The 55,897-nt window shown below is 47.2% G+C and carries 67 protein-coding genes and 2 pseudogenes (2 of these 69 only partly in view); 15 read left to right on the forward strand and 54 right to left on the reverse strand.

Translation table 11 applies throughout. From position 1 onward, the window contains the following. A protein-coding gene (locus EJF25_RS10110; RefSeq protein WP_005816315.1) for a hypothetical protein crosses the window boundary here: on the forward strand, positions 1–344 show its 3' portion. Its footprint begins 223 nt before the window's first position; the window shows 344 of its 567 coding nt (coding positions 224–567); its start codon lies beyond the left edge, outside the window; it ends in the stop codon at positions 342–344. 3 nt (positions 345–347) lie between these two features. Continuing rightward, entirely contained in the window at positions 348–839 is a 492-nt protein-coding gene (locus tag EJF25_RS10115; protein ID WP_005816313.1) for an SLOG family protein, read from the forward strand. A 300-nt stretch (positions 840–1,139) separates the two neighbouring features. Here the strand turns inward: EJF25_RS10115 and EJF25_RS10120 are convergent, their stop codons facing one another. From EJF25_RS10120 to EJF25_RS10170, 10 genes are all read right to left on the reverse strand, one after another. Beyond that, positions 1,140–1,319, reverse strand: a complete 180-nt coding sequence (locus EJF25_RS10120) for a transcriptional regulator (protein ID WP_005816310.1) — start codon at positions 1,317–1,319, stop codon at positions 1,140–1,142. Between the two features lie 24 nt (positions 1,320–1,343). After that, the gene (locus EJF25_RS10125; RefSeq protein ID WP_005816304.1) at positions 1,344–1,580 is read right to left on the reverse strand and encodes a hypothetical protein; all 237 of its coding nucleotides are present in this window, start codon (positions 1,578–1,580) and stop codon (positions 1,344–1,346) included. A 9-nt stretch (positions 1,581–1,589) separates the two neighbouring features. After that, complete coding sequence (locus EJF25_RS10130) at positions 1,590–1,796, reverse strand: hypothetical protein (protein ID WP_005816302.1); 207 nt, start codon at positions 1,794–1,796, stop codon at positions 1,590–1,592. Next, complete coding sequence (locus tag EJF25_RS10135) at positions 1,793–2,230, reverse strand: DUF4186 domain-containing protein (protein WP_005816300.1); 438 nt, start codon at positions 2,228–2,230, stop codon at positions 1,793–1,795. The genes EJF25_RS10130 and EJF25_RS10135 overlap by 4 nt, the downstream gene beginning before the upstream one ends. A 183-nt stretch (positions 2,231–2,413) precedes the next feature. Then, positions 2,414–2,659 (reverse strand): hypothetical protein, encoded by a 246-nt coding sequence (locus EJF25_RS10145; protein WP_005816298.1) that lies wholly within the window; start codon positions 2,657–2,659, stop codon positions 2,414–2,416. Positions 2,660–2,673: 14 nt separating this feature from the next. Further along, positions 2,674–3,249 carry a DUF6155 family protein gene (locus EJF25_RS10150; RefSeq protein ID WP_007837469.1) on the reverse strand — a complete coding sequence of 192 codons (576 nt, stop codon included), beginning with the start codon at positions 3,247–3,249 and terminating at the stop codon, positions 2,674–2,676. Positions 3,250–3,259: 10 nt separating this feature from the next. After that, complete coding sequence (trxA, locus tag EJF25_RS10155; RefSeq protein WP_005816294.1) at positions 3,260–3,559, reverse strand: thioredoxin; 300 nt, start codon at positions 3,557–3,559, stop codon at positions 3,260–3,262. Positions 3,560–3,753: 194 nt separating this feature from the next. Further along, on the reverse strand, positions 3,754–4,290 hold the full coding sequence (locus EJF25_RS10160; protein WP_005816292.1) for a hypothetical protein: 537 nt from the start codon (positions 4,288–4,290) through the stop codon (positions 3,754–3,756). Positions 4,291–4,293: 3 nt separating this feature from the next. Further along, the gene (locus EJF25_RS10165; RefSeq protein ID WP_005816290.1) at positions 4,294–4,977 is read right to left on the reverse strand and encodes a DUF3800 domain-containing protein; all 684 of its coding nucleotides are present in this window, start codon (positions 4,975–4,977) and stop codon (positions 4,294–4,296) included. A gap of 16 nt (positions 4,978–4,993) precedes the next feature. Further along, a complete protein-coding gene (locus tag EJF25_RS10170) occupies positions 4,994–5,617 on the reverse strand; it encodes a recombinase family protein (RefSeq protein WP_005816288.1) in 624 nt (207 codons plus the stop codon). Positions 5,618–5,871: 254 nt separating this feature from the next. Here EJF25_RS10170 and EJF25_RS10175 point away from each other — a divergent pair, with 254 nt between their 5' ends. The 4 genes from EJF25_RS10175 (at position 5,872) to EJF25_RS10190 (ending at position 8,431) form a co-directional block, all read left to right on the forward strand. Beyond that, on the forward strand, positions 5,872–6,984 hold the full coding sequence (locus tag EJF25_RS10175; RefSeq protein WP_005816286.1) for a hypothetical protein: 1,113 nt from the start codon (positions 5,872–5,874) through the stop codon (positions 6,982–6,984). Positions 6,985–7,008: 24 nt separating this feature from the next. Further along, positions 7,009–7,455 (forward strand): hypothetical protein, encoded by a 447-nt coding sequence (locus tag EJF25_RS10180; RefSeq protein WP_004319947.1) that lies wholly within the window; start codon positions 7,009–7,011, stop codon positions 7,453–7,455. Positions 7,456–7,743: 288 nt separating this feature from the next. Next, positions 7,744–7,947, forward strand: coding sequence for a hypothetical protein (locus EJF25_RS25610; protein WP_235016776.1), 204 nt, complete (start codon positions 7,744–7,746; stop codon positions 7,945–7,947). Continuing rightward, a complete protein-coding gene (locus EJF25_RS10190; RefSeq protein ID WP_005816282.1) occupies positions 7,937–8,431 on the forward strand; it encodes a hypothetical protein in 495 nt (164 codons plus the stop codon). Before EJF25_RS25610 ends, EJF25_RS10190 begins: the two co-directional genes overlap by 11 nt. Here EJF25_RS10190 and EJF25_RS25615 read toward each other — a convergent pair. Continuing rightward, positions 8,415–8,825 (reverse strand): hypothetical protein, encoded by a 411-nt coding sequence (locus EJF25_RS25615; RefSeq protein ID WP_229127720.1) that lies wholly within the window; start codon positions 8,823–8,825, stop codon positions 8,415–8,417. The two genes, EJF25_RS10190 and EJF25_RS25615, sit on opposite strands and share 17 nt — an antisense overlap. A gap of 15 nt (positions 8,826–8,840) precedes the next feature. On the opposite strand from EJF25_RS25615, the gene EJF25_RS25620 reads away from it, so the two are divergent. The 3 genes from EJF25_RS25620 to EJF25_RS10205 all read left to right on the forward strand — a co-directional run bounded on the left by EJF25_RS25620 (position 8,841) and on the right by EJF25_RS10205 (position 12,516). Beyond that, positions 8,841–9,395, forward strand: a complete 555-nt coding sequence (locus EJF25_RS25620) for a hypothetical protein (protein WP_229102525.1) — start codon at positions 8,841–8,843, stop codon at positions 9,393–9,395. 208 nt (positions 9,396–9,603) lie between these two features. Beyond that, complete coding sequence (gene mobV, locus EJF25_RS10200; protein WP_005816278.1) at positions 9,604–11,055, forward strand: MobV family relaxase; 1,452 nt, start codon at positions 9,604–9,606, stop codon at positions 11,053–11,055. 54 nt (positions 11,056–11,109) lie between these two features. After that, on the forward strand, positions 11,110–12,516 hold the full coding sequence (locus EJF25_RS10205; protein ID WP_005816276.1) for an OmpA family protein: 1,407 nt from the start codon (positions 11,110–11,112) through the stop codon (positions 12,514–12,516). Positions 12,517–12,656: 140 nt separating this feature from the next. On the opposite strand, the gene EJF25_RS10210 is transcribed toward EJF25_RS10205, so the two are convergent. Then, entirely contained in the window at positions 12,657–13,919 is a 1,263-nt protein-coding gene (locus EJF25_RS10210; protein WP_005816273.1) for an ATP-binding protein, read from the reverse strand. A 394-nt stretch (positions 13,920–14,313) separates the two neighbouring features. Between EJF25_RS10210 and EJF25_RS10215 the strand changes: the two genes are divergently transcribed. After that, positions 14,314–14,607, forward strand: a complete 294-nt coding sequence (locus EJF25_RS10215; protein ID WP_005816271.1) for a hypothetical protein — start codon at positions 14,314–14,316, stop codon at positions 14,605–14,607. Between the two features lie 2 nt (positions 14,608–14,609). Then, entirely contained in the window at positions 14,610–14,975 is a 366-nt protein-coding gene (locus EJF25_RS10220; protein WP_005816269.1) for a DUF2958 domain-containing protein, read from the forward strand. A gap of 106 nt (positions 14,976–15,081) precedes the next feature. Here the strand turns inward: EJF25_RS10220 and EJF25_RS10225 are convergent, their stop codons facing one another. From EJF25_RS10225 to EJF25_RS10300, 16 genes are all read right to left on the reverse strand, one after another. Next, complete coding sequence (locus EJF25_RS10225) at positions 15,082–17,004, reverse strand: zincin-like metallopeptidase domain-containing protein (RefSeq protein ID WP_005816267.1); 1,923 nt, start codon at positions 17,002–17,004, stop codon at positions 15,082–15,084. A 6-nt stretch (positions 17,005–17,010) separates the two neighbouring features. Further along, positions 17,011–17,616, reverse strand: a complete 606-nt coding sequence (locus tag EJF25_RS10230) for a hypothetical protein (RefSeq protein ID WP_005816265.1) — start codon at positions 17,614–17,616, stop codon at positions 17,011–17,013. Positions 17,617–17,688: 72 nt separating this feature from the next. Beyond that, positions 17,689–17,871 carry a hypothetical protein gene (locus EJF25_RS10235; RefSeq protein WP_005816263.1) on the reverse strand — a complete coding sequence of 61 codons (183 nt, stop codon included), beginning with the start codon at positions 17,869–17,871 and terminating at the stop codon, positions 17,689–17,691. Beyond that, positions 17,868–19,424, reverse strand: a complete 1,557-nt coding sequence (locus EJF25_RS10240) for a glucosaminidase domain-containing protein (RefSeq protein ID WP_005816260.1) — start codon at positions 19,422–19,424, stop codon at positions 17,868–17,870. Before EJF25_RS10240 ends, EJF25_RS10235 begins: the two co-directional genes overlap by 4 nt. 4 nt (positions 19,425–19,428) lie before the next feature. After that, positions 19,429–21,885, reverse strand: coding sequence for a MutS N-terminal domain-containing protein (locus tag EJF25_RS10245; RefSeq protein WP_005816257.1), 2,457 nt, complete (start codon positions 21,883–21,885; stop codon positions 19,429–19,431). A gap of 82 nt (positions 21,886–21,967) precedes the next feature. Further along, entirely contained in the window at positions 21,968–23,767 is a 1,800-nt protein-coding gene (locus EJF25_RS10250; protein WP_005816255.1) for a hypothetical protein, read from the reverse strand. A 9-nt stretch (positions 23,768–23,776) separates the two neighbouring features. Then, positions 23,777–24,049 (reverse strand): hypothetical protein, encoded by a 273-nt coding sequence (locus tag EJF25_RS10255; protein WP_007897422.1) that lies wholly within the window; start codon positions 24,047–24,049, stop codon positions 23,777–23,779. Between the two features lie 32 nt (positions 24,050–24,081). Next, complete coding sequence (locus tag EJF25_RS10260; protein WP_005816253.1) at positions 24,082–24,903, reverse strand: M23 family metallopeptidase; 822 nt, start codon at positions 24,901–24,903, stop codon at positions 24,082–24,084. Positions 24,904–24,918: 15 nt separating this feature from the next. After that, the gene (locus EJF25_RS10265; protein WP_005816251.1) at positions 24,919–25,581 is read right to left on the reverse strand and encodes a hypothetical protein; all 663 of its coding nucleotides are present in this window, start codon (positions 25,579–25,581) and stop codon (positions 24,919–24,921) included. Between the two features lie 93 nt (positions 25,582–25,674). Further along, on the reverse strand, positions 25,675–26,358 hold the full coding sequence (locus EJF25_RS10270; protein ID WP_005816248.1) for a hypothetical protein: 684 nt from the start codon (positions 26,356–26,358) through the stop codon (positions 25,675–25,677). Positions 26,359–26,375: 17 nt separating this feature from the next. Continuing rightward, positions 26,376–27,077 carry a hypothetical protein gene (locus EJF25_RS10275; RefSeq protein ID WP_005816246.1) on the reverse strand — a complete coding sequence of 234 codons (702 nt, stop codon included), beginning with the start codon at positions 27,075–27,077 and terminating at the stop codon, positions 26,376–26,378. After that, positions 27,058–27,543 (reverse strand): PH domain-containing protein, encoded by a 486-nt coding sequence (locus EJF25_RS10280; protein WP_005816244.1) that lies wholly within the window; start codon positions 27,541–27,543, stop codon positions 27,058–27,060. Before EJF25_RS10280 ends, EJF25_RS10275 begins: the two co-directional genes overlap by 20 nt. Then, entirely contained in the window at positions 27,540–28,682 is a 1,143-nt protein-coding gene (locus tag EJF25_RS10285) for a toprim domain-containing protein (RefSeq protein ID WP_005816242.1), read from the reverse strand. Before EJF25_RS10285 ends, EJF25_RS10280 begins: the two co-directional genes overlap by 4 nt. A gap of 30 nt (positions 28,683–28,712) precedes the next feature. After that, the gene (locus tag EJF25_RS10290; RefSeq protein WP_005816239.1) at positions 28,713–30,308 is read right to left on the reverse strand and encodes a hypothetical protein; all 1,596 of its coding nucleotides are present in this window, start codon (positions 30,306–30,308) and stop codon (positions 28,713–28,715) included. Between the two features lie 37 nt (positions 30,309–30,345). Further along, complete coding sequence (locus EJF25_RS10295) at positions 30,346–30,570, reverse strand: hypothetical protein (protein WP_005816237.1); 225 nt, start codon at positions 30,568–30,570, stop codon at positions 30,346–30,348. A gap of 23 nt (positions 30,571–30,593) precedes the next feature. After that, positions 30,594–31,355: a DUF4099 domain-containing protein gene (locus EJF25_RS10300; protein ID WP_005816235.1), complete on the reverse strand. Its 762-nt coding sequence runs from the start codon at positions 31,353–31,355 to the stop codon at positions 30,594–30,596. A 220-nt stretch (positions 31,356–31,575) separates the two neighbouring features. Here EJF25_RS10300 and EJF25_RS10310 point away from each other — a divergent pair, with 220 nt between their 5' ends. Further along, positions 31,576–32,205 (forward strand): M23 family metallopeptidase, encoded by a 630-nt coding sequence (locus EJF25_RS10310; protein ID WP_007837448.1) that lies wholly within the window; start codon positions 31,576–31,578, stop codon positions 32,203–32,205. A 162-nt stretch (positions 32,206–32,367) separates the two neighbouring features. Here the strand turns inward: EJF25_RS10310 and EJF25_RS10315 are convergent, their stop codons facing one another. The 4 genes and pseudogenes from EJF25_RS10315 to EJF25_RS10330 form a co-directional block, all read right to left on the reverse strand. Further along, a complete protein-coding gene (locus EJF25_RS10315; RefSeq protein ID WP_005816230.1) occupies positions 32,368–32,925 on the reverse strand; it encodes a DUF4411 family protein in 558 nt (185 codons plus the stop codon). Continuing rightward, the gene (locus tag EJF25_RS10320; RefSeq protein ID WP_007897423.1) at positions 32,916–34,058 is read right to left on the reverse strand and encodes an ImmA/IrrE family metallo-endopeptidase; all 1,143 of its coding nucleotides are present in this window, start codon (positions 34,056–34,058) and stop codon (positions 32,916–32,918) included. Before EJF25_RS10320 ends, EJF25_RS10315 begins: the two co-directional genes overlap by 10 nt. 234 nt (positions 34,059–34,292) lie before the next feature. Further along, the gene (locus EJF25_RS10325) at positions 34,293–34,481 is read right to left on the reverse strand and encodes a hypothetical protein (RefSeq protein WP_005816226.1); all 189 of its coding nucleotides are present in this window, start codon (positions 34,479–34,481) and stop codon (positions 34,293–34,295) included. After that, positions 34,478–34,975 (reverse strand): annotated as a pseudogene (locus tag EJF25_RS10330) (SIS domain-containing protein); the annotation flags it as partial. The pseudogene EJF25_RS10330 and the gene EJF25_RS10325, both read right to left, overlap by 4 nt. Before the next feature lie 139 nt (positions 34,976–35,114). Here EJF25_RS10330 and EJF25_RS10335 point away from each other — a divergent pair. After that, positions 35,115–36,401: an IS1380-like element ISBaov1 family transposase gene (locus tag EJF25_RS10335; RefSeq protein ID WP_007664617.1), complete on the forward strand. Its 1,287-nt coding sequence runs from the start codon at positions 35,115–35,117 to the stop codon at positions 36,399–36,401. A 153-nt stretch (positions 36,402–36,554) separates the two neighbouring features. Here the strand turns inward: EJF25_RS10335 and EJF25_RS10340 are convergent, their stop codons facing one another. Continuing rightward, positions 36,555–36,755 carry a hypothetical protein gene (locus tag EJF25_RS10340; RefSeq protein WP_007837439.1) on the reverse strand — a complete coding sequence of 67 codons (201 nt, stop codon included), beginning with the start codon at positions 36,753–36,755 and terminating at the stop codon, positions 36,555–36,557. A gap of 665 nt (positions 36,756–37,420) precedes the next feature. Here EJF25_RS10340 and EJF25_RS10350 point away from each other — a divergent pair. Further along, complete coding sequence (locus tag EJF25_RS10350; RefSeq protein ID WP_007664625.1) at positions 37,421–37,723, forward strand: hypothetical protein; 303 nt, start codon at positions 37,421–37,423, stop codon at positions 37,721–37,723. 40 nt (positions 37,724–37,763) lie between these two features. Continuing rightward, positions 37,764–38,216, forward strand: coding sequence for a hypothetical protein (locus EJF25_RS25080; protein ID WP_007664626.1), 453 nt, complete (start codon positions 37,764–37,766; stop codon positions 38,214–38,216). 159 nt (positions 38,217–38,375) lie between these two features. Here EJF25_RS25080 and EJF25_RS10365 read toward each other — a convergent pair whose 3' ends face one another. The 21 genes and pseudogenes from EJF25_RS10365 to EJF25_RS10465 all read right to left on the reverse strand — a co-directional run. Beyond that, entirely contained in the window at positions 38,376–38,870 is a 495-nt protein-coding gene (locus EJF25_RS10365) for an HD domain-containing protein (RefSeq protein ID WP_125041101.1), read from the reverse strand. A gap of 37 nt (positions 38,871–38,907) precedes the next feature. After that, on the reverse strand, positions 38,908–39,648 hold the full coding sequence (locus EJF25_RS10370; RefSeq protein ID WP_007897427.1) for a class I SAM-dependent methyltransferase: 741 nt from the start codon (positions 39,646–39,648) through the stop codon (positions 38,908–38,910). Next, a complete protein-coding gene (locus EJF25_RS10375) occupies positions 39,629–40,384 on the reverse strand; it encodes a nucleotidyltransferase domain-containing protein (protein ID WP_441381807.1) in 756 nt (251 codons plus the stop codon). Before EJF25_RS10375 ends, EJF25_RS10370 begins: the two co-directional genes overlap by 20 nt. 67 nt (positions 40,385–40,451) lie before the next feature. Then, positions 40,452–41,620 (reverse strand): annotated as a pseudogene (locus tag EJF25_RS10380) (IS3 family transposase). 184 nt (positions 41,621–41,804) lie between these two features. Further along, a complete protein-coding gene (locus EJF25_RS10385; RefSeq protein ID WP_125041102.1) occupies positions 41,805–42,125 on the reverse strand; it encodes a hypothetical protein in 321 nt (106 codons plus the stop codon). A 524-nt stretch (positions 42,126–42,649) separates the two neighbouring features. After that, a complete protein-coding gene (gene erm(G) / locus EJF25_RS10390) occupies positions 42,650–43,384 on the reverse strand; it encodes a 23S rRNA (adenine(2058)-N(6))-methyltransferase Erm(G) (protein WP_118067009.1) in 735 nt (244 codons plus the stop codon). 12 nt (positions 43,385–43,396) lie between these two features. Beyond that, positions 43,397–43,540 (reverse strand): hypothetical protein, encoded by a 144-nt coding sequence (locus EJF25_RS10395; protein WP_235016777.1) that lies wholly within the window; start codon positions 43,538–43,540, stop codon positions 43,397–43,399. A 505-nt stretch (positions 43,541–44,045) separates the two neighbouring features. Beyond that, complete coding sequence (locus tag EJF25_RS10400; protein WP_005816149.1) at positions 44,046–45,254, reverse strand: putative resistance-associated DNA invertase; 1,209 nt, start codon at positions 45,252–45,254, stop codon at positions 44,046–44,048. Positions 45,255–45,342: 88 nt separating this feature from the next. Continuing rightward, entirely contained in the window at positions 45,343–45,840 is a 498-nt protein-coding gene (locus EJF25_RS10405) for a lysozyme family protein (RefSeq protein WP_005816141.1), read from the reverse strand. 53 nt (positions 45,841–45,893) lie between these two features. After that, a complete protein-coding gene (locus tag EJF25_RS10410) occupies positions 45,894–48,083 on the reverse strand; it encodes a type IV secretory system conjugative DNA transfer family protein (protein WP_005816140.1) in 2,190 nt (729 codons plus the stop codon). Positions 48,084–48,163: 80 nt separating this feature from the next. Beyond that, complete coding sequence (locus tag EJF25_RS10415) at positions 48,164–49,072, reverse strand: fimbrillin family protein (RefSeq protein ID WP_005816138.1); 909 nt, start codon at positions 49,070–49,072, stop codon at positions 48,164–48,166. Positions 49,073–49,138: 66 nt separating this feature from the next. Continuing rightward, positions 49,139–49,792: an Lcl C-terminal domain-containing protein gene (locus EJF25_RS10420; protein WP_005816136.1), complete on the reverse strand. Its 654-nt coding sequence runs from the start codon at positions 49,790–49,792 to the stop codon at positions 49,139–49,141. 8 nt (positions 49,793–49,800) lie between these two features. Beyond that, positions 49,801–50,274, reverse strand: a complete 474-nt coding sequence (locus EJF25_RS10425; protein ID WP_425285375.1) for a hypothetical protein — start codon at positions 50,272–50,274, stop codon at positions 49,801–49,803. A gap of 71 nt (positions 50,275–50,345) precedes the next feature. Then, positions 50,346–51,191: a conjugative transposon protein TraN gene (traN, locus tag EJF25_RS10430; protein WP_005816133.1), complete on the reverse strand. Its 846-nt coding sequence runs from the start codon at positions 51,189–51,191 to the stop codon at positions 50,346–50,348. Positions 51,192–51,260: 69 nt separating this feature from the next. Continuing rightward, positions 51,261–52,403: a conjugative transposon protein TraM gene (gene traM / locus EJF25_RS10435; protein ID WP_005816128.1), complete on the reverse strand. Its 1,143-nt coding sequence runs from the start codon at positions 52,401–52,403 to the stop codon at positions 51,261–51,263. Next, complete coding sequence (locus tag EJF25_RS10440; RefSeq protein ID WP_005816127.1) at positions 52,387–52,806, reverse strand: hypothetical protein; 420 nt, start codon at positions 52,804–52,806, stop codon at positions 52,387–52,389. The genes traM and EJF25_RS10440 overlap by 17 nt, the downstream gene beginning before the upstream one ends. A gap of 12 nt (positions 52,807–52,818) precedes the next feature. Beyond that, entirely contained in the window at positions 52,819–53,433 is a 615-nt protein-coding gene (gene traK / locus EJF25_RS10445) for a conjugative transposon protein TraK (protein ID WP_005816126.1), read from the reverse strand. A 3-nt stretch (positions 53,434–53,436) separates the two neighbouring features. Then, positions 53,437–53,838, reverse strand: coding sequence for a hypothetical protein (locus EJF25_RS10450; RefSeq protein ID WP_005816123.1), 402 nt, complete (start codon positions 53,836–53,838; stop codon positions 53,437–53,439). Between the two features lie 65 nt (positions 53,839–53,903). Beyond that, positions 53,904–55,034 carry a hypothetical protein gene (locus EJF25_RS10455; protein ID WP_005816122.1) on the reverse strand — a complete coding sequence of 377 codons (1,131 nt, stop codon included), beginning with the start codon at positions 55,032–55,034 and terminating at the stop codon, positions 53,904–53,906. After that, entirely contained in the window at positions 55,034–55,435 is a 402-nt protein-coding gene (locus tag EJF25_RS10460; RefSeq protein ID WP_005816121.1) for a hypothetical protein, read from the reverse strand. Before EJF25_RS10460 ends, EJF25_RS10455 begins: the two co-directional genes overlap by 1 nt. Positions 55,436–55,450: 15 nt before the next feature. Continuing rightward, positions 55,451–55,897 carry the 3' portion of a phage antirepressor gene (locus tag EJF25_RS10465; protein ID WP_005816120.1) on the reverse strand. It continues 384 nt past the right edge of the window, so only the last 447 of its 831 coding nucleotides appear in the window; its start codon lies off the right edge, out of view — the gene reads right to left on this strand; the stop codon is at positions 55,451–55,453.

A 55,897-nucleotide genomic window follows, 5' to 3' on the forward strand; every position in this document is an offset into this window, starting at 1 on the left:
TCGCCCCCGTTCCAGCATCCACAAGCGAGAGCAACGAACTCCGCTACAAGGCTTTCTGCCACAGGGTGTGTGAATTGACAGGAGCGGAAAACGGCTACGAGCACGTGAGGGTATGCGGAGAGCGTAAGACCATCCACGATAACCGCAAGAACGAGGATGAAGTCCGCAAGGCGAATGTCGTTGAGTTTGATGAGCCGTTCTTCGACAACAAAATGGTGTTGGTCTTTGACGATGTGATAACCAAGGGTCTCAGCTATGCCAAGTATGCCAACCAACTCGAAAGGCTCGGGGCATGTGTTATTGGCGGTATGTTCCTCGCACGCACACATTATAAAGTAAGGTAAAGTATGACAAAGTACGACAAGGCAGTGTCCGTATGCTTCAGCGGACACCGCAGCGTACCTTTCGCCAAGCGGAGGGAGTTGAAGCAATGTCTCAAATCGGAGATAGCCAAGGCGTATGCCGACGGCTACCGGTATTTCTATTGTGGCATGGCAATGGGATTTGACCTGCTGGCGGCAGAAGCCGCCCTTTCGTTGCAATGCGAGTTGAAGGACTTGCAGGTGATAGCCGTTGTGCCGTTCCGTGGTCAGTCTGACCGGTGGAGCAAGGAAGAGCAAGCCAAGTATGATGCCATCCTGCGCATCGTGGATGACGTGGTCGTATTGAGCGAGCAATACTACAATGGCTGCCTTCTGAGGCGCAACGACTATATGGTCAACCGCAGTTCACGTCTCATAGCCTACTTCGATGGCAATCCCAAGGGCGGCACGTTCTACACCGTCAGAGAAGCCAAGAGGCAGGGATTGGACATAGTGAATCTTCATAATAGTGTATAACCCATAAAACAGAAAATGCTTATGGACGATATTGTTGCAATCATCGTTTGCTACTTCGTGTTCGGAGCTTTGGGCAATGTGCTCAGAGCTTTGTTCGGCGGAGAGAGACGAAACGACTTCCGCCGTGACCGCTAAGCGTCTTTAAACCAAGATACGCTGACAGCCATACGTCTGCACCTTACCCCAAAAAGATGCAGCGGATAATTGTGTCCGTAGGCAAGGATATTCAGATTCCTCACCTTAACATTTTGATAAAAATAAAGATACTGCTGCCTATATTTCAAGACAGCAGTATAAACCTTACTCTGCAGGTGCCCATTTGCAACGCACAGGAGAGACGATTGCACCCTCTGCTTTCAGCTGCTTCATGGCTGCATCTACCTCTTTGCGGTCGAGACCGCTGAGTTCTGCGATTTTACCTGCGTTGAGAGGCTGACCAGCCTCTTTCATTGTTGCCAATACTTTTTCTTTTGCGTCCATTGTTTTGATGATTTGATGTTTTGTTTATAATCTTGTTATTAACTCTTGTATTTTGTCTTCCCTTATAATCTTCGGTTGTGCCTTACCTGCCAGAACGAGAATTTTCTTCCCGTTTCTGTAGATGTGCAGCTGTCTGCTTCGTACCACTGCTGTCAAGGTCTCATCATCCTGCATGGCTTGCCATATAGGATAATACACACCTTCTGGTTCAAACAACTTCTTCTGAAGGTGTGAGCACATGTTGGTTGTATCTATTGTCATATCGTTACGTCATATCATTAACATGATTCTGCCAGCTTCTTTTGTGAACATTTCAGGGAAACGGCAGATTGTTGCATACACCTGCTTGCTTGTCACAGGCTGACCGTCCTTTCTCAGGTGCAGCCTATGACGATTGATGGCATCGGCAATCTGGTCGGTTGTCATGCCGCCATTTCGCTTTACCATCACATATACTATGGCTTCTTCTATCTTCATCCTTTATTCATCTGTTTTTCAATCCATGCCATCAATACGGCAACAGCATATTCCTGTTCTTCCTTGGTCAGTGCCCTGCCTGCTGAGATGTGATGCCACTTGAAGAAGCATCCCCGGCAACAACAGCCAGTGGCATGTTGAGCCAGGAAAACAGGATGCCCACGCATGGGAGTCTGCTTGCCGTCGTTCGGTATGACAGCCGGAGCAAGTCTTTTTGCCACAAAGTCCTCTGCGTGTTTTCGTATCGTCGGCAATCCCTTTTCCATTACATACTCCCTGTCTTGCTTGGACAGATGGAACCGGCTGCGAAAATCAGACTTTGCCAATCTCTCAAAGAGATTCGTCAGGTCATACTCTTTCTTATCACCAGGAACGCTTTCTTGCGGCTCTTCCTCTTGGAACAACGATGGATATATGTATTTCTGTGACATCATTATCTGTTGCTTCTGATTTCTAATGTTATATCCATATATGACCGCTTGCCGTCTATATAGTCTGCATAGAGTATTTCTTCGCTTCTGCCTTTCAGAATATGGCACTTACCGCACAGCTCACAGTTGTGCAGACATCTCCATTCATTCAGAACGTAATCCAAACGTTCCTCTCGTGTAGATGATTCAATAGAGGGTGTGCTCATAATCAGTGTCTCCCACAGCGTGGTCAATCAGTGCCTGAAACTCTTCTTCCGTATAGTCTTCTTCCCAACCATACGTTACGTCCTTTATGCCCAAAGTAAACCCTAATGCCTCAGAATAGGATATGCCAATTTCAGCTGCAAGGTCTCTTGCCGCTTGAAAAATCTGCTCTTCTTTGCTTAAGGGCAGTTGTTTCGCTTTCTTATGTTTTTTCTTTGGTTTCCCCATTTGAGTATATTCGTTTAATAATCAGCGTTGATGGGCATCTTGAAATTCCTGTATTTCTTTCGGAGTTCCTCATTTTGCGCCTTCATTTCCTCATACATATCATTCAGTGCGTCAGGAAATCCCCATCCACAAGGGCTTGCCCAACGAAGGCATTGCTTGATTCGGGAATCATACTTGTCCCAAAGGTCATAAAGCACGATGTGGCGCAATGTCTTGTCGAAATTACTCTCAACAGAATCATAGAATTGCTCCCACATGTCTCCATAGTCATAAGTGAACTGACAGGCATTCTCCATATAGAACACCATCAATTCTGCGACTGAATCTTCCGAAGGCTTCAGTTTCTTGAAGTCGGACAATGCCTTGCGGCACACTGAGAAGCGTGTCTTTGGCTCTCTGTTTCTGCTCGGATAGAACTCTTCCCGTATGATGTGCTTATACTCTTCCAGCTTCTGGCCCTCATTCGGCTCTGCATAGAAGTCAAGATATTCCTTTGCCTCTTTCCGTGCAGAATAAAGTTCCAATACCATTTTTATTATTTCACTCTTGTCCATGGACATGAGGACAGACTTTAATTTAGATTTTGACATTTCTGCTCTTTTATCTTAAAAACGGGTCAATCGTTGCCAGCAACTCTGATTTCTGCATCACACCGCTCGTCCTCCACAACACTTCGCCGCGTCTGAACAGCATCAATGTGGGCACAGACTGTATGCCATACTGACTTGCAGTCACCCCATACTTGTCCACATCTACCTTGATGATGCGGATTCTGTCACCCAACACTTCCTTCACCTGCTCAAGGATGGGGTGCATCATCTTGCATGGCTGGCACCAGGTGGCGAAGAAATCGACCAAGACAAGTTGGTCACTTGATATAACGTCTTTGAATGTTTCCATTACGATTTTCTGTAAAATTATGCTATTTTCTTTCCTGTTATCTTACAATACTGCCCTGCAAATGTTAAAATCGAGAAGAATTCAATGAAAAACCTTCGTTATTTCAAAGAATATTCGTACCTTTGCAGCGCTCATCTATAGATAGAAGGAGTTTCGAGACCCGGTTGCCTTTGATGCAATTCGGGTCTTGCGTTTTATAGTGGTGTCTGCAATCTCTTTTTCATCTTCTTTTCCAAAGCCTTTAGTCCATACTCTTTGTTAAGATGGTATGCTGTCAACAGATAGAATCCGTTGCTACGTTGTTGTTCCAAGACAATAACATACTTTTCCACTTTATCATAGATGTATGTTTTCTTGACCTTACGCTTTTTGCCGTCCCTCTCTTCTATGGTAAATACATCCAGATTGTCTGGTGTCAATTCTCTCACATGGTGATTTATCCAATGAAGCCTTTGTGAACGAGCCATCTCGAATACTCGCTTTGGATAAGTCGTACCGTCTTCGTTCTCAACCATGATTTCTTCACAGGTAAGATGCTTGAACAATCTTGCCATGTCAATCTCGCCATCTGTCTTTATAGGATAGATGCGCCACCCTCTGAATGAGAATTGACAGTTATCTTCTATATCACGCTTGAATATTGCATGAAGATCATGCTCTCTTTCTCGTTCACTGAGATATGCCAGTTCCAGCAGCTCAGGGTATTTCTTGATAATATTCAAACTGCTCATTGGCTATTTCAGTGCGATAAAAAACAAATTAAACTTCTTTCTAAATTTGGGAGTTGTGGTGTTGAGACTGATATTACTGTGTTTTTTTATCTTTTCAATCAGCTTCATTTTGGCTCTCACCCTTCCTTCAACTTCTCCCTTTTCATATCTAAGGTTGTAGTTGATGGCTCCCATTAGAACATCTGCCAATTGGATGAAGACACTTTCGTGTGAACGTATAAACTGAAACCTGCCAATGGAAGAGTTGTATTCCATTATTTTTCTGAGCCTCTCCAGCTTATCGCTACTGCATGTGTCCTTGATATCCATATATATGTTATATGTATAATCCATGTCCATCTTGTGATGCAGCAATTGGTAGTACATGCGAAAGTAGAAATCATTAAACGTATAGTCTTCTCGTTTCTCGTCAATCTGACTCTTGTCAACAACCACAGCCCTAAATTCCATGTCATTCATAAAGAACCAGTCTATAAGCTCTGCATAGACTTTATACGTGGCCTCGTGGACATTTGTCCATTTCAGCTCATCACTATAGCCGTGCTTCTTCTTAATATCTTTTATGGCATCTTTTGCCATGCGGATTTGTGTGTATGCTATACTTGTACATCCCAAAAGCATGTAGGGATGACCGTCATGCACCATGTGGGTGCTTTCATCACAGTAGATGTTGAATGTCTTATTCATTGTATCTGTTTTTTGTTTATTCTTTATTCCTTTTCTTCAGCGGTCCACTATGAGGTCCACGGTTCAGCGTCACACCATGCTTGTTGAGTATGCGGAACACGGAACTTCGGCTTGTGAAGCCGCTGATAGCAAAGATGTCATCTATGCTGTGCCCCTCGTTGTACATGTTCACGATATTCTTCTCACGCTCCAGTTTCGACAGTGCCCTTTCCGACTTCTTGGGCGGCCGGATATTCTGTTGCAGATGGATGATGTGTGCCGATGCCTTGCGCAGCACGGCACACTCCTCAGAGAGTGACCCGAACATACGGATGACCTGTGAGGGCTTGGTGTCGGGGAAAAGTTCGTCAAACGTATCGATGCGGTCTTGGATGGAGATGATGCGAACCACCTTCACACGGCAGTATTCTATGAATGTAGCCAGTTCACGGGTGCCACGCAGTGCGTTACTGAACCTCGACACCACCAGCTCGTCGCCGCGCTCCAGACTCGATATGAGCTGCTTCCACATCGGGCGCAGCCTCTCGTGTTCGGACAGTTCCTCTATCACCTGAACACAGCCGTATTGCTGCATCCAAGCCTTGTCTTCTGCATACTCTTCGCCATTGGTGGCGATAAAGATGTAACCTACTTTTGCCATACTGTTGTACGCTATTAAATGAAATCAAGTGCAAAGGTACACTATTTTTCCGAGAAACAATCATACTTGAACGAAAAATCATACTTAAACACGATAATTTGCCATTTTCTTTTCACTTGATTTCATTGAAAATCATACTCGCAAGTATGATACACAAATAAGATTAAACTTACTGTCATTCTTGCAAATATATCGCTGAAACGCATTAACTTTGCACCGTCAATTTCAAAATCAGACTCAAAATAATGACAACAATGAAATATGAAACCCAACTTTTCGGAGGACAAACCAACCTCCATTGCATGAAGCAAATATTGCATAATGCAAAATCAAACTCGCATGGCTGTATCAGACTTGCCATTTGTATTGCCACTGCGTTTGCCGTAGTCATGCTGACAGCATGTTCAGACGGAAACGGCACGAAGTCGTTCCATTCGAGCGATGAAGCCATCAGAGAGTATCATGGCTTTCTGACCACTCTTCGACAGAACGGCAAGGTCTCAATTCAGACATTAGTTAAGATTGTCAACGAATGGCGCGTGTTGGACGATTCCGTGACATCGTGCATCTCACGTGACACTGTCAGGAAAGCCCACTCATACCCGTTCACGGTATATCATGAGTTGAACGACTCCATCCACATCGAGCTGTGCCGTATGGCGATGTCTAAGCAACGCACCTTTCACGACCTGCTCTATCTCAGAGAACAGACCTCTTCCCATGTTGGTGATGAGGAACTACAGCAAGCCGTGAAGGAAGCACAGCCATTCTTCGCTTCCTTGGATAGCCTGCCTATATATAATAAAGGTGGTAAACAGGCGGTACTGAAGCGTTACCTGCTGTTCCTGCAAAAATCCGCCAAGCAAGGCATTCACGGCAAGGAAGACCTGCTCGCTTTCATCAAGGAAGAGCATTTGTATTTCAAATCCTTCCTGCAATACCTGCCGGATTTTGCTGACGATGACATCGGTGACATCAGACGAAACACCGAACACTGCTGTCGGGAGATACTCCGTGCCGCCGACCGCAAGGATTTGTCCCACAAGGATGCAATGATATACCTCTCCATGCGCACCAACCACCGTCTGCTGCGCAACGCACAAGCGGCTATCGAGGATCTGAATAGTGGCAGGGTAAAGGACGAGCACACCATGCACGCCTACCTCCTGATGATGATGCAGCCGTTCATGACGATGGATGACCTTTCCGTGAGCGTGCTCTCCGACAAGGACAAGGCAGACCTCTACAAAATAGCCGATGCGCTCCCCAAGGAGATGGACGGTCTGGCCAAGAAACTGCACCTCGACAAGCAACGCCTGTCGGATATGCCCATGCTCATGATGAAGATTTATGTCACAAGATTATAAACACCCCAAACAGAGAATACGATTATGTTAGAACAGTTTTGCGATGATTTCCTTGCCGTCGTGCCTTTGCAGTTGCCAGAACTGCTGGACAAGCGCAAGATGGAGAAGCCTGTCAAGTATGACGATTACGTGCTTCTTACTTTCCAGTTGAACACCCCTTTCACGATAGAGGAGGTGATGGATATGCTCGAAGACGAGATGGAAATGATAATCCTCTATCACCACATTCCAAGCCGTCATACGGAGTTCGGACACAGCTGCTGTGCCTATTCCAACCCTTCTTTCGGACGGATGTTCAAGGTCAACGGCTCCACAGATGAGCGTGGCATGGTCAGCCAGATAAAAGTGACCATCTATGACTCGCTGGAGCACATGTCGGCAGATGTATGCCTCGACCTCAGTCTGCATTGCAAGAACGGGTTCTTCAAATACATGAAGCCCAAGGAGGAAGTCCTGCTCGACTTCATTTGAAAGTTACATTTGCCAGATGACAGTCCTGTTCTACCGCAACAACGCTCCATTCTGTTGTCCACAACAAAGGCCAAAGTCATGCCACAAGCTCCCGACCATCTGATGAAGGAAACGCTTTACATGAAGATTATCCATCTTCTCGACCGTCACCGCACATGGCTGGAGATTGAGAGCATCGCCACTGTCCGCAACCACACGATAGTCAGGAACGGCAGAATGACCGACATCCTCAGCCGTGTGCTTGTGGTCAAGGCCATCCACCATCATTTCCCCTACACGAGAGGGCAAGTGTGGCAGATAGCCGAGTACGACTTGGAACAGGCTATCAAGAGCCTTCGGACAACCGACGGAGCTTTCCGTCAGAGAATAATCAAGGGAGAACTGACACTGGAGGATGTGGAGCGTATCATATCCACTGCCACACACGGTGTCGTCCAGCCCGACCTGAGTCCACTTCCATTATTCACATGCTATACATATTATGACAAGTAAGATACTGTTTCTCATCCTGATGTCAGCGTTCTTCTTTGTGACGATGATTCTGCACAGAAGCCGCAGACAGTTTATGACACGGTTCTATCTGCGCATGACCGCGCTTGTGACAGCAAGGAAGCTCTACCGGTTGATGCTGCTCATCCTGCTGTACGTGTTCCACTTCCTCTACCTCTGTGTACACTATAACGACATAGGCGTAGTGGCTTCCACCATAGCGTTTGCCATATTCTTTGTCTTTATGGATGTGGAGAGGTGGCTACAGCGTCTGCACGAGGAGCGGACACCCTTCTGCATCGCCGCGTTGGCGGCAGTGGTGTTTGTCTTCACTCCTCATCTGTTCACGCTTGCTGTCACCATCTCCTTTGTCCTTCTGGCATCACTGTTCTATCCCTCGCGCATAGTCATATCGCTGTGGAAGAACAAGGCTGACCGCAAGATGCTCCTCGAAGACACAGAAATGCTCATCATATACTACTATTAAGTATCACCTGTATCATGCCGTTCCTTTTGTATAATGGAGCTGGCGACAAACAACAGTATTCACCAAACAGATTATTGAAATGAAGAAACAGAAACATAGAACGAGTTCCGGCAAGATGTCTGAACGGATGTCCCTGTTGGAGTTCTTGAAAGAGAGGTCCGGGATAAGGCTGTCGAAGCTCGAAGCCTACCTTGACCTTGTAGACAAGGCTTCTGTACAGTACATCCCCAAGGATCTGTGCAAGCAGGAGTTCAGCCTGTCCAACGGGCAGTTTGTAATCACCATTACCGAACTGGCAGGATGCTGGCATTGGCACCGCGCCACTGTCCGCACCTTCATCGAGCAGTTGGAGAAGATGAACCAGATTTCCGTCACCCGTCTCACGAAGAGCCAAATCATCACCATCCCGATGTTGGCTGAGACACCTGCCGTTTCTCCGATTGACGCAGCCTTGGATGTGTTCCGCCAGAAGATGTGTACCGCATTGGACGAATGGCGAAGCGGCAAGATGTCCGCATCGGCTTGCGCCTCGGAATGTGAACAACTCTACGAAGATGCAACAGAGGAAGTAGCCATTATCTTGCAGAAAGCCGACAATGGCAATTCAATTGGCAAGGTGCCATGCGGAAGAAACATTCCCGAATCTGTAGGACACGCCTTTTGTATGACTGCACTCACAGCTGTCTGCGAAGCCACCTTCCATCAGGTGCTTTCGCAGGAAACAGATAACGCCCTCGTTACCTCCCTTCTTCCCTTCTTTTACAAAGACCTGGGAGGAGACTGGCTCTCATTCATCGAGGCGGCAAAGGCAATATCAGAATTGGCATTGGATGGCAGCTCACCAGCCTTGCATCAGGAAAGCGCAGCCATCAAGTCACAGTTTCAGTCACTCTGCCGACCGTTCCTTGCCATTGTAGCCAACCAAGAGGGCTCCTGTCCATCAAAAGGCTGTATTAACCTCTAATAATCACCGTACAACGCTTCTTCTTTTCTACTGGCACAGTGTTTACACGTCTGCCATTGCTGTAAAATAATCGGGCTTGCCCGTTGGTCGGAAATGAGGGAATTTGGGTAGCCTAATACCCCTCTTGGTCTCCGACCATCGGGAGGCTGTCCTTACAAGCAGCAAGCTGGAGACAGGAGAGTTGTACACACATAAAAGGAAATAGGTTATGGCAACACCAAAACAGGTTATGGATTTCCGACCATCTAAGGGAATCACCACAGCACAGAGCAACGAGCACCAACGCCGTTGGACGGAAAAGGGTTGGGGATCCGCTGAATCAACAGGCAACTACGACCGCAGCCGTGAGCGGCTCAACTTCGAGGTTCGGGGCGGCAAGGTTTGTCCTATAGACAAGAGCCGAAGCATCCCGGAGCGCATGGCAGACATCCTGCGGAGCCGTGGAATCAAAGACCCCAACGAGGGACTGGCAGAGCCACGCTTCCGCACAGTGGTCAATTTCATCTTCGGAGGCTCACGAGAACGTATGACAGAATTGGCATTCGGTGACCAGAAGGTGAATCTCACTCACGGAGCGGACAATTCGCATCTAACCCGATGCAAGGACATTGAGGAATGGGCAAAGGATGTTTACCGCTTTGTTGCGGACAAATACGGTGAGGAGAACATCGTCGCTTTCATCTTACACTTGGACGAAACCAATCCGCACGTTCACTGCACCCTCTTGCCAATCAAGGACGGCAAGTTTGCATACAAACAGATATTCGCCGGAAAGGACAAGTACGAGTTTTCTGCCAGGATGAAAGCCCTGCACAGCGAATTTGCCGATGTCAACAAGCGTTGGGGCATGGAGCGCGGAACTTCCGTCTCAGAGACGGGAGCACGCCACCGCACCACCGAAGAATACCGCCGCCAGCTGTCAGAACAGTGCACCACCATTGAGCAGTCCGTCGCCACCCATCAGCGGACACTCGCCTCGCTCCAATCGGACATCCGTCTGGCAGAGCGGAGAGTAAAAGGACTCACCTCAATGGTCAACAACCTCTTGCAGGAGAAGGCTGAGAAGGAGGCGGCACTTGCTGAATTGCATCGGCAGATTCTTGCAGGTCACGACAATCCTGATGCTCTCCGTCAGCAAGTCCAAGAGCTGGAGCAGGAACTGTCCGCTATCCAGTCGAAACTGGACGACAAGCAGGAGAAGCTCTCAGAGGCTGACCGCAAGCTCGATGCCCTGCGTGAGGAGATGACCGCCATGAAGGAGCGCACGGAGGAGTTGCGGCAGGAGGCACACAGATATTCCGATACTATCCGACAAGGTGCGGACACCGTTCTCAGAAATGCCCTTCTCGAAAACATGGTCAGCGAGTTCTCCGAACGTGTGGCACGGCTTTCCAATGAGGGCAAGGACGTGTTTGACGGTTCCCTGCTTCAGGCCTTTGCGGAGAATGGAACGGAGGTGATGTACTGTGCCACGCTTCTATTCCTCGGCTACGTCGATGATGCCACCACCTTTGCCGAAGGTCATGGCGGTGGCGGCAGTTCGTCCGACCTCAAATGGGGACGTGACGATGACGAGGATGAACGCGCTTGGGCACGCCGTTGCATGATGAAAGCTGCACGCATGATGCGCCCCTCTTCCGGCAAAAGGAAGAAACGATAAGCGGCACTGTCACGTATCACCTGTTATAGTATTCACCAGATTAAATTGAACAACATGAGAAAAATACTTATTCTATCCCTTGGCTTCGCCCTTTCATTGGGTGCGCAAGCCAAAGACTATCACCGCACGGCGGACACCACCACCGTTGTATGCAGACTTTCGGCAGACGGTATGCTTCGTCCGCTTAAACCTTCCTACATGAAAGGGGCATTGGTAGCTTCGCCATGGACGGACAACTGGTTTGTCCAAGCGGCAGGAGGAACTACGGTCTTCCTCGGCAAACCGCTCGGATGCAACGACCTATTCGGTCGCATGAAACCGGCATTCTCCGTGTCGATCGGCAAATGGTTCACACCTTCCGTCGGCGGTCGTCTGAACTATGGCGGTATGCAGTTCAACGACTGCAACAACTCCTCGCAGGACTACCAGTACCTGCGTGCTGATTTCATGTGGAATGTCCTCGGCAACCTCTACAAGGACGATGTACACACTCTTGCCAGATGGAGTGTCATTCCATACGTGGGCGTGGGTATGCTGCACAACAAGGTGAATGCCCACAAGCCCTTTGCCATTTCCTACGGCATACAGGGGCAGTATCATCTCTCCCCACGCATTGCTGTTACGGCAGAGATAGGCAACATGACCACCATGCAGGATTTTGACGGCTATGGCAAGGCACACCGCCTTGGCGACCATCTGCTGTCCGCATCCCTCGGCCTCTCTGTCCGCATCGGCAAGACTGGCTGGAAGCGAGTGATAGACGCTCGCCCGTACATCGCACAGAACGAATGGCTTTCGGCATACGCCTCATCCCTTTCTGACAGCAACAGCCGCTATCACGCCCAGCACGATCGAGATTGTCAGACTCTGGAGCAGCTGCGCAAGATTCTTGCCATCGAGGGACTTCTGGACAAGTACGGCCACCTCTTTTCTGACGATGCCGCTTCTTCCGTCACAAATGGCTATCCTCGAAACGACTACAGCGGTCTCAACTCGCTGCGTGCAAGAATGAGAGACAAGTATGGTAATGGTCAAAAGACAAAGGTCATGGAGTCCGCCTCTTGTACAGAAGAATATGGCAATGCTGAAGGTGAGCCGGAAGACGATTACCTATCGCTCATCCACTCAGGAAAGGCTTGCATAGGTGCGCCCATCTATTTCTTCTTTGAACTTGGCACTGACAGGTTGCTCAACAGGTCACAGCTCGTCAATCTCGACGAAGTAGCACGCATCGCCAAGAAATATGGCTTGAAAGTTAAGGTCATCGGCGCTGCCGACAGTGCCACAGGCAGTGAAGCCATCAATGATAACCTCAGCCGTTCCCGTGCCAGATTCATTGCAGAGGAACTGATGAAACGTGGTATGGAAAATGGCACCATCTCTCAGATTTTCGATGGCGGCATTGACGATTACTCGCCCAATGAGGCGAACCGCCATACCAGAATCCTGCTGTATCTATAGCCAGACATACAGCTCCGAACAAGAGCACTAAAACTTTTTTTTCATTGATAAATTTTAGAAAGGGAGGGCTTGTCCGTGATGGATAGGCCCTCCCTTAATCATATATGTATTAACGCATATTCTATGCGCATATCTTTTTTTTATCCGTGTTTCTCAGTACTTGACCAGTCAAGCAGGAAGTCATATATACTCATTATCTGTATGCCGTTTTCGTCGCTCCACTGCTTGGTATGTTCTCCCACGATCAGCAGTTTGCGGAAAGAGTCATCTACAAGACGCAACGACCGTTTCTCCTGTTCCATCTTTTCTGCATCGGGCATACGCCACGCCGACTGGATGTAGATCCGCTCGCTCCCTTTGTTGCAGACAAAATCCACTTCCAATGTCACCCTCTGCTGCTTTCCTTCCGTATTCCTCACTCGATGATAGACGTTACCCACATCCACGAGCCATCCTCGCATACGCATCTCATTGTAGATGACGTTCTCCATGATATGTGTCGGCTCGCTCTGACGGAACGACAGAATAGCATTCCTCAGACCTACGTCCTGGTAATAATACTTGGACAACGAACCTATGTATTTCCGTCCTTTGATGTCGAACCTTTCGGATTTTTCGATAAGGAAAGCATCCTGCATATATTCCAGATAAGCCGACACTGTCTTGTCGGTTATGCTCTGCACATTGCTTACGGACTTGAACGTATTGGCTATATTCAGTGCATTGACAGGTGCTCCTATACTGGATGCTACGGTCTTCGACAATTCTTCAAATTCAGGTCTCAGTTCTATGTTGTTCCGCTCGTAGATGTCACGTAGATATACCGTGCGATAAAGGCGACGCAGGAAATCAGCCTTCTTCTCATCCCCAACCTGTGTAAGTAGTTGCGGCAAACCTCCGTACAGTCTGTATTCAGCCCAACCGTCTTCTTTCGAACCATCATACACCGTCATGAACTCCTTGAAGGATAGTGGCCACACATGTATCTCGTCACCTCTGCCTCGGAATTCCGTCACCAGGTCAGAGGACAGGAAACGCGAGTTGGAGCCTGTGACATACACATCCGCCCCTTCGGTAACTGACAAGGAAGAGAGCACCTCTACAAAGTCTTCCACCTCCTGCACCTCGTCGATGATGATATAATAAGTCTCATAGTCAATCATCATCTTTTCCACCCAGTCCAACAGGTAGTCCGGGTTCTTGAACTCTCTGTTCTTCCTACTCTCCATGTCGATGACGAGAATATGGTCTTCTCTCACGCCCTCATCCAATAGATGCTGATGAAAGAGTTTCTTCAGAAGGAACGACTTGCCTGAACGTCGCAATCCTGTGATTATCTTTATGAGCCCGTTGTTCTTTGAACGGCTCAACTGTTCTATGTATCTATATCTGTTTACTATCATATTTTACGAAAAACTGTCACTTGTGACACTTTTTCGGAGGCAAAGTTATATATTTTATCCTAAATCAAAGAAAGAAATAAAGAAAAATGCACTAAAAATCAATGATTTTCCTGTTTTGTAGTGTCTATTCCACTTGCCGATGCCCATTTTTCTTTGCAAAGTTACTGCCCGGGCGAATGGTCAAGTACCGCCATGCTAACAGGCAGAGGACTGAACGACAGCTTTCCGCAAATCAAAGATTTGGGTATTTCATTAACTCCTCCGTCTGTTTTCTTGCCTTATCGCCCTCATTCCGCAGTCTTTTGATGCACGAAAAATCAGTTCCCGACAAGAGGAGCCGAAAGGCTTCAAAAGGAGGGAAGAAAAACAAGTTGAACAAATAATTTCTTTGCGTATGGAATTACACAGATTATCAGAAAACGAGCAGGCATTTGTCGAGTGCTTCTCACGGTTCGTAAACGGTCAGATGGGGTCAGCCGCCAAGGTAGGCAATGCCCTTGCAGATGACCATCGCTATCTTATCAACGAAAAGGGCAAGGTGGTGTTTGCCTTCTTGGAACGCCTTGCCAACGACTATCAAAAAGGTCGTTATGACCAGCGTGACGAGTGGGTGTGCCGATTGGCAGCAGAGGCCATCGAACACCTTGTAGAGAACAGAATGTATTACAGAACACTTAACAACGATTGACTATGGCAAGCAGATTGATTACACCCGTATTGGAGGAGATACTGAAATCCTATCCTCTGTATTCACAGGACGGCAAAGGCAAGGATGCCGTTTGTGTGGCAATATTCTTCATCGGACACGTCCGTTGGTTCGTACTTGAAGGACAGCCGGAAGGTAACGACACCACGTTGTTCACCATCGTATGCGGTCTGCATGAAACGGAGTATGGCTATACCTCCGTCAATGAAATGGAGAGCGTAAAGGTGGATGGCTCCAAATATGGAGTGGACGAGATATTTCAAGTGGAGCAGTTGGACGGCTTCAAGCCGGTGAAACTGAAGAGCATTCCAGACGAGGATTTACAAGCATTCCTTCATAATATGGAATGACCCCAAATTAAATCAGCCGCAGGGACATTACTCCTTGCGGCTGACTATTGTTAGTACCTACTATGAGTAGTAAAGCCTACGATTAGTATATACTACGATACTACTCTCATCTTCGGAAAGCGGACTTGGCAACGTGCTCCTCTTGTACCTCTTCCTTCTGGTACTCCTCCATGTCAAGCAGTTGCTCATACGCAGAGCTGATGTTTGCGTCCATAGAATGGTTGTGGCTGAAAGGGAAGGTATGCTTCACAGAGAGTCCTGCATTGGTCACAGTCCCCACATCCAGGCTATCCTTATCCTTGTTATATTGCAGGTTCAGCAAACCACCATTCGGCATTTGGAATATCGGCATTTTTCGCTGCGCCAATTCCGAAAACTCTTCGGCGGTCATCTCCCTCGCCACAGCCTTCACGTCCTCACTGGCACGTCCTATGCCATAGCGAGTGATATGGTCACGCACTTCTTGCTCCGTATGCTTCAGGAACACCTCATACGTACCGCCGACACTCCCGTTATAGACCACTGCAAAGTCCTTGTCCTCTATTAGCAGGTCATCGCCTCTGTTCTGGCACGGCTTCCTGTAGGTCTGCTCCTCGTCCATGCCGTTCCCGTCATAGTATTCCTTGGCAAGCGTCAGCAGTCCTTGATAGTCACCTTTCTCCTTTAGCTTATCCAGTTCCGATGTGTCATCCGTTGATTGGAGATAGGCGATGGAGGCATAATAGACGTTTTCTTTCGATTGTGAAGGCTCTGTCAGGCTTTTGTACTGGGCAAAAGCCTCCTGATAATTGGTGTCAAGGTCTTTGCCGTGGTCGTAAGGAACAGAGAGTTTCACTTCCAGACCGTTACTCGTCGGCACAGCAATCTTTACAGAGTCCTCCTTCTCATGATGCTGGATATATACAGCAGAACCATTATATGCCAAGACTGCATGGTCGCCGTCATCTATGGATAGATAACTTTTCCCTTGCCCGTTTTCCTGCTCAGCCTTTTTCTCCTGGTCTATCTCCATAGCAATCTTGTCGATATGCTGCGTGAGCATTGAGGTAGCTTTTTTCACATCGAGTAGCGTGGTCTTGATGAACTGCGGCGACTCCTTCAGCGAATCCAGCCAAGACTTCAAATAGGCAGCCGAATCTCCTTTCAGATGCTTTGTCATGCCATACCGCTGAGCGGTCAGCGCAGCCGTCAGTTCTGCCACCAGTTCCTCGCGTGCATACTCTGCCGAGCCGAAGGTAGCGGGCTTGATGCGGTCTAACTGTCCCTCCGCACCCGTGGAGTGTCCCATCTCGTGGAAAAGGTTCGAGTAGAAAGACTCCCCATCCTTGAACTGCCTTTTCTCAGGCATCACAATCTCATTCTTGCTGATGGAGAAATAGGCGGAATCACCGAACATCGGTTTGATGGGACATATCCAACGGTTGTCCGCTATCATCCTATCCACGGGTTCAAAGGCAAACTGCTCGTCCTTCTCTACCTTGGGCATCGAGTATTCCTGTTCCAGTTTCTCCCAAAACTCTGGTCTGACCTCCTTCAGGTTGGTCTGCGCCACATTGAAGACATGGTAAGTCTGAAGCTTTGGATATACATTGTACTTTTCGCGCTCTTCCTGAGAGAGCAGTTTGTAGTCCTCCCACTTGATGTGTTCCTTTGTTTCCTTATTGACCACCGTAAACGTGGTGAGCATCACGGGGAAAGAATGCTCACCTTTCAGTACTGACACACGGGGCTTCTGTTCCTCGTCTTTCTTGCCAGTTTTGTTAAACTGCTGTATGCGGTCGAAGGTACAGAAGCGAGGAATCTTGTAACCCTCCTTCTCGCAATGCAGGAGCAACATCATAGCGTTCATGCCATTATATTCTCGTCCGTTCAGGTTTTTCGGCCATTGCAACGCACCTTCAGTAAACCAGGGCTTTTTCCATCCGTCTTTGCCCGACAGCGACTGAATACGCTCAATCATCATATCGGCAAACAGGTCGAGTGCCTTGTCTTCGGCACTCGGACCTTCCTTAGCATAAGGCTTTCCCATAGTCAATTAACCATTATAGGGCTGCGGAACATATTCGCTCATTTCAGACACTCGGCAGGAGAAGTCCAGTTTGTCATTGAAGACACTGACAGACAATGCCCCTTTGATGTTCGCTTTCACGCCTGGTTGCAGCCATGCCTCGCATTTGCCATCGAATAGGAAGAAACTTACCCAGATGTATTCAAATCCGTCCTGTACTTTCTCTGCGCTGAAAGCGGAGAACTGGCAGTACGGCACACCATTCTTGTCCGTCTTGTCCTCAATGCTCTTGCCCACCTTGCCGCGGAACTCCATCACGCCCTTGATGCAGTCCTCTGCCTCGTCAGGCTGGTGGCTGATGCTGCTTGCCGACAGGTTGAAATAAAGGACATCGCCCCATTTTCTTGGTACCAATACACCGGCTACCTCAATGCGTTCGCCGATGTTGCAGCTGCCCACCTCCGTCAGTGTCCCATCTTTGATGACCGACACCTCGATGGTCTTGTTAATCCCGCTCTTCGCTGGAATGACTACGTTCATGGCAAAGCTCACGAATGCCTTGCCCTCCTTGTTCGTGCGGCAGGTCGCAGCCTTGCTGACCGTTCCGCACACTGTTACATTACATTTGATCATTGCTCGATACTATTTGAATTATACATATCCATCGTCCAAGTGAAATGTCTTAGCAATGACAATAATCTCTTTTCAATCATCATATACTAGCGCACGTATCAGTTCATAGACTATCCACGCTGCTATGATAAGTTGGAAGCCGAGATAGATGATGGCCACGGTCTGACCGAAAAGCCATTGGGTAAGCATGAAGTGTCCTGCCACAGCTACCATACCCACCAGCAATGTACACAGATGACTTGCTATCCTTTTCATTTCCTTTGCAGATTTTGTTGTTGACTCTCAGCCTCCATCCCTTGCTCGAAGTTCTGCGAAGCCTGCTGTGTCGCCACGATGCCTGTCACCATTCCCGCAATCTTCGTCCGTTTGCTTTCTTCCGACAGATTGGCATTGCCCAAAATGAGCGACAGGCGGTTCATCTCCGAGGAGGTCAGTTCACGGTCAATCTTCACCGTACCGCTCTCTGCATGAAGCACAGTCTTGCCGTTCTCACCCACAGTAATGGTGCATTGCCTCATGCCTGGAACAAGCGAGGTCAAATCTACGAGCCGGTTGGCTGCCATGGCAGAGATAAGTCCTTTTTGTCGTTCCTCATCATTGCTGTCAATCTGCGCTGCCAACATCATCAGCGACATGAAGGTGGTCATCGCCATGTCGAGTATAGGGTCATTCGTTCCCGAAATGCCCACGCCGCTGTCCTCCGAGGAAAGGATTTTCTTCATCCAGTCCTCCGACGAAACCTTCTGCTCCTGTGGCGCATTGCTCTTGTATTTTGCCAACAGGTCATTGCCGTTATGCAGGGCCTGTAGCTTGATGTTGCCTTTCTGTCCGATTTCTGCCAGATAAGCGGCTGGATCCATATCCCTTTTTGAGCCGTCAGCCGATACACTCTTCACTCCGAAATGCAGATGCTCGCCAGTGGTTCTGGTGCCGGTATTTCCCGACACCCCCAACTTCTGACTGGCATTAACCACGTCACCTACCTTTACTGCTATGTCAGACAGATGCAGGTAGGAGCATTGCACCTTGCTGCCATCCTCACGGCTGTATTCCACGGTGACGGATTTCCCTCCTGCCGTGTTCGCATTATGGTTCACCGCCACCACCTTGCCGCCGTTCTCCGTGGCCAACACCGCCTCATGGTTCGTCTTGATGTCAATGCCCTTGTGCATCTGCTGCTTGGTGGCATCCATCGGATCCTGGCGATTGCCGAAAGGCGAGGTGATGAAGAGAAACTCCTCTCGCTCCACAGGAAAGGAATACCCGGCAGACTGCGGTACATGGGCAGCAGGCATTTCTCTACGAGGATTATTCTCCACCCCGAACGACCGACCTTCTGCCCGCATCTCAGCCATCACCTCACTGTCATACTTGTCCAGTCCGTTGGCTTCAATGATGCGCTGCAGACTTGCAGCATAACCGCCGCCCGTGGCATAGCCGGCACGCTCAATGCCCTTCGTCCATCCCTTGTAGTCGTCAGGCGACAGCGTGAAGCACTGCGCATAACGCTTGTTCTGCTTCAGGAACTGCGAGTGATGCTCATAACTGTCACCCACGCTTTTGTACTTACAGAATTTCTCGTTGGGCCTATCATCCGTATAGACTCCATACTCTCCGCCATTCTTCAACCACGATGCCGTAGCCTTGATGCCAAAGTGGTTGTTGCATTCGCGCGACAGTTGGCTCTGTCCGTTGCTGCTCTCCAGTATGGCTTGCGCCAAGATGACGGAGGCAGGAATCCCATACATCCGCATCTGTTCTTTGGCTTCCTCCGCATATTGTGCGGCATACGCTGCGTTCTTTCCCATAAGCCTATCTCCTTAGACTGGTGTGTTGTTCTGTTTCTTGACTTTCCTGTGCCATCTGCTTTCCTGTCTCTTTTCCAGGTGACACCATCTCCGTAATTCCACGCTTCGATGATGTTGTCTGCTTCGGCATTTCCAACTGGTCACAGATGGCCACCCGTTCACCAGCACGAATGAGCTTCGGCAGATAGGTGTCGAGGGCATGATATGGGAATCCTGCCATTGCCAACGGCTTGCCTTCATCATCCTTGCGCCCATTGCTCTTTGTCAGCGTAATACCCAATATTTTGGATGCCTTCACCGCATCATCCTTGTAGGTCTCATAGAAGTCACCGCAGCGAAACAAAAGAATGGCATCAGGATGCTTCTTCTTCAAGTCAAGATATTGTTGGACAAGGGGAGAGACAGCAGCCTTGACAGCCTTTTCATCCTTCTTTTCTTCTTTCTTTTCCTCTTGTTTCTTCTCTTCCCTTTGTTCAGAGCTTTTATCTTCCTTAAGTACCACTTCCTTCTGTTCATCATGCTTATCGACAATTGCCGTCTCCGCTTGCTTCACCTCCGTCGCTTCTTCCTGCTTCTCTTGTGTACTTTGCTCGACATTGTTGTCTTTCTGCAATACATCAGCAAACAGCGAGGCGGCAAGGTTCTGCTTGTAGGAATCCCTGTCAGGAGCCACCCACAATCGTTGCCATTGTGACGGACTGACACTTCTCGGCTGCAACTTCTTGCCGTCAATAGTGGCTGCACACAGGCATTCGCCCGATTTGGCACGGAATACTGCCACACGCTGGATGCGGTTCAAATCAACCTCCTGCTCATTACCTCCGAAGATGTCCACCTTCAGGTCGGGTTTCGCCTCTGCCATAGCATAATACTTCTGTGCCAGTTCCTCACGCACACGCTCGATGTTGTCCATCGACTGCTTCAAGGTGGTGAAGAAATGATTGAGGTCTCCTTTGTCGGGATAGACGGCAAAGCCCTCCTTACCTTCGGGCTTGATGTACAATGCCCACCGCTCCTTGTCATCCTTTACCAACTGCACATTGTCGAAACCGATGTCACGGCTGTGGGTTACGGCCTCAGAAGCATCCAACGAGGATAGGTCTTCGATAGACCAGTTGCGCAGTCTTGATACCGTGATTTTCTTGTCGGCGAAATAACTGTCGTCGGGACGGAAGCCCAAGGCTCCGTCGGGATTGTAGAAACGCACGTTGTCATAACCCTCTTTCTGCAAGGCATTGGTGAAGCGTTGCTTGTTCATGCCCTTGATCTCGTTGTTCACCTCCAACGATGCACCCTGTGGCAGCACCACATCGGCGGTCTTGCTGGCATCATCACGCACGATGACCACAGTACGCTGCTCCTCGTTGGGATGCTGCTTGATTTCGTCTGCTACGAAGTAGTGGTTGGGCAACTGCACCTGTATCTGCGCCGTCTCTCGCTGATGCTGGTCGGTGGCATACTCCACCTTTTCACCCAGTTCGGCTTTCTTCAACACCTTCAGCGCACCGTTCACCTCACTCTCGATGGCATCAATCAGACAAGGGTCTTCCTTCAGTTCCCTCGTCCAATAGTCCACCATGCTAAGGCTGTCCTTTGACAGACGGGCAGGCAGTCCCAGTTCGAGCATCTTCACGCCCGAAGCTATCTCAGTGATGAGTCGTTCCTTCTTCACGGCATCCTCCGACGGGGCTTTGCCGTTCTTCATGACCATGCCCTCACGTGCCAACCGCTGCTGATGACCGGTGGCAGACACCAACTGACGCATCATCTCCTGTACATAGTCATTGTAGTGCTCGAAGTCACGCTGCCGTGGCAGGTAGATGACATCCTTCTCGGTGTCGTAGTGCGCCACACCCGTGCCGTCCTGACGTACATTCACGAGGTTGTCCTTCATCTTCTGAAGGAATCCGTTGACGCACCCATGCAGCTGCTTGTCCTCCTTGTCGCCATAACCTCTATCCTCCACCGTGCCATCCTTCTTCAATGCCGTAGTGTAGGCTGTTTCGTTAGCCATAGGCAGTAGCGTCTGGTCGATATTGAACAGCACACGGATCTCACGGTTTTTCACTCCCTTGTACTGCTGTTTGTCCTGTTCCGACAGTTCTGCGTATGCCTCCTTGGTGATGACATCGTCGGGATTGTTGCGGTTGACGTACTTATTCCAATTGTAATACAGGAACGGCACACCTTTCTCATGCTCCCTCACGCTCTCACCCCGTGCCTTCGCTTCGGAGAACTGCGTAAACAGATTGCTCTTGCAACCCTTGGCATCGGAGTCAAGGGCAAGGACAAGGGCATTGAACGGACTGACCGAAAAGCCCTTGGGATAGAGCTTCGGATAGAGTTTGCCGCTTGCATTCAACCAATGTCCCTTGGCATCCACCGCACTCGTCAGTGCCTCAGTGAGCAGCGACACCTGCTTCTCCGCCGTCCGCTTCTCAAATTCTGATTTCTCTTTCATGCTTTTATCTTTTTGTTTATCTCAATCACATTCTATAATTGGCTTACCAAGCCACCGTTCCCGACAATTTTGTTGTCGGGCTTCACTGTATTCCCCTCGGTCGCACCACGCTCTCCCGTGCCTGCTCTTCGTACTGCATTGCTGCCATCTGTCGCATCTGGTCGTTCTTGGCAAGTATGGCGTTAGCCAATGTATTCAGCGGCAATGCCCCCGACTGATGCGCCCCAATCACACTGTCAGGCAGTTGAATGGTACAAGGCACATGGTCAATGTTGGCAACGAGACACCGCCCTTGCAGCATCGGGTTGCTGATACGAGGATTGAGTGGTTCATCAGGATATTGGCGGTACTGAATGCGAGATGCAGCAGGACTAACTGTAGGTGCAATGCCTTCCTGCTGTTTCCTGCCCAGCACCTCATGTCCCGCTTTGTTGAGCAGATTGGCACCTCCCATACCCATCAACAGCATCTTCAGTATAGGATTCTTCACGAACATTCCAGCCACGATAGAGGCCAAAGGAAGGAGGCTATTGTCCATATTCAGCGATTTTGTCTTGCCAGTGAACAGTCCCACCAGTACATCGGGCAGCATCGCCAACACATAACCAAGGTTCTTGCCGATGTCTGAAAAGCCGTTCAGTCCAAAACTCTGCAACAGCCCGTCCCATCCATTTTCGTTTGTTTGTAAGGCTGTTTCCTCCTGCTGGACTACAGATGGTGTTGCCTCTTCAGTCGATGAATCAGGAGTTTCTTTCGGTTCTGCCTTCTTCTCCTTCTCAGCCTCTGCATCCAGTCTCGCCTTAACCTCCAGATACTCGTCTTCCTGTCCAGGCGCAACTATCAAGGGCACATCCTTGTACTTGCCTGTACGTTTGGTTGCTTCGTTTCTCTGAGGGTCAAGGAACGTACCTTTGTTCCAAGGAAAAGAGGTCTGCTCGGTTTGTTTCGTCCAATCCATAAAAGTGATATTGCTCGTGGGAATCTTGTTCTTGAAATGGCTGTTGGTAGCCTTGATATAGCTGTTCTCGTGGTTCTTGATGACTTTTGCCTGTTTGCGGAATGAGGCGAAGACGTTGGTGCCCGTACCGAAAACTCCCTTGCTGATACACTCCTCGACACAGACCTCTTGGCTGCTACCTTTCTTGCTTAGGTGCTCCATGCCGACATTCATCACCATATCGATACCGACAAACTTGGCGAAGGTTGCCCATGAGCCAATCCCTCCCATGGCCACGACATCGGCACCCGCTCCGGCTGCCCATCCCGCTGCCTTCTCTGTTCGAGAGGGCTTATAGGCTGCCTCTCCTTTGGCTTCTATCTCTGCGGCAAGGGGTGACTTGTTCAGTTCGTAGGGCAGACCGAACAGACTGCTTTGTGCCGCCTTGCGGATGATATAGTCGGCAGAAGATGTTGGCATACGGTCTTTCACCATTTTTTCTATCATCAGCTGCTCCATGCGGTGATCGATATAGGCGTATGCCAAATCACAACCGAGTTGTTTAGAGAGTGCATCGTACCGCTCTCGTCCTATCTCCGTCACCACCGCCTTGCGCCATTCCTCAGCCATCACGGCAAGGTCACGCTGCATATCCTTGTTGCCGACAATAGCCTCCTTGCACATCGCCAGATAGTCTTCGGTGGTCTTGCTGTTCCACTTGCCTGTAATCTTCAGCGTGGCGTATGGGTCATCACCAGGCATATTGGCAGTGGCCAATGAGCGTAGGATGCCAGCCGTACTGTTGGAGTAGGCTCGCATCTCGTCTGCCTGTCTGTTGGACAAGTCCCGTTGCACCCTGCCCATCACGGGGGCAAGGTGACACCCGAAGTAGTCGCCCATCAGACGCTCTATCTCTGCGAATCGCTGACTGTTCTTAACTGCCATATACCTTGTTTATATATTATACTGCTGTAATATCTGTTCCTTTGTCTGCTCGATGGCATTGTGATATATCTCCATCTGCTTAGGATAGTGTTCCTCCAACCATGCGTCCTTGTCCACTTGGCAGTGGATGAACTGCACGGCCATACGTTCCTCAATCTCCACGGAGGGTTCCCCCTCTTCCTTACCATTGAACCATGCCTTTGTCCACCATCTCACGCCAGCCCGGTCGGGATAGACGCTCACTATCCTCGGAATGTCGAAGCTCTGGATATCCACGTCCAAGTCGGCAAGAGGGTCGATGATGCCGTCATGCGTCAGGGCTTGCTCTTGGAGTTTTTTTTTAACACCTCGTCCATCGTGGAGAGATATACCTGATGTCGCATGGCAAGATAGTTGAGAAAGTCGGCAATGAGCAGGTTCTGCACCTTAGTCGCCAAAGGCATACAGCGGTTGCCGATGCCCAAGGGATTAGCCATGCTCGGCATGGTCTCGTAGAAATAATGCTTGCTCGCTCCCAACGAGAAGATGTTTCTCAACGACTGCTCCGTATGTTCGGGCAGAGAGTATGCTCCTTGTTGAAGGTCCTCGAAGTAGGAGGGAAGGAAGCGGAGCATCAATGCCTCTATCTCCTGACGGTCGGTGTCGTAGGGTGAAGGGATGTTCATGTCCAGTTCATTGATGCCCATTTGGGAATTGTGCTCCAATGCCTTGATATTGCCGTAGAGCATGGTGAGGAACTCCAACGGATTGATTTCCTCTCCGTCAAACCTCACCTCCATGTGCAGCAGGTCGCCACTGATGGCGATGGTCTGACCGGCCTTGACGCTTTGGGAGAAGTTGGCGAAGACATTGGAGAGATGCCTGTAAGTCACTTCGTATTTGCCGTAGCGGATGGTCTGGTAGATGCCATGCTCCGCGTCCGACCCAATGGCAGAGACGGTTCCCGTTGCCACCGCCGACAGCAGGTAATGGTTCACTGAGAAGTCTATGCCGTGATGGAAGAATGTTTCTCCCGTCACGGGATTTTTCTGCTCTCCGTAACCCAAGGACATCTGCACGTCCTGCTTTATAGGCTCCTCAAACGGCATACAGTAGCCGCTCGATGAGCGCAGTATCATTTCTTCTGTATATCTCATATCACTGTATATTGGTTATCGTTTCATCCCTCTGCTTTGGGTCTCTGCTTCTTTCATGTTCTGCCCATGTGAAGACGTACCGCCTCTGTTAGGCAGAGTTTGCGCCACCTTAGAATTGTTCCCGATGATCATCGCTCCAAGCAGGGCACCCGCAATCTTGCTCATCCAACCAAAGCGTCCGAATACCATGAAGGCGGCAGCCACCAGTCCGACGATGCTCATACCCGACACGTTGCCCTTGCCGATATTGCCAAAGAGATTGCCTATCATGTCGCATCCTACGCCTCCGAACATATTCCTAAAGAAATCACTGATGCCGCTGAACTGGGTGTCCATCTTTCCGGCTACAGTGTTCACCGCATCAACGGCTTCACCAGCCTTGCCCGTCAGACGTTGCACATCGTTGGCGGTTTGTGCCACCGCTTCCGTGGCATTCTCGCCGATGACAGCATCACCTACGATGCGTGCCACGCTCTTGTCTGTGGTCAGCTTCTCCCATGTCACATAGCCTGCGGCACTACCCACTGCGGCCGTCTGCATAGCCTTGCCGGCTCCCATAAGGGTGCGTTGCGGGTGGAGTGCCGCACTGCCTAAGGTCTTTCCAGTTACTCCGATGACATGGCCAGTACCTCGTGCCGCCTTGCCACCATATTTCAATAATGAACTCCAAAATCCCATATCTTATCGTTTTTTAATCACGGTTTGACTTCGTCTTCTTCTGTCACGACTCGGCATAGCTCGAACAAGTTCGGCTCTGCTCTCGCTGCTCCATCAGTTTACGTTCTTGCCCACCTGCTTCCACCGCCTCTTGGCAGCCGCTGCTATCTCGGCTTTGTTCGCTTTGGTGGGTCTTGCCCCTTCGTCTATCTCCATCCAAACATCGCCCATGGTGGTGTATTTCACCGCCCTCGTCAGTCGCTTCAACTGCTTGTTCATCTTCTTCAGTTTGGGTCGGATGCCGAAGACTATCTCCACACGCTCCTTCTCGGTCATCTTGTTGCCCGACAGGCATACCGTGCGTATGTCATTAACTATCTCGATGCTGTTCATAATCAGCTCGCGGTATATCTTGTTGCGCTTGGCTGACAGGGCTACGGCAAGTCCGTTGGCAGGATGGGCATCCAACTGCGCCACCAATCCACCCATATTGTCCACCAACTGACCTATCTCGTGATAGAAACCATATATCTGTGCGGCATAGCTGACGATGGAACGGAAGGAGTCCAGATAGTTGTTGAACTCCCGCTGCAGGTCGGTAGTGGCTTCCACTTCCTCCTTGGTCCAGATATGGCCGGTGGATTGTAGCAGCATCACTTTCTCCTGATTCTTCAGTTCTTTCTCCGCCTTGTTGGTGTACATCAGAATCATCCCCGCAAGAGTCGGGTCGTTCTGCGCCCGCACTCCTGCAAAAGATGATATAAACATAAAAATGGCAATTGATATGAAATACTTCATGACTGATTCCTTTATCGTTAATCACTGATGGTCATACGTCCTGCTCTGCGCCATCTGCTAAGGGCTTGGGTGGCTATCTCTCCATTGCTTCGGTCTATCATCCCTGCCGTCACGCCGTTCCACACATCGGTCATGGTGTAATATCGTATAGACAGATAAAGACGATGCAGCTTCTTGCTGAAGGCACTCAGCTTGTCGTTCAGTGCCCACAGCGTCTTGCTCCTTTCCGCACCAGTCAGCATGTTCTCTTTGCCTCCTTTGGCGACTGCATCTTTCAGCAGTGTGAAGACGGACACCAATTCCGTGGCGGTCTCCATATACAGGTTGTTCATCGAGAGGGTGGCAACGATGCCTTGCGGATTATTGTTGATGGCCTTGCGCATCTTACACAAGGTGATGAATATCTTCACTCCATCGTCGTACAGATAGGTACAGGCTTTGAGGGAAGAGGCATAACCACTGGCGGTTTTCAGATAACTGTTGTACTTCTTCTCCCATTCGTGTATCTTGGTGAACTCTGCGGCGATGGTATTCTGCAACAGGGCAGTCTTGGTCTGACCTTTGATTTCCTTCTCTATCTCACCGTTGATGGCTTCGTTGCCCTCTGCTAATGCCATCCATTCCAAAGGGTTGGCAGTCACAATCTGTGCATGGGCTGACGGCACGCTCAGTACCAATGCCACGACAATGAACCAAATCTTATCTATTCGTAATCTCATATACGCCCTTTCTTCGTTTGTTCGTTTCTACTCTTGTTCGTATCACACTCACCACGTCATAGCTGTTGCTGATGCCGGTCATTTCCAGTTTCGGTGTCGTTCTATCCATCGACAACACGGTCACGCTTTTCAGTCCGCATAACTGTTGTATCAATGTCTGATGCTCGGCAAAGTCCACCACTCGGTACAACTCCATGTAGTTCACGCTCCGCTGAAACACTCCGTGCTCACAGATGAGTTGCTCGCTCCCGATATGGTAGCGGATACTCCTCAGATAGATGAATCGGTAGAGTAAACAGAGGGAGAACAGGAGGCTGAAGACAAGCAACAGGGTACTATATGCACAACCGGGCAATCCTCCGATTAGGAGCATTGCCACGCACAACAGCAACAGAGGCAGTTCGTTGATGAAAAACTGTCCGATGCTGGGGCACAAGGTGATGATGCTATTATCTTCTTGTCTCATACGCTTCTATGATATGTGTTCTTTTCTTCTTTTTCCCTTTGTTTCTCTGCCTTGCCGGCTGCGATAAACTCGGCATAGTCGAAGGTATCTGGTTCGCCCTTGGCAATCAGTTCTGCTGATTTCTTGTTGAGCAGCGCATCGTTCCAGTCCTTGTAGCAACCCAATGGATGATAGGCTTGCACATGCTCGTGACGGAAGCCCATCTCTGCTGCCACCTTCCTGAAGTTTGCAACAAACTGCCGCCCTGCATCGTCCTTGTCAAAACCCAAATAGTGCCGTGCGTTGGGAGTAACGGACAGAAGTCCTCGCATCTGTCCCTCGGTGGGTGTGCCGCCCGTAGATACATACACCATCTTTACAGGATTTATCTGATACTCTGCCATGGCATCGTAGGCACTCTCAAACCATACAATTTCGCTTGCTTTATCCAACGGCTCGCCCGTGAGGTTGGCAATCCACAGTCCTTCACTGCTGTTGCTTCCTTCTGCCTTGCCCTTGTAACCGCCGCTACCGTCCATCTTCGGTCGTCCTCGTTCCTCAAAGCCCACAGTCTTGTCGGGTGTCTTGGGCAGTACAAGCGGAAAGGCAAGGTTGGCAAAGGTAAGTCCATCCGTCCGATGCTTAGTAGCCAGACAGAAATGCCGATGAAAAGCATACTGCGTATAGAGGTCGATGCCTCGGAACTTAAAATAGGGATAAAACCTTTTCTGCGTTTCCCTGTCCTGCGGATTGAACTTGTGGATGTCGTAGTCATTCAGGTTGAATGGCTTTCCGTCCTTTCTTGGTTCTGTAATCTTCGATGGTCTGTCCTCTATGGGTTGGTTGAGCAGTCGGTTGCAGACGAGGTTGACGAGTCGGTCAGGAGACATTCCCACCTTGTTCTCTGAAAACATTTCTGGATGCTCCTTGATGAACGAAATGACATTATACACCTTCTGCTGCGGTGGTTGGAAGCAACATTTCCCATTCTGCGTGACAATGAACTTATCACCACGCACCCGTCTGCCCTCACTGTCAGTACGCACATACGACGGATAACGCAAGCCATCTCTCTTGTTCAGATGATACCCTGCGTCCACCAGTACTTCCTGTATGCTCAACCTGTCCAGAAAGTCATCGTATGTCAGTTCACTACTCATTATAAATTATAAATTGTAAATTATACATTGTTAATATCCTCTCCTTATCTCCGTGGCAACATGATTTGCTTCTGCCTCAAAGTACCTTGCCGCAATCTCCTGTGGCGAATCCACTCCCGGTTTGAAGTAAGGACGTGGACCGCCATGATGCTCTGCATAGAACTCCGGGGCTGGATGGTGATGATGGTGGCTTATGTCATGCGCCACCTCTGCTGTAACGACTGCTCCTGCCGTCAGAGCCGCCAATATCTTCGTGCCCAGTCCGGCGTTGGTTTCGGGGCGTGTCTTCATATCCACTTCACTGAAAACCTTGGAGAAGAGTTTCATGCGATGGTAGTCATCCACCGCCAAGAACTTGTCGTAGTCCTTCTGCTTGATTTCGTGCGTGATGGCTTCTCCATTGATAATGGCGGTCATGCGATACTTATCTTCGCCTTTCTTATCTCCCTCCATCGGAGGCACTTTCTCCACCATGATGTCACCGACTTTCACTTCACGCCCATGCGCTCCCTCACGATACCAACCCTTGTTCTCATTAATCAAGGCAAGGTCTTCACCTCTCACCATGGCATCGCCTTGCAACACGTCACGTCTGACAGTCTCGTCCTCTTCCAACGGAAGCAACCGTTCCTCGTCTTGTTGCTGACGCTGCTGCAACTCCTGTTCAAGTTCGGGATGCAGATGCAGGTCGATGCGCTCCTTGCTATTCAGTGTGTCCATCAGGATTTTGTCAGCAAAGTCGTCCTTGATGATGCCATTCAGCAGTTCCAAGCGTTGAACGACGGGCACTTCCTTGATGGAGTTGGAGGTGAGTTTCTTCAGTTCCTCATCTGTCAGGTCATACACCATGTCGGCATTGACGCTGTTCGACTGAATGGTCAGCGTCTTCGCATTCTCATCAATGATGATGCCATGCGATGCCAGACACTCCTGCCACTTCTCATTGGTGAAATAGACAGGCGAGGTAATCAGTTCCTTATAAGGCTTGGCTGGCTCCGTGCTTCTCGTGCGGCTGATGGAAGGCATTATGATTCCCTCCAAATCTTTCAGCACATCCTGTTGCTGAGGGCTATAACTCTGTTGCTGTCCCTTATAATAGAACCCATAACCGCCGCTCTGCAATTCGCCAGGCTTCATTCTGCCGTCCCAACGTTCAGGCACAATCGGGGCTTCGGGGAAGAACAATCGTCCTCCAACTCTGCGAAGATGGAATCCCTCCTGACTGCGTGGTGTCCAACCTAAAAAGGGTGGTGGCATATCGATGCGCCCCATCCGTCCATACTCGCCGATACCAACACGATAGCCGTGCAGCCCCATAGCTACACGACCGTTGGCATTGCGTGCATGAACGAAGTTCTTGGGCATATAGAAGTCGTTGCCCACAATGCCCGTAAAGGTATTGTAGGCTAACTTGTTGGCATGATTCGTACCCCAGTCGGTCAGAGCCAACATCTGCTTCTCGGTGATGTTATAGGTAAGCAGCGGACTGTCATGCCCTTGCACCACAAGCTGATAGCCGCTGCCATTACTCACCACATGAGCCTGCATACCATTGCGCATGAGCAAGTCACGCATCTCTGGTTGCAGGTCCATCTGTTGGGGATTCGTATTCTTTCTTATCGCCATACTTATTCTTCACTCTTCATTCTTCACTCTTCATTTATCATGCTTCACCGTTCTCTATTGCCTTCTCCAGTTCCTCATCTTTGTGATGGACAAACTGCTCCGCACTCTCTTCACAAATGCAGAGTCCGTTGTTCAGACAATAGCTCTCATATTCTTCCTGCCATTCAGCAGAATGATGGTTGACATACTCCAACCAACCGTACTCGCCGCTCTGTATCTTCTCGACGAGCACATCCTCTGGATAATATTTATTTGATGCCATATACTTATTATATTATGTGTAGATTATTTGTGCATGGAAAAAGAGGCGCGGTTGCGCTCTCCATTCTTCTTCTGCTCATTCCAAAGTTCTTCCGTGTATTCCTCTTCAGGCACATAGTCAAGATTACCGTCATCGCCCATTACCCAACAGCCATAGCACCCGAAGGTGTATTTGTCCCACTCTCGCTTGGTGTTCTCCTTCCACTTCTGACTGTCGCCTTGATTAATCCTTATGCCGGTCTTATCGTTCAGGTCAATACCCACCGTCACCTGTTCGTCCTCCATGATGAGCGTGAGCGGCTCACCCTTCTGCATCACGGTCAGTTCTGCCGAACTCAGTTTCAGTTCATCCTTCAGCACCTCCAAGTTGCGCCCGATGACAGGCGTAGGTACCGACATCACCTGATTGGTCTCCGTGTCAATCTGCACGAAAGCCTTGCTGCTCCTGCCATCAGCATCCTTAACATCGGCAAGGATAGCCTTTCCAGCCAGCAAGTCCTCCTGCTGTTCCTGAGTAAAAGCCTCCAATGGTGATTTCTCCAACTGCGGATAGAAGACCACATCCACCTTGCCGTCCTCCATACGGACCAACGCAAATCGGGTGCGGCTCTTCAATGTCTCGCCCTCATCATTATTCACCTGAATGGGCAGCAACGGTGAACGTCGTCCCTGACCAATATCTTCCAACGCCCACATGGGCAGGTCTTCAATCTTCTCTTGTGTGAGACCAAAACGAGCCAGTGTCTGATAAGGCACCTCGCTCTCTTCAAATCGTACTTGCTTCATACTTTAACTTTGAATTTGAAATTAAACTCATGCAAAGTTATATACCTATTCAGAGACAAGCAGAATTGCATAAGATAATGCGTGTTATTTTTGACGATTATTATTATTTGAGTTTGATTTCTGCTCAAAAATCAAACTCGATTGCTATATTATGTTACAATCTTCTTGTCTTCCCTTTGTTCTTTATGCCAGTCAAAGAATTGCTTGTTACTTTTGCACCATGAAACGATTTCTACTCATCACAATAGCAGCAATATTCTGTTCATCAGCAACAGTATGCGCTCAGTTCAATACCGTCACACAGACTAAGGTACACCGCAAGGCTGTGCCAAAAACGACGCAGTCCGCAACATCCGAACAACTGCCTCCGTGCTCGCCGCATCAGCGGCGAGACTCTCTTGCCTTTGCCCCATTACAAACCCAAACGGAGCAGACCGACCGCCACACGGCACTTGTCAGTCCACTCCGTCATATCTCTGTCACCAGCCCTTTCGGCTACCGCAGAGACCCATTTACAAAAAGAAAAGCCCTACACAACGGGCTTGATTTGAAGGCAAATTACGAACCCACATACGCCATGATGCACGGCGAGGTCATCAAGGTAGGCAAGGACAAACGTTCAGGCCTCTATGTCACCCTCCGTCACGGCGACTTCACCGTCAGCTATTGCCACCTCTCCCAAACTCTCGTCACCAAAGGCACCCACGTCCGTCCCGGCATCATCATCGCGCTGACAGGCAACAGTGGTCGCAGTACTGGTCCCCACCTGCACCTCACACTCAAAGACACAAAAAAAGGACGAGCCATCGACCCGTCCATTCTTCTCAATCTTATCAAGCATCCACTCTAATAGAACGCCTTGTCTTTTGTCGTTCACATCACCCCTTCCGCATTGCAATAATGTCTTAAATATCTAATCCTCAACAATTTCTATTCTTGAAAAACAAGTGTTTTATTCACGAATATAATATGATTTCGTGAAAGATGTCATAAGATGATACTAATATCTATGCTATTTGTCAATAAAGAACCCGTTTCTATGCAGATATTCTGAAACGGTTAGTGTTCCAATCCCTATCTGCTCACACAACAAAGGAAGTTTCTTGAACAACTTACCGTCATTCTGCTGCCTTGTTTCCTCCGTCATTACTTGCATCTCTTCCAGATGGATAGCGTCCGAGTGTCGTACATTCAGTGCATAAATGATAATCTTAGCATCACCTGTTTTAAGGTATTCTTCCTTTTGCTCTATGTATTCTTCTTCAGTCAGTTCCTGCTTCTTCAGTCTTACACAGAAATTGTTGTCTATCATGTTGCTGAATCTCTCTGGGGCACATGGAAATAGATCCTTTGTCGGAATGACCAATTTCTTGTCTTTGAGGAAAGGCATCTTTTCAACTGCAATTCCTTTGGAGGTGCGTTTTGATTCATCCAGAATCACATCAAGTAGCATCAAATCCTTGCGGGAGAACGCCTCTTCCAGGAATGAGTACAACTGTCCGTCCTTATCCAAGGGAAGATAATTCTTGGCAATCATCACCAATGAGCATGTATCAACAACTATCGCCATAACTCCCTCTCAAAATTTGCTGGTTTGACATTGAGTCTCGAACAGAAAGTGGTCTCGTTGACCACTCCATTGAAATAGGCATATTGCATGGTTTTCAAGAATAGCGGAGAAATGATGGGCTTTGGTGTTCGCCCGCCTCTCTTCTCAGAGTTTTTCAACTTTTCCTGTTCCTCTCTTCTTCTGTATTCCTCTGCCAATTCACTCTTGACATTGCTGTAGCTCGAATAGCTGATTTTCCTGTCGATATACATCCTTGTATATAAGGCAAGACGGCTAATGTGCGTCCGTGCACTGATAGCCTTGAAGAGGTCAATGCAGTAGTCGTTACGGGAATCTACACATGCTATGTTAGCAAGTGTTTCTGCTTCTTGTCCCATAATGAACTGATATGCAAAATCATTGCACCATCTTTCGACATCACTGTATGAAGTCTGTGCCGAGATGTCCATCATGTCCACCGACTCCACTTCTTCAATCCCCAATAGACAATGCCCCAATTCATGCGCCAGAGTGAATATTTCTCGCTTGTAATGCTTATGATGCTTAAGCACTATCACATTGGGCTTAAGGTAAAAACCGTCAATGTTGGTTTTCTCTTTCTTGTTCCATGTCTCTATGTATTCAAAGACAAAAATGCCATGATCGGCGATTTTTTCTATCATCTTCACAAGAAACTGCCTATGATTGACAGTTTCCCCGGGATAAAAAAAATCTCTTGCACGTACGGCTACTGTCTTAGGGTCATCTTGTAGGGTGTAGTGTTCTATGTCAAACTTCACATCCAGTTGCGACAGTTTGTTGTATGCATCCAAAGCGTTTTTCAGACTCTCGAATCGGTTTACAGTACGGATCGACTCCAAGTTCAGCTCTGTTCCGAATGAGGTCTTGCGGAAGAAGATACTGCTGCTTGCATTGGTTGACAACTTAGAATAGTCTTGAAAGAAACTGACTTCTTTGTCGAATATCTCACCTATACGCTTCAACACCCCCAAATCAATAGAATCTCCACTGATGTCTGCGGCTCCTGTTATCCGTTTCCTGCCTTTGTTCAGAAGAGACAACAAGTCATCCACCGACATCTTGTATAATGCCAGCAGGTATTCTAAACGTTTCTTGTTAATCTCTACTTTCATATCAGCCTCGATTGAACTATTGTTGTTTTGATGCAAATGCTTAGGCACAATTTTGCGTTGCAAAATTACACATTTTCACTTAAATGGGCGAATTTTCATGCTGAATATCACTGGAATTTATGTTTATTTTGCTAAATCGCTACATTTCGCCACCAAAAAGACACAAAAATAGGACGAATCATCGACCCGTCCTTTTGTTTTTAGCCTTTTTCGTTCTAACCACAGCCTGCAATGTTATTCATCAACTGGTTCATCACTCGCATGTCTCATTTCGTAAACTGTCCATAAGGCTAACACACATTCAATGGCTATCACGGTAATGGCCGCAGTCATGCCCCACCAGTGGGCAATAAGCATAAAGATGCCAGCCTCAATGCACAACGCAAAGAGGATGGTAACAATAAGTGATAATATTCTATTCATTCTACGGTAACTGATTTAGCAAGGTTTCTTGGCTGGTCAACATTCCTATCCTTGTTGATGGCGATGTAATAGGCCAGCAACTGCAATGGGACGGAAACAACGAGAGGTGTAAGGCATTCGGGTACGTCGGGCACTTCAAGGCAATGGTCGGCGATGTCCTTCATTGCGTCATTGCCCTTGGTAATGATGGCGACAACCGTACCGCCACGCGCCTTCACCTGCCTTACATTACTGATTATCTTGTCATACAGCGAGTCCGTTGGAGCAATGACCACCGTGGGCATCTCGCTATCTACAAGTGCAATCGGTCCATGCTTCATTTCCGCAGCAGGATAACCCTCCGCATGGATATAGGATATTTCTTTCAGCTTCAACGCACCTTCAAGGGCGGTGGGGTAGTTGTACCCACGACCGAGATAAAGGAAGTTGCGGGCATAGGTGTATATCTTCGACAAGTTCTTGATTTTGTCAGCAAGTCCCAACACATCTTTTATATACCTTAATTCCGCAACACTATTATAAATATAACTTTTTAAGTACCTGAGCAACAAAAAGTTGCTCAGGATTTTGTCATGTCAGATTTTTCACCTATCTTAGTGTTGCAAATCAAAATATGTATCAAACCCGACAGACATGGCAAAGAAAGCAATAAAATCTGAGAAACTCACTCCTTTTGGAGGAATATTTGCAATGATGGAGCAATTTGACTCCACATTGTCATATGTAATTGACACAACCCTCGGTCTAAGATGCAGGCTGTATGGTTATCAATACAGCGAAATCATCCGTTCTCTCATGAGCATCTACTTCTGTGGCGGCTCATGTATTGAGGATGTCACAACTCATTTGATGCCCCATCTCTCGCTTCATCCGACACTTCGTACCTGCAGCTCTGACACTATCCTCAGAGCGATAAAGGAACTGACGCAGGAGAACATTTCATACACGTCAGATACGGGTAAGAACTACGATTTCAATACGGCTGACACCCTCAATACCTTACTGCTCAATTGTATGTGTGCAGCTGGTCAGCTGAAAGAGGGTGAGATGTATGATGTTGATTTCGACCACCAGTTCATAGAAACAGAGAAATATGATGCAAAGCATACATACAAGAAGTTCCTTGGTTATCGACCAGGTGTGGCGGTTATTGGAGATTTGATTGTCGGCATTGAGAACAGCGACGGCAACACAAACGTCCGTTTCCATCAGAAGGACACGCTGAAGAGATTCTTCGAAAGGTTTGAACAGAACAATCTTGTTATCAATCGTTTCAGAGCTGATTGCGGCTCGTGCTCTGAAGAGATCGTGGAAGAGGTTGCCACCCACTGCAAGACCTTCTATATCCGTGCCAACCGCTGTAGTTCGCTCTACAATGACCTCTTCGCTCTCAGAGGCTGGAAGAGGGGAGAAATCAACGGCATTGAGTTTGAGCTGAATTCCATTCTTGTAGAGAAGTGGAAAGGCAAGACATACCGGCTTGTGATTCAAAGGCGGAAACGGATGGACGGTGAGCTTGACCTCTGGGAAGGAGAATACACATACCGCTGCATCCTGACCAACGACTACGAGCCTTCCGTAAGAGAGATTGTCGAGTTCTATAACCTCCGCGGAGGAAAGGAGCGCATCTTCGATGACATGAACAATGGTTTCGGATGGTCCAGATTGCCCAAATCCTTCATGGCAGAGAACACAGTGTTCCTTCTTCTTACAGCACTTATCCGTAACTTCTACAAGGTCATTATCCAAAGACTTGACGTAAAGAGGTTCGGACCCAATAAAACAAGTCGCATAAAAGCGTTTGTCTTCAGATTTGTCTCTGTACCAGCCAAATGGATCAGAACATCAAGGTGGTATGTGCTGAATATCTATACCTGTAATAATGCTTACGCAGATGTATTCCAGACTGATTTTGGATGACGACTACAACTTATGGGTATGATACTGCGTATTGTCTCAAGTCGCATTGTGGGGTAAGGGGGTATTGTAGGCAGAAGTGGGTATTTCAGCCTCAATTTATCTAATAATTCAGTAATGAGAGAACGTGTACACGTAAATAGGACGATGAAGGACTTAGTTGCGGATTTGAGGCTTATGAAAAGCGTATTGCTTTCTCAATACATGCCGTTCCTCTTCGCTCAGCGACAGGAAATAGGCTTTCCATCCCGGACAGAAATTGATGTGCCATCGCCAAAAACGACCCAACAATGACTTGGGTGAACGGTCGTATCGCCGCCTCAGTGGGCACTGCTGACAGTTATGTTTCTTTTCCAATACTTTATCTATTTATCTTTCGTAAAACTCTCGTGGCAAAAATAAGGATTATTTTCAGTGATCAAGCACACAGTTCATTAAAAAAGAGAGGATTTGCTAAGATTCAGAATAACGACGAGCCATCGACCCCAACGGGAGTCGAACTTCAAGTAACCGCACATGATACAATGTGCGGGTCGAAGTGCCTTCCCAATCCACGACCCCAACGGAGGTCGAACCTTTCTACAGATTATATGGTTCGACCCCGTTGGGGTCGGATGTATAGGAGTCATCTGGCCATCCGCAAGTCTTTGACATTGCGGTTAACGGGGGTGAGACCCTTTTCAGGGTCTGTTTGTTTGCACACCTTCATTCTACATAAACGGCTAAATTCAAATATTAAAAGCGTTTACATATTGCAACGTATTTATCTGTTATGCTCCTATTAAATTGTTCTATATCCTTATACTTTTCAACTAAATCCTTTATCACAGGCGCATTTAAATCGACGTTTAGGGTATATTGAACAAAAGCACGTAGCATCTCATAATTATAATTTACTCAAGTTTCGGATTTAGGTTGAGAGGATAGATTTGGGCATAAAAAAGGCTTTGAGGATTTCCGTATGTCACGGAAATTTAGTAATTTAGAGGTGCCCAAACAACTAATTACAATCACTCAAAGCCATGAGCAAAATTACAAAAATTCCATCGGAGATCCGCAACTTTTTCACGGGAAAACGAATCAATCCCGCATTTTCCAAGTTTATGACCCTCCTTGAGGGGATGAGGATTTCAGACAAAGATCTCGGAGGGAAAAAACGTGAGAACTGTCAGCTTACCAACCTTCAACTTTTCCAGATCATATTGATTCTGCCGTTTATGGCCGTCCCGGGTTTTTCTCATTATGCCGGATCGTCAATCTCGAAACTGTTCGGGGGTAAGAAGGACCTACTCTATTCGTTTATGGCCAAGGACAATATAGACTAGCAACATCATCTGGCACATCGCCTGTCATCTCATCAAGGCCGTGACCATAAGGAAAGACTATCAAAAGAGCCATCTTCCGGCAGTGCTTATTGTGGATGATTCCGACCTGCCGAAGACCGGATTGAGGATGGAGTGTATTGGCAAGATATTCTCGCACGTGTTTCAGCGGTGCATTCTCGGCTACAAGCTGCTGGCCCTGTGCTGGAGCGACGGCCGCTCTCAATTTGTCGTGGACTTCTCGATTCACGGCGAGAGAGGGAAGGTCGATGGCAAGGAACAAGGTCTTACGGCCCGGCAGCGCGAGAGGCGCTACAACCGCAAGCGTGACAGAGACTGCCAGACCGAAAAACGCAAGGAAGAGTATTTCGTATCCAAGCTTGAGCGCCTGAAGAGCATGGTGAAGAGACCATTGGAGGATTGTTCGCCGATATATATGAAGGCGTACACGAGCTCACCGTCGTGGAAAAGATCTGGTCAATCATTATTGATGTAATAGCAATCGTGGCTGAGATTTTTACCATTGACGAGAACGAATTGATGGAGCAAATTATACGGGATAACCGCAGGTTCAAGGCCATGCAACTGATCGCTCAGACTGCATAAAACCTAAATCCGAAACTTGAGTAAAATACATAACTGTAATAATCTACTACTAATCTAAAATAAAGCGATTATAAGCTATCCTTTTCCCTGTGTTTGTTTTAAAGTTTTCACCTATACACTTTTTTATCTTTTCCTGTTCTTTTTCTTTATCCATAACCATTAAATTTTCAAGCAAATCAGCTTCCCATTGTATTTGAAAATCAAGTCCATCAATTTTAGATGGAGTATGATGGTTGCCTATTATAAAGCATATTCTATCAATATTTTTGTTATAGCCTACCTTTTTTAATATTTCTTTCGCTACTGCTGGTCCTTCCTTTTCTTGATAGACACCATCAATAGAACCGTATTTTTTTTGTGCTTCAACCGCACCAATATCATGTAGTATAGCAATAATACTGATGAATTCTTTTTCTTCCTCTCCGATATTTTCTCCGTTCATTATATCTTCTGCATTTTTCAAAACTTTAAGAGTATGCTCTATGCCAAAAGGAATTTCTTTGAATACTTCTTTCATCTCTATAATAATTTTTTCTTTAAACATAAATTACCTCCATTTATACCTTATAGGTGTTTTAGTTCTATCTATCCATTTTTTTGTTGGCCGCTACAATCAGCATCATGGGACGGCGCATTTCATCCTGCATCCCCGGAATATCCATCATGTTTTCCGGCGGCTGCGGCTCCACAATCTGATTTATTATAAAACCATTTGAAAGCAGTGTATTTAGATATGTGGTCAGTGTTCTATGATATTTTGTAACCTTTTCTCCCAAAAACACAGCTGTCCGTTTGCCCTCATAATAATAATTATCCACCGGAAAATGCAGTATTTCTCCTTTTTCGTTATAATGCCAGTCTTGTGTTCCATAGGCAGTAAAAACAGGATGTTCAACCGTAAAAACTAGCTTACCACCAGACTTCAGTATTCTATATATCTTTTTTACTAAAATCTCATAATCTGCTACATAGTGAAACGCAAGTGAACTTAATATTACATCAAAACTCTCCTCTGGGAATTCCACATCTTCTATAGCACAGCATTTATATTCAACCTGTGGAAAATGTGTTTTTTCTTTGGCTACCTCGAGCATTTTATGAGAAATATCAACACCTACAACAGAAGAAGCACCGTGTTCCATCGCATAAATACAGTGCCATCCATAGCCGCATCCTAAATCAAGCACACGCTTATCTTTAAAATCCGGCAGCAGCTTTCTCAATGTTTCCCATTCTCCTGCACCGGCTAGTCCCTGCTGTGAGCGACTCATTTGACTGTATTTTTGAAAAAATATATTATCATCATATTTGTTTTCTTTCATCTGAATTCCCCTCGTTTAAAAAGTTATTTATCTCCGTTGCAATTTTTTTCACTTCTTTATAAAGCTTCTCGGTCATATCGTAGCATTCAAAAAGTGAAAGACCGAGTACTTCAAAAATATGATTAACCCTTTCGGCATATTTTTCAGGTTTATATTCAAAAGTTTCAAGCAGTTTTATAGCTTTCTTTTCGTTAATGCAATAAGCATTATTGCATGCAAATAGTACTTGATTTAAGCATGAAATAATACGAAAAACATGGCCTGCAATATAATATTTATCCTCTGCTCCCGCATTTGCTTTTACAAACATTAAAGAGAACTCTGCTTCAAATATAAAAAAGTTTATCAAGCTCTTCTTTAGAGCACCAGGGTAAATTTCTGCCTGATTTTTTAATTCGCATAAGCTTTCATTCTTAGCATATTGTATCTTGCTGATCGCCAATTCTCCACGATACATAGCACTTATATAACCATGGGGATGCCCAGTCTGATAATTGGCAGTAACAATTCCTTGCTCCGTATCTTTGATTATTTGTTCCACCCGTTTTATATCACGTAAAATCAAGTCAACATGATACCCGTTTATAACTAACCATCCGCCGCCATTAACCCAATCCCCCCACGCTCCGGGAGGTACAACAAGGTCGTTTCTATTCTCATCATCCAATTCTGTAGCAATTTGATTAATCGCTGTCAGGTCAAATGATTCTTGATTGTAATAAATTCCGATATCTATATCAGAATCCTCTGTATGGGTACCTTGGTCTTATGTCAATATTTTGGACACAAAAAGTCAAACTTTTTTATGCTGCACTTCTAGCTAATAATTCACATTGATCTGGAGTCATGTAATTAATAGAAGAGTGTAGCCTTTTTCTGTTATACCAACCTTCAATATATTTAAAAATAGCCATATTAGCTTCTTCGAAGGTACGGTATGTATTTCTATATATTTCTTCCTTTTTTATTAATGAATGAAAAGATTCTATACAAGCATTATCATATGGACAACCTTTTTTACTAAACGATTGTATAATATTAAACTCTTTGCATAGCTCCCTTAAATCATTGCTAGTGTATTGAGAGCCTAAATCGCTATGAAATATTAATTGCTTATTCTTATCGGGAAATTGGCTGTAATAAGCATTTTTTAAGGCTTTAACAACTAAATCATTAGTCATTCTCTGATCGAAAGCGTAGCCAATTATTTTTTTAGAATATAAGTCTAGAACTGAAGCTAAATAGCACCAACCATCTTTGATAGTATAAATATATGTAATATCTCCTACCCATTTTTCGTTAATAGAAGTAGTAGTAAAATCTCTTTTCAAAACGTCTTCTAAATCTTCTGCTACCTTTTTACTTGAATGAGGTTTGTATTTTTTTACAGTTACTGCACAAAGGCCAAGTTCAGTCATTCGTCTTTGAACTCGCTTCAATGATACATTGAATCCTTCTATACCAAGTATATGATGAATCCTAGGAGCACCATATATGCCTTTATTCTCTTTATATATCCTTTTAATAGCTGATTTTAATTCCTCATTTTCTAATTCTCTTGCAGATTTAGTTTTATCAAAAGATTTATAATATGTGCTTCTGGCTACGCCTAGAACGGTACATATAGTCTTAATATCATGTTTGTTTTTATTGCTATTTATAAATTCTATTAATTCATCTAATTTCTTGTTGCAAATATGGCCATAGCTTTTTTGGCTAAAGCCCGCCTTTGGTGTAATATTTCATTTTCCTCTTTAATTCTTGCCATTTCTTTTTTTAAAGCCTTAACTTCCTTTAATGTCATAACTTCATTTTCATCTACTTTAATTTCTTTTACATCTTTAACCCAGCCGTTAATTGTTGATTTTGCAATGCCATATTCGCTACTTAGCTCTGCTAAGCTCATTCCTGACTTAAATAATTCTACTATCATATCTTTATATTCTTGATCGTATCTTCTGCCCTTTCCCATAATGGACACATCCTTTCTTAACTAAATATTATTTTACTTAGTTCGATTTAATGTGTCCACTACTTTATACTAACACCATTGTGCTTGTTTTCCAAAGGAAGTTTCAGATTTTACAGCATCTTTCTTTTTGTTTGGTTTAAAGTATTCTGCAAATTTTTCATGTTTTAAAATATAATAATTAAAATTACTTCTTGAACAATCTAATCCTTTTTTCTCTAACCAAATATCTATAGAGATGAGATTTATAATAAAATATTTGGTCCGTTTCTGCTGAAAGCAAACTCGAAATGATATCATAGAAATCATCTATCTTTGATTTTTTAGATTTTCTAACTTTCTTTATATCTCCATCATAATACTTTTTAACTGTTCTTCTATCCACTCCTAATTCTCTAGCTATGGCACTAAAATTAGGTCTATCCCAATTATTAACCTCGACTAAAAGTTTTAGCTTATTTAAATCTTTTACTGATCTTAAAAATATTTCAGTATTAATGTTTATCATATAAATCATATTAATCACCATTAATACTGTGCTAAATTTTACCTTCTATTATACATAGACATATTAGCAACTCTGTACATTATTATCTTAGCATTTATATCTCCACAACCCCACGAAGTTATCTAATCTATCAACTCAACCCTATCACTTTAAGGAGAGTTGATATATTTCCTCTAAAAATAAAAATAAGGGTTTCCCGACATTAACATCCTCGGCAAAGTAGCGATGGGAAAAGTTCAATGTCAGGAAACCCTTTATTTATCAGTATTTTGTTTAGTCATATTTCTCCACCCTCGACATCAAGACAACACACTCAACGTGGCTCGAGAGGACAGAATGAATGTCATTTGAGCGTATCCGTTCTCGGAAACATATCCACTACGTTTTTGGCACTATCGGTAGGCGGGAACATATCCAATCTCTCTCTGGAATGTATACCATACTTTTAAAAGGCAGAATAGCATTTTAACTTATGCTACCCTACCTATAACTAAACATTTACAGTTGCATGTGGCCTATTGTTTTTAGCCGTTAAATATTTTATAACTATTAAATAGCGATACAAATTGTTCGAAACTAATATTGTTTATATCATATATTCTCGCATATTTTAAAGCTTTATTAAATTGATTTTTTGTAAACAGTTTTTCATACTCTTTGTTAACCCATTTCATTACAAAAGTTTCATATTTTTTTCTCTCTTTAAATGCCATTTTTGCTGGCTTTCTTTTTAATACAATTAATGCGCTATCCACTTTAGGTTTTGGATGGAAATAATACCTGGGAATTTTTGCTAATATAGAAATATCTACCTCTGCCATTAACAGCAATGCTAGTGATCTGTTTGTATCTAATAACATTTTAGCAAAACCATATTCCACTATTAAATAACTTATTGTGGCTGAACTTTCAAAAACAATTTTTCGAATTATATTTGTGCTTATGTTGTAAGGTATGTTGCCAAATATTTTATATGGATTGTGGCTAGGAAATGTAAATTTCAGTATATCATCATTTACTATTTGATAGTTAGGATAATTTAAGAGCTTATTACGAGTTACCTCACATAATTTAGAATCAATTTCTATCGCCGTAACAAAATTACATCTCTTTACCAATTCAGCAGTAAAATGACCTTTCCCTGCACCTATTTCAAAGATGTTATCTTTTTCATCTAAACTTATGCAATTCATTATTTTTTCTATGTGATATTTTGAAGTAATAAAATTTTGACTATCTTTTATATTTACTTTGTTCATTAGAAAACCTCCTTAATTTATTGCATCTCTTTTCGAATATTTATTCATTAATTCCTCTAACCCTGCTTCGGATGTTAGAATTTCAAGATTATTCTCGTTCTTGTAGACCCGCATGACATACCACAGTATCTTATCCTTGTCCAATACATTCACCATACTGTTTTGACATGTGTTTTTTGAGAAAAGAACGTACTCATGGTTCATCCCGATATGCGTATCGGTCTGTATATCAGCAACTTTCTATGTGTTTCAACTACAATAGTCATCTATTCTCATCTTTCTGAGTCCACCCCCTGCAAAGCCCCTCTTTACGACATAAAAATTCGGTCGGAAAAGGTATGCAAAAGATGTTTCTCTCTTTAAGAGAAATATCGTTTTGCTAAACAGTTGATATTGAGGTATCATTTTATCGTAAAAGACATATTTGCTCAACAATTGCTTGACGGAAATCAACAAATTTTAGCATTTTTGTAAAAAAGTCGCTATATAATTTGGTGAATTGGAGTTATTTTCATATTTTTGCATCCCGAAGAGTTTCTCTTAAAGAGAGAAACACCTTTTTGCTCAACAATCCCCGACTTTTTTATTATAGTTGCGGTATCACACCGCAATACAATAGTTATAAATATTGAAATAAAGGTGCAGTGAGACGCTGCACCTCCTAAAGAGAATTGATGATGAGATTGTTGGCGTTGTCAACGACAGAGGTGTCCAATGAGGAGAGGTATATCTGTGTGGTTTTCTCGGAGTCATGCCCCAATGCCTCGCTGATAGTAGATACGGGCACGTTCTTGCTCTTGGCTATGCTTGCCCAGGAGTGGCGGGCTACGTAGGTGGTCAGGGGTACGGACAGGCCTATCATTTCTCCGATTTTCTTCAACTGCTTGGTGATACGGCTATAGGCATTCTTGTACTGTCTCCAGAATATGGCTCCCTCTCCTTTTGCTATAGGGAGCAGGTAGGGAGAATCATCTGTTTTGTACTTCGCCACTATCTCCTGCATGGCAGGTTCCCATTTGATGTGCAACTGTTGTGAGGTCTTCTGACGGCGGTAAATGAGCGTACTGCCATGCAGATTGCTTGGTGTAAGTTGTGCCATATCGATGAACGACATCCCACGGGTATAGAAACTGAACAGGAACATATCCCTTGCAAGCTCCAAACGGGGGTTCAGACTCAAGTCCAGCTCTTTCAGTTGCTTGATGATTTCCAAGGGGAGTGCCCGCTTGACGGTCTTGTCGATGCCGGTATATACATGCTTGAACGGTGAGGAAGAGATGACCAGTCCGTCATCTACGGCATGATTGTAGATGGTGCGCAGGTTGCGGATGTAGAAAGAGGTGGTGTTGCGGCACAGTCCGCTGTCTTTCAGCCACTGTTCATAGCCTTGTATCGTTGTCCCATCGACTTCCTCCAATGGCACATCGCCTCCTTTCAGGTAACGCTGGAGGCTGTTGAGGGTGGTTTTGTACCTTGCTACCATCCGCTTCTTGCCGATGCGTCTCAGTTTTTCGTTCAACTCCAGCGTATAGCCGATAATGCCATGTAATTCTTTTCCCTCATGGAAGTTGTCAACGACGGTGTCTGCTGTATATGACTGCCCTTCCTTGTCCAACCGTGCAATGACCAACAGCAGTTTCTTCCTGTCAGCATCCAATGTATCTTTCAAGGAAAGAAGATAGGCTTGACGTTGTGGAGTGACGGAAGTTGGCAAAATGATGTTTGAATGGTCCGCATCCCACTCTGAGGAATAGATTCTGTACTCTGTATGGATCTGACGTGCCACACGATTGTGTATCACCTGATAATACAGGCGACCCTCTTTCTCTTGAACAGATGATGTTCTGAACTTTAATTTGATGGATGCCATAATGCTCTGACTTTAACATTGAAATTGCAATTATTACCTTTATATATAATATAAGTGACAGACAAACAGGTATAGGAGGGATGGTGCCTCACCGCTCGGCATACAACAGCTGATATTCCACCCACCTCCGTTTCCTAATGGATGCCACTGCTTTTCCCCTCCATTTGCAATAGCTCAGATAGAGTGGCAGGATGTCCCTGTCGCCACGTTCCAATCGGGTGAGCAGGGACGCTTTCGGGTATCGTCCATTGCCTAACAACTTGGCTGGTCCAATCTGGTACGAGAGGGTGGCAAGCAGATAAGCATCCCTGCCATAACGGGCATATAGGCGCAGGTGCCGGAGGAGGTCTGTCCGTAACAGCAAATCTGCACGCTGACGTGTCAGTGTTTTCGGGAAACGCTCTCCCTTCTGTAGCTGGTGACCATAGCCCACATAGCCCGGTGTGGTCTTTGGGTCGTGCCAACCCTCGAAGTGTTTGGTAATGGCTACCATCCGTTCAAACAGTGCCCTGTCAATGGTTTGGCTTTGACAGGGCACGCTACAGATGGCCAACATGCTCAATAGTACGATGATGTATCTTCTCATTACATTATTTTATATAGGAGGTGCGATGTCTCACCGCACTCTAATCAATATCACTACATCATAGTGCGGAACTGCTGAATCTCTTTAATCATGGCTTTCACGTCCTCCCCAACCTGAACGAAGTTCTTGTAGAGGATGCGCTCTCGCTCTTCTTTCGACTTGAACTTATAGAACTTAGGGAGAGGGACATACTCCGATTCCTCCTTCTTTATTTCCGTCATATCGAAGTCGGTCTTGCAGTAGAACTTGGATGTCTTGAACTCCTCGCTCTCCTGGATGTTCATGCTTCCGTTCATCCCGGTCTTGGTGACTACGAAGTCACGGGCGGTCTGTCCACATATCCAACCTGTGGGCATATCGGAGATTTTGCTTGCAGGCACCAGGCTGTCCATATTCTCATTGAGGTTGATGGAGGTCTTGTCACGGTCGATGGTCACGCCCTTTTTGAGTTGCACTACTTTACCGAAGATGTCACTCGACAGCCATTCGAGGGTTTCCTTGGCTCTTGCCGAACCGCTCACCACATTGCCCACGGTGGTGATGATTTTCTGCATACCCACCTTGCCATAATCGGCTTCCAACTGCGGAAGTTCCTGAAAGCCAAGTGCCACGCTCACCTTGTTGCTTCGGGCTGTGCCTATCAGTCGGTCTATCTTGTGGAAATACAAGGTCGGCAACTCATCGACGATGATGCTGACAGGAACGTTCTTGCCCTGTCCTGTATTCACCCTCGTTACAAGGCGGTTGAGAATCAAGGCATTCAGTGCACCGATGATGCTCTCCATCTCGGGGTCGTTGGCAATGAGCAGATAACTTGGATTCTTCGGGTCACTGACCTTCAGGTCGAAGTCATCGCCGTCCTTGTGGAATATCCAGTAAGATTCCTTGGTGGCGAGACGGGAGGTATAGACACGTAGCGTGCCAATCATACCTTCCAACTGCTCCATGGCTTTGTTGGCAAAGGCAGTCTGGAACGGGCCAAGCAAGGGGGCTACCTCGTTGTCGGTCTGAAGTACCTCGAAGATGGTCTGATAACTCTCATTGAGGAACGATAGGATATGTGGCATGTCGCTGTACTTGCCCAACCAATAAGCGGGCTGCACCTCCGCGCCCGAATGGTCGAACACCCGTCCTGTGGGTATCAGCCTTTTCGTCTTTGGGTCTTCACGCCGCTCGGCAATCAGCATCTTTCCGTCCTTGTCGTAGGGCTCCTTGCCGTAGTTGCAGAAGAAATAGATGCAGGCGGCAAGGAAGTTGACGGCAGAGGTCTGGAAGAACTGGTCGCTGCCACCGCCGCCTTCCTTCTTGCCTTTTTGCAGGGATTCAAGCAGGGTCTCGGCGGTCTCGCTCGCTGCGGCAAGGTTGTTGATGTACTTCAACTGGATGGGGTTCACACGGCGCGAATACTCCACATCCACAAAGTTGATGATGTTGAACTTCATGCCATGGGGCATCTTGCTGTCCTTGGCATTCTTGTTCTTCAAGTAATGATAGTAGAGTTTGGTGGCGAGAGTGGGAAACTTATAGTCGTACACCACCATGGCAAAGCCCTTCTCGCTGTGCTGCCTGATAAACGGCTCGATGATGGAGAAGGTCTTACCAGAACCAGGAGTACCCACAACCCATGTGCCACGGAACGGATTGACGATGTTCACCCATCCCTTGCGGAACTTGCCCTTGTAATAATAGCGCATAGGGATGTTCACGCTGTACTTGTTCTCCTGCAACTCCCTGCATTGCTCAAAGCTCTCATTCTCGAAGTTGAAGCGGTCTTTCAGCAGCCCTTCCTTCAGGAACTTAGAGATATTGTCGAGGGCGATATGCACCAATACGACACCGACGATGGAAGTGAGCATATAGAGCCAAGTGTTCAAACGGAGGGTATAGAAACAGGGCATTATCGAATGACCGAACAGCCATACGGACTGCACAATCAGCAGCACTCCCGACAGCAGCGGATAGAGCACCTGCCTGCGAGCGTCAAACTCCAGATGCTTCTTGTTGCGCGTTCCCACACAGGTGATACATATCAGCAGGAACGTAGCCACCTTGCTATACACGAGGTTGCCGTCATGGTAAATCATCCACCGCTTGATGCGAGTGTGGATATCCGTCACTACGCCGCCCAAGAAGTCCAACTGCTCCGGCTCCAGTGCGTAGGCGAAGAACTCCATCAGGATGGAGACATAAATCACCGCCCTGAATATCTTGTAAAAACCCTGTAACTCTTTGCTTTCTTCCATTTACTTTACGATGATGTTGGGTGATAATGAGAAAAGATGAAGGATGCCACGGTGGACACCCTCCAATCCTCTTATGAGTTTTATTCGTAGCCGTTGATGGTCTTCTCAGACTCTACTGTCCACGGAGAAATAGTTGCAGATATGACCTCCAAGGTGTTGCGTACAGGCTTCAATGAATAGCTGTAGGAATGACCCGCTTTCCACGTGTCGTTTGTGAGGAATACGAAGTTCTCCCCATTGCTGAGTTGCAATGTCATGTCTGGCATAACCTGTGCAGGAACATAAAGCGTATATTCCATGTGGTCACTTTGTGGGTCGCCGAAATAATAGGTCGTCACCGACTCGTCACTGCATTCTACCTTTCCGGTCTTGATGTTGAAAGTACCGCTGTCAAAATAACCGACGAACGTGAGTAGGCTTCCTGCAAAATCATTGGTGGTGAAACCGTATTCTGGTGAGGTATAGACCTTGATGATGACACGCACCATCTGATGGGTGAAGTTCAATGTAAGGCTCGGATTGGCGTATGATGCCGCTCCACTGGCAAACAGAAAATCATTGACCTTCTGCTCACTCTGTACAGCTGCCTCCGGCACTTGGAACTCTATGAGGTCGTTGGTAGGATTTGCCGTATAGGGATAGTAGGCATTGAAGGTGTGAGTGTCTGTGTCCGTGAAAAACACCTTGTTGGCTGACACAAACTGATTCGTGCCGCCGCTTCGGGTGAACTTCATATTGTTGATCATCCCTGTGGAAGAGATGCCAATCATATCATTGAGTTCCCACTGGTTGTCAACGGCTCGTGTGGAAACGGCAGGTTGCAGCATCTCCAGATTGGTGAATACCTGAAGCTGCTTGGTTGATGTGCTGTCGGTCACGACCACAGAACCTCCGCCACCGGGCAGGTAAATCTCATTGACGATGTCTTGGTCACAGGACGTGAGGAGCATGGCTCCAAGTCCCAACATTAGAAACAAATTCTTTTTCATGCTTTTTCTTTTTTAATTGTTGTACTTTGATGATGATACGGGTGATACTCGATGTCTGTATATGGGCTAATCCATAATCGTGATGATGGGTCTCGCCTTATGCGGCTGCCACTTGGGAGTCTCCTGTATGGCACCGCTTCCCAGTGAGTAAAGCCATGCCTTGGCGGTCGCTTGTCCTTCTACCTCCGTTGAAGTCCAATACCAACAGTCATCATCCTCATCGGGGATAGGTGTGCCGCCGCATTTCAGGATGTATGGGTTGATGATGTCCTTGGCATGATAGAGCAGACGCATCTGTGCCACACTGGGGATATAGGCACTTTGCCCGTAACGCCACATGTCGAAGACACGCTCAGCCAAAGGCGACTTCACATCGGTCGTGCCATAAAGGGCAAAAGTGTTCTTGTTGCCGTCGTAGGCGGTGAGGTCACAGGATGTGTCCTGTTCCACACCGATACTGTCAGCAAAGGCTTCGGGAGCGATGTCCCACAGATAGACGGCATATCCGTTTCCCTCCATTTCTTCCCTCTGATTGACGTTGAACACCACTGCAATGGCTTGCTTGCACGATTGCTCGTAGGTTTCGTAGGGCATCACCTTGCCGTCAGTGGTCAAGATATGGGTGACCTTCATGGCTGTGTCGGGAAAGTCCTGATGCTCGTCACAGGCAGTCAGCAACACCGTTGCCGCAACTGCCAAGATTGAAAACAGTTTCTTCATACGCATAGTCATTTTACAGGAAGTTTCACACCCAGGACAATACCCGTTCTGAACAGGTCTTCACCCTTGATCATCACATCGGTCTTCACCTGCCAGAAGAGCTTCCAGCCGTGTCTGAGTGTATAGTTTTGCTCATAGCCGAGGTGGATGCCACCCAAGAACCTGTCAGTATCGCTACCTGCCGATGCTCCTATGCGCATGTTGCCATGGTGGTTGCGTCCTCTTGCCACACAGGGCTTATAGGCAAAGCCGAAACCATAACTGCGGTAGTTGTTCCAAAAACTCTCAGGACAGACATGACCGCACGATGCGCACTCGTTCCACTTGATATATCCGTTTGCAAAATACTCCCACGCATTGTGGTACTTCGTCTCATACTCGTAGGACAGCGTCACGTCCAGTCCTCGCTCATACAGGCATCCGAACCCCAAGGATATGCGGTCGCTATTCTGCTGCGCCATTGCCGGAGTCATGCTTGCCATAAAACAGATGACAACGAGTAAGGTATGCACAAGCCAATTCCTCACTCCTAATTCCTCATTCCTAATTCTCATTATTCCTCCTCCAACAGTATATGGTTAAACGAATCGGCAGACAGCACATCCTCATAGTCGATGCTGAGCGAGATGGTGCGTCCACTTATCTGTTTTTCCGACAGCTCGATGGTCAGCACCTTGTCGTTGGGGAAGGTCATCTTCTTCACCACAATCACGTTGCGATAGCCATACTTGAAGGTCTTCGCATCGTCCAACACAAGAGATGGGGTCAGTTCCACTATCTGCGCATTGGTAGCCTTGCTCTGCTTCTTGTCCGATAGTTTGATGCGCATCTCGTCGATGTCGAAGCGGATGTTGGTCTTGTTCTCCACGGAGAAGTCGATGAAGAAATATTCGCCCACGCTGTAGATGTTGTTCAGGCGCATTACCATGCGGTGCATCTTCGTCGCCACGTTGCGGTATTTGGCAGACGATGACCATATCTGACGTGCATACTTGGTCATGTCGGCAGTGGACAGGCTTACAGCGGGATTGTTGTAGGCATTGCGCTCCGAGCATTCTATTTCCTTATCGGTTACTGCCTCCTGCATCCTCGTGGTATAGAGCAGTGCATACTGCGTGCGGTAGCGTTCCGTCACGATTGTCACTATCGCCAACACCTCACCGTCGGCATACACGTTGTCCTTCGGCTTCAGGCGGATGGTGTTGTTGATGGGTTGGTCGCCCACCACCTTGTCTGTGGATATATCGACAAAGCGGATGGGTTCGGAGGCGGTGATGACGGTGGTCACTTGGTCGTTGACCGTCAGCTGCTCCATCTCCATGTAGGTGGTCTGCGCCTTGGCTGAAAGCACGCTCAGCGAAAGCAATGCACAGACATTCATTTTCTGAAAACAATTCATATTAGTTGATTTTTTGATGTTTATACTCTATGAGCCACCGTTCCCGACAATTCCGTTGTCGGGCAGTGTCTATTTCCTTTTCTCTTTCCCATTTACAAGGTAAACAAACGTCCCATACTTCAGCTTCACTTTGTTCTTCTTGATAGCCTTGCTGATGGCATTGCTTGTCTTCTGGTAGGCATTGGTCACGGCTTGCATTCCCCATTGCGAGAAACTGTTGTTCGCTCCACTCTGGTCGATGTTCATGTTGCTCTGCATAGCACCGCTCGCCACATCTTTCGTGGTCTCACGGAACTGGCTGCCGGGGACATACAGTCCCTCCAGTCCGTCCGTGTCATAAAGCGAAAGCGAAACCTTTATCAGCTCGTCATCCACAAGGATGGAGTTGATGCTACCCTTCACTCGCTGCGAACCGAAACCGCTCATGGTGGCATAGAGGTACGACCCTTTCTTCACCACGGTCTCACCAATCTCAATATCGTCCAACAGTCTCAGCCGCACCCTCGACCCGTCCGTAGCCTTCACGTCCTCGTCAATGATGGCCTTGATGAGCTTTGGCTCATGCTCGTTCTGCGTCAGGGTGTTGAAATAGTCCGAAGTCACCTTCACCTTCTTCACCACCTCCTGTGCCTTGTCCTCCTCGTCCAGTGCCTTCACCGCCTTGCTGTCCTCGGCAATCTGACCTTTCACCTCAATCTGCTCCTTGGGAGGCCCAGCCTGTGTGGTATCCTGGGCCACGGGGGCAACTGCCGCCTGTCCTCTCAGCCTCGCTTCGGCGAGTGCCTTGTTGAGTGCTTCGAGTGCTTCCGCTTCTCGCGCCTTGGCATCGGCCACTTCGGCTGCATCGTCCTTCTCTTCTGCCTGACGGACGAGTTCCGCAAGGTCTTCTTCTGTGTACTTGGATTCATACGCTTCTTTCTCTTCTTCGTTGTCACGCTCAATGTTATCAACAGCCGAATAGTCTGCTATGCGACCATACGACTTCGCCATGTTCTCATACTTGCCACCGATGCCGTCACCATTCTTAATCTGCGCTCCGGGCAGGTTGGGGTTCAGAAACTCGGTGGTCTGCAGGTTCTTGTCCTGCGTTTCCGCCACCTCCGTATTGAACATGTCAAAGACAAAATAGCCTGTGGCAATCAACGGGATGTACACGATGGCTGGCAGCATGTACTTCGGCTGACGGAAGTTTATCTTATCTGTTATTCTCATCGCTGTCTGATTTTGATGTTACTGACTTGTCTCGATTCTCCTCGTTGGTTCGATGCGTCACGGGAGGAGTGATGCAATGGGCTGCATTCATCATCTGCTTCATGCGCCCTTCCTGCCGCTCGATGGCACTTGCAGCCTCCGTCCGATGACCGTAATACCGCACCATCCTGTAGATGTTGATGCCGAAGCACGTGGCGACAAAGCCGAAGACGATGACGAGAAACAGCGTCTTGTGGGCATTGGCAAAGCCTTGCACCTTAGCCGCCGCACGGTCTATCCTCGCGGTCTTGGCAAACTTGCGCCCTGCCGCCACCTCCTTCTCATACCGCTTCTTGTACTTGGGGTCGTTCTTGTCGGGCATATCCTCGCCCACAAGCATCCGTCTGATTCCTTTTACACTCATACCGCTAGGATATTAGAAGTTTGACTTCGACTTCTGCTCAATATCCTTGTTGAGCAAGGTTCTCCAGTTCGTGATGAGCAGTCCATGAGGATTGTTCTCCGTCCTCGGCACGCGCTTCACCTGTCCCGCCGTCACCAATTCACGCATCAGAATATTGCTCCTTCGCTCTATCCTTTGCCTACCGTAGTAGGTGAACTCCATCTTCTCCTTGTTGAACTTGATGCTGTCGCAAAAGATGCTGAACACGGCACTCGTACCCATGATATTGTTGTAAAAGCCCTTTTCCTTCAGCGTATTGTACTGCGCCAAACCAGTTTCATCGACCAAATACATCGCCTTCTCCATCGAATAGCGGATGTACTTGTCATCGGGAGCAAGCGTAAAGAAGTAATGGTGGAACATCTCGATATGGCTCTTTGCCTCCACATCCAGCGTTTCCTCCATCGTGGTGCGGTTCACCAGTATGGGCACGTTGCCGTCCAATACATACACCTTTTGCTGCGCGTCCGTCACCATGCAGCGCGCCGTCCAGATGCTCGACACCGAGATGATGATGCAGCCCATGAGGAACGCAGAGCAGATGATGCCCACCAGCTTGATTTTGTTTTCTAAGTTCTTGATTACCATACGTTACTGCTTGTTTGAGGTCTGATTTCTCTTCATTCTCACATATTCACGGTGCAGGATGGTGTATATGTCCTTCTCAACTTCTTCCACCAGTTTGGCGTAATACTTGATGCAAGCCTCTACGTAGATGCCTTCGTATTTCAGTTGGATCCACACCCACCAGATGTCACGTTCACGTCTCCGTCGATTTCTGTAGATTTTGGCACGATGCAAGCGATAACTCAGGTAATCTACCATAGGCACTACATACTCGTCGTTATCCTCAAAGCCTTCTGCCATCTCCTCATACTGTGGGTCGATGTAGTTGTTTTCGGAATTGAAAAACTCTTCCTTTGCACGCTTGTTGGCAAACGCCATGAATTTCTCATCTTTGAGCCAACGCTCAATTTCATTTTTTGCTTTCATTTTTCTTGATGGTTACTTTTATTTGTTTCAATAGGAGGTGCGGTGACTCACCGCACACTCACATGTTATCTCATCACGGTCGCCATGGTTCCCGTAGCCGTCATCTTGGCTTGTTGTGCCACGCCCTCGCCGAAGTTTCGGGTTGAGAAGGCGGTGTCGCCCTCTGGTATCATCCATGCCGCAAGGTCGGGCACGAGGTTCAGGCATTTCAACGCCACGATGCTCGCTGCCATCAGATAGCCTGCCGAGAAGAACGAGTTTTGCAGATAGGCTGCCATCGTCTGCTCACTGGCGGTGATGGCCGTCAGGTTCTCTACCTGTATGCAGAGCACAATATCAAACAGCAACAGGACGTAGAAACCGACGAAGTAGAGCATGGCTCCGTAGAAATGAACTGTCAAATAACGGGTTAGCCACTTCGCCCACGCTCCTTCCCACTTGGGCAGCAACGAAAATGCCCATTGTATTGGACCGAATATAGTGAGCATTCCGAGCAATATCTGCTGACAGTATATCGTCGCCCACCAACCGATGCGGAACACGATCAGGGCTATCAGCATCACTATCTTGTCGATGCCCACCACGGCCCCTGCCGTCAGTGAGGTGAACCACAGTTTGCTGGCATCCTTCTCCATGTTGGTCACTTCGTCCACGCCCGTCTGCTCCATCGTCGCCTCTATCAGGTTGGGGTCTGATGTGCCCTTATGCGCCACGTCTGCCTGTGCCTGGAGGTCAGTGTACATCGAGTCCCTGACATATACCAACTGCTGCACCTCCTCAAACTTGTCGGAAATTTGGGTCGCCTCTGCCTCATAGAGGTCGTGGGTGTAACTGCCGATGCAATTGGGAATATAGGATAGAAAATCCAATACGCACCAGCTGCTGCCGCTGTTGGTCATGCCTGTGTCAGCAGGTGGGTACCACCAACAGAGGATGATGCTCACCACCAAGGGCTTGAACAGTTTCATCACGTCCAACGGTTCGTTCTTCACCATCATCTTGTAGGCCATGCTTGCCGCCACGATGATAGAGAACAGTGCCGCCAATGCCATACACATTTGGAGGATCCACCAGAACGGCCCTTGTGAGCCTGTGAAGGTGGCATCGGTCAGGAACTCGTTGGTCTGGAATATCACATCGTCAATCTCCTCTTCGAGGATGTTGATGCCGAAATCGCTGAGTATGTTGTCTGCCATCAGTGCCTGGTTCTATTGTTGATAATCTCTTTGATAAACTCTATGCCTTTCGGTGTCCATGACAGATAGAAGTGGTAGAAGCAGCGCATCCTGCCTGTGACATATACCGCAATGCCCTTGTCCTGAAGGTCTTCACGCAGTTTCCACATTCCATATTCCTTGGTGATGATGCCTTCCTCTTTGAGGGTCTTCACAATCTTGCCGTAGTAACTTCCGACATATTTGTGAAGCTTTGACATTGAAACTACCTCTAAATCAGATGGCATATAATGCTCATCAACGATGGGTGTCCTGCCGATAACGCTGATTCGCTTCGGCATCCTTGACATCTCCAACTGCCACTTGCCGTTTTTCCTCTTGGCGGCATAGAGACGTAACTGTATTTTTGATATTGATTCCATAGCTATTTCTTTATTTTATGTTCTTTCGATAACAGGAATGACTCCCACGCTCTTCAGTTTCTCATAGAGGAAGCGGCGACCTTTCTGTGTCCATTTGGTGTTCATGCGCACATCCTCCGTACCGTCCTTGTGTTTAATGAGGTAGGTCTCGCTGGTCACATAACCGCAGTCCTTGTAGTCGGCATACAGAATCCACTGCTTGCCACGCTGATACTGGATGTTCATCTCCTTCAGACGTCGGTTGAAGCGGATGGACGACTCGCCATAGTCCTGTGCTATCTGTGTGACCAGGACACTGCTCTTCGTGGCAAGGATGATGTCAAGGTAACTCACCTTGTCCTTCATCTCCGTCACCTCCTGTTGCAGGTCATCCACCTTGGATCCCAACTCAACGATGCGTGTCCTTTGGTGTTCACACTCCTGTTCGACAAGCAGACGCTTTTGTCGTTCTTCCTTCAGATT

Source organism: Bacteroides faecalis (assembly GCF_003865075.1).
Taxonomy (GTDB): Bacteria; Bacteroidota; Bacteroidia; order Bacteroidales; family Bacteroidaceae; genus Bacteroides; species Bacteroides faecalis.

Excerpts from the sequence above, each read along its gene's own strand:
- EJF25_RS10290 (WP_005816239.1), bottom strand. The coding sequence starts at position 30,308 with ATGGCGATAAGAAAGAATACGAATCCCCAACAGATGGACCTGCAACCA.
- EJF25_RS10235 (WP_005816263.1), bottom strand. The coding sequence starts at position 17,871 with ATGAAAAGGATAGCAAGTCATCTGTGTACATTGCTGGTGGGTATGGTA.
- EJF25_RS10125 (WP_005816304.1), bottom strand. The coding sequence starts at position 1,580 with ATGACAATAGATACAACCAACATGTGCTCACACCTTCAGAAGAAGTTG.
- EJF25_RS10405 (WP_005816141.1), bottom strand. The coding sequence starts at position 45,840 with ATGAGAAGATACATCATCGTACTATTGAGCATGTTGGCCATCTGTAGC.
- EJF25_RS10130 (WP_005816302.1), bottom strand. The coding sequence starts at position 1,796 with ATGAAGATAGAAGAAGCCATAGTATATGTGATGGTAAAGCGAAATGGC.
- EJF25_RS10150 (WP_007837469.1), bottom strand. The coding sequence starts at position 3,249 with ATGTCAAAATCTAAATTAAAGTCTGTCCTCATGTCCATGGACAAGAGT.
- EJF25_RS10220 (WP_005816269.1), top strand. The coding sequence starts at position 14,610 with ATGGCAAGCAGATTGATTACACCCGTATTGGAGGAGATACTGAAATCC.
- EJF25_RS10320 (WP_007897423.1), bottom strand. The coding sequence starts at position 34,058 with ATGAAAGTAGAGATTAACAAGAAACGTTTAGAATACCTGCTGGCATTA.
- trxA (WP_005816294.1), bottom strand. The coding sequence starts at position 3,559 with ATGGAAACATTCAAAGACGTTATATCAAGTGACCAACTTGTCTTGGTC.
- mobV (WP_005816278.1), top strand. The coding sequence starts at position 9,604 with ATGGCAACACCAAAACAGGTTATGGATTTCCGACCATCTAAGGGAATC.
- EJF25_RS10315 (WP_005816230.1), bottom strand. The coding sequence starts at position 32,925 with ATGGCGATAGTTGTTGATACATGCTCATTGGTGATGATTGCCAAGAAT.
- EJF25_RS10205 (WP_005816276.1), top strand. The coding sequence starts at position 11,110 with ATGAGAAAAATACTTATTCTATCCCTTGGCTTCGCCCTTTCATTGGGT.
- EJF25_RS10250 (WP_005816255.1), bottom strand. The coding sequence starts at position 23,767 with ATGGCAGTTAAGAACAGTCAGCGATTCGCAGAGATAGAGCGTCTGATG.
- EJF25_RS10260 (WP_005816253.1), bottom strand. The coding sequence starts at position 24,903 with ATGAGATATACAGAAGAAATGATACTGCGCTCATCGAGCGGCTACTGT.
- EJF25_RS10420 (WP_005816136.1), bottom strand. The coding sequence starts at position 49,792 with ATGAAGAAACTGTTTTCAATCTTGGCAGTTGCGGCAACGGTGTTGCTG.
- EJF25_RS10145 (WP_005816298.1), bottom strand. The coding sequence starts at position 2,659 with ATGGGGAAACCAAAGAAAAAACATAAGAAAGCGAAACAACTGCCCTTA.
- EJF25_RS10450 (WP_005816123.1), bottom strand. The coding sequence starts at position 53,838 with ATGAAAGCAAAAAATGAAATTGAGCGTTGGCTCAAAGATGAGAAATTC.
- EJF25_RS10180 (WP_004319947.1), top strand. The coding sequence starts at position 7,009 with ATGTTAGAACAGTTTTGCGATGATTTCCTTGCCGTCGTGCCTTTGCAG.
- EJF25_RS10460 (WP_005816121.1), bottom strand. The coding sequence starts at position 55,435 with ATGGAATCAATATCAAAAATACAGTTACGTCTCTATGCCGCCAAGAGG.
- EJF25_RS25620 (WP_229102525.1), top strand. The coding sequence starts at position 8,841 with ATGTTGGCTGAGACACCTGCCGTTTCTCCGATTGACGCAGCCTTGGAT.
- EJF25_RS10310 (WP_007837448.1), top strand. The coding sequence starts at position 31,576 with ATGAAACGATTTCTACTCATCACAATAGCAGCAATATTCTGTTCATCA.
- EJF25_RS10365 (WP_125041101.1), bottom strand. The coding sequence starts at position 38,870 with ATGTTTAAAGAAAAAATTATTATAGAGATGAAAGAAGTATTCAAAGAA.
- EJF25_RS10425 (WP_425285375.1), bottom strand. The coding sequence starts at position 50,274 with ATGGCAAGCATGACTCCGGCAATGGCGCAGCAGAATAGCGACCGCATA.
- EJF25_RS10455 (WP_005816122.1), bottom strand. The coding sequence starts at position 55,034 with ATGGCAGACAACATACTCAGCGATTTCGGCATCAACATCCTCGAAGAG.
- EJF25_RS10210 (WP_005816273.1), bottom strand. The coding sequence starts at position 13,919 with ATGATAGTAAACAGATATAGATACATAGAACAGTTGAGCCGTTCAAAG.
- EJF25_RS10385 (WP_125041102.1), bottom strand. The coding sequence starts at position 42,125 with ATGATAAACATTAATACTGAAATATTTTTAAGATCAGTAAAAGATTTA.
- EJF25_RS10120 (WP_005816310.1), bottom strand. The coding sequence starts at position 1,319 with ATGGACGCAAAAGAAAAAGTATTGGCAACAATGAAAGAGGCTGGTCAG.
- EJF25_RS10280 (WP_005816244.1), bottom strand. The coding sequence starts at position 27,543 with ATGAGACAAGAAGATAATAGCATCATCACCTTGTGCCCCAGCATCGGA.
- EJF25_RS10165 (WP_005816290.1), bottom strand. The coding sequence starts at position 4,977 with ATGAATAAGACATTCAACATCTACTGTGATGAAAGCACCCACATGGTG.
- EJF25_RS10325 (WP_005816226.1), bottom strand. The coding sequence starts at position 34,481 with ATGAATAGAATATTATCACTTATTGTTACCATCCTCTTTGCGTTGTGC.
- EJF25_RS10170 (WP_005816288.1), bottom strand. The coding sequence starts at position 5,617 with ATGGCAAAAGTAGGTTACATCTTTATCGCCACCAATGGCGAAGAGTAT.
- EJF25_RS10350 (WP_007664625.1), top strand. The coding sequence starts at position 37,421 with ATGAGCAAAATTACAAAAATTCCATCGGAGATCCGCAACTTTTTCACG.
- EJF25_RS10410 (WP_005816140.1), bottom strand. The coding sequence starts at position 48,083 with ATGGAAGAAAGCAAAGAGTTACAGGGTTTTTACAAGATATTCAGGGCG.
- EJF25_RS10245 (WP_005816257.1), bottom strand. The coding sequence starts at position 21,885 with ATGAAAGAGAAATCAGAATTTGAGAAGCGGACGGCGGAGAAGCAGGTG.
- EJF25_RS10135 (WP_005816300.1), bottom strand. The coding sequence starts at position 2,230 with ATGATGTCACAGAAATACATATATCCATCGTTGTTCCAAGAGGAAGAG.
- EJF25_RS10240 (WP_005816260.1), bottom strand. The coding sequence starts at position 19,424 with ATGGGAAAGAACGCAGCGTATGCCGCACAATATGCGGAGGAAGCCAAA.
- traK (WP_005816126.1), bottom strand. The coding sequence starts at position 53,433 with ATGGTAATCAAGAACTTAGAAAACAAAATCAAGCTGGTGGGCATCATC.
- EJF25_RS10265 (WP_005816251.1), bottom strand. The coding sequence starts at position 25,581 with ATGGGATTTTGGAGTTCATTATTGAAATATGGTGGCAAGGCGGCACGA.
- EJF25_RS10115 (WP_005816313.1), top strand. The coding sequence starts at position 348 with ATGACAAAGTACGACAAGGCAGTGTCCGTATGCTTCAGCGGACACCGC.
- EJF25_RS10400 (WP_005816149.1), bottom strand. The coding sequence starts at position 45,254 with ATGGCATCCATCAAATTAAAGTTCAGAACATCATCTGTTCAAGAGAAA.
- EJF25_RS10335 (WP_007664617.1), top strand. The coding sequence starts at position 35,115 with ATGGCAAAGAAAGCAATAAAATCTGAGAAACTCACTCCTTTTGGAGGA.
- EJF25_RS10215 (WP_005816271.1), top strand. The coding sequence starts at position 14,314 with ATGGAATTACACAGATTATCAGAAAACGAGCAGGCATTTGTCGAGTGC.
- EJF25_RS10300 (WP_005816235.1), bottom strand. The coding sequence starts at position 31,355 with ATGAAGCAAGTACGATTTGAAGAGAGCGAGGTGCCTTATCAGACACTG.
- EJF25_RS10175 (WP_005816286.1), top strand. The coding sequence starts at position 5,872 with ATGAAATATGAAACCCAACTTTTCGGAGGACAAACCAACCTCCATTGC.
- traN (WP_005816133.1), bottom strand. The coding sequence starts at position 51,191 with ATGAATTGTTTTCAGAAAATGAATGTCTGTGCATTGCTTTCGCTGAGC.
- EJF25_RS10225 (WP_005816267.1), bottom strand. The coding sequence starts at position 17,004 with ATGGGAAAGCCTTATGCTAAGGAAGGTCCGAGTGCCGAAGACAAGGCA.
- EJF25_RS10370 (WP_007897427.1), bottom strand. The coding sequence starts at position 39,648 with ATGAAAGAAAACAAATATGATGATAATATATTTTTTCAAAAATACAGT.
- EJF25_RS10160 (WP_005816292.1), bottom strand. The coding sequence starts at position 4,290 with ATGAGCAGTTTGAATATTATCAAGAAATACCCTGAGCTGCTGGAACTG.
- EJF25_RS10415 (WP_005816138.1), bottom strand. The coding sequence starts at position 49,072 with ATGAAAAAGAATTTGTTTCTAATGTTGGGACTTGGAGCCATGCTCCTC.
- traM (WP_005816128.1), bottom strand. The coding sequence starts at position 52,403 with ATGAGAATAACAGATAAGATAAACTTCCGTCAGCCGAAGTACATGCTG.
- EJF25_RS10270 (WP_005816248.1), bottom strand. The coding sequence starts at position 26,358 with ATGAAGTATTTCATATCAATTGCCATTTTTATGTTTATATCATCTTTT.
- EJF25_RS10295 (WP_005816237.1), bottom strand. The coding sequence starts at position 30,570 with ATGGCATCAAATAAATATTATCCAGAGGATGTGCTCGTCGAGAAGATA.
- EJF25_RS10285 (WP_005816242.1), bottom strand. The coding sequence starts at position 28,682 with ATGAGTAGTGAACTGACATACGATGACTTTCTGGACAGGTTGAGCATA.
- EJF25_RS10275 (WP_005816246.1), bottom strand. The coding sequence starts at position 27,077 with ATGAGATTACGAATAGATAAGATTTGGTTCATTGTCGTGGCATTGGTA.
- EJF25_RS10190 (WP_005816282.1), top strand. The coding sequence starts at position 7,937 with ATGACAAGTAAGATACTGTTTCTCATCCTGATGTCAGCGTTCTTCTTT.
- EJF25_RS10230 (WP_005816265.1), bottom strand. The coding sequence starts at position 17,616 with ATGATCAAATGTAATGTAACAGTGTGCGGAACGGTCAGCAAGGCTGCG.
- EJF25_RS10395 (WP_235016777.1), bottom strand. The coding sequence starts at position 43,540 with ATGGTGAATGTATTGGACAAGGATAAGATACTGTGGTATGTCATGCGG.
- EJF25_RS10440 (WP_005816127.1), bottom strand. The coding sequence starts at position 52,806 with ATGAGTGTAAAAGGAATCAGACGGATGCTTGTGGGCGAGGATATGCCC.